The organism is Spongiimicrobium sp. 3-5, from assembly GCF_046557915.1.
Taxonomy (GTDB): Bacteria; Bacteroidota; Bacteroidia; order Flavobacteriales; family Flavobacteriaceae; genus JBHEBG01.
Genome location: NZ_JBHEBG010000001.1, coordinates 887,446 through 945,116 on the forward strand (window position 1 = coordinate 887,446; position 57,671 = coordinate 945,116).

A 57,671-nucleotide genomic window follows, 5' to 3' on the forward strand; every position below is an offset into this window, starting at 1 on the left:
AAGGCCGATGGCAAGGTAAGTCAACGAGAACTCGATTATGTTCGCCAGTATTTTCTCAATACTTACGGAAAGGAACGTTCCAACGCCATTTTCAGGACATTTAATGAAGTCATTAAAAACAGGGAAATTTCTGCACAAAGGATTTGTACGTACCTCAATCATAGAACACGCTATGAGGTAAGGCTTCAACTTTTGCATTTTCTTTTTGGCATAGCCCAAGCAGATGGCCATGTTAGCGCTGCTGAGGTTGATAAGATTCGCGAAATTGCCGGATATCTAAGAGTAGGGACCCACGATTTTGAAAGTATTAAGGCTATGTTCATCAAATCTGCCGATAATTCTTATAAAATTTTGGAAATTAGTAAAACGGCAACCGACGACGAAGTAAAAAAGGCATATAGGACCATGGCGAAGAAATATCACCCGGACCGGGTAAATACGGAGAACGAAGTAATAAAGCGAGGTGCCGAAGAAAAATTTAAAGAGGTGCAAAAAGCCTACGAACAAATTCAAAAAGAAAGAGGCATTTAGCTTTTGCACCATAAACAGCCCAGATAAAGAATTACAAACAACAAATAAAAATTAAACGATAAATGGAAGAATTTTGGTTTTATGTTCAGCTGGGCCTACGCCACGTCTTGGATATCAATGCTTATGACCACATTCTGTTTTTAGCGGCATTGGCCATACCCTTTACCATTAGAAGTTGGAAAAAGGTTGTACTACTGGCGACGGCCTTTACCATTGCCCATTGTCTTTCATTGGCCTTATCCGTCTATGGAATTGCAACAGTAGACGCAGGGCTGATAGAATTTTTTATTCCAGTAACCATTTTGCTCACAGCCTTGTTTAACCTTTTTTACGTTAATCAGACCACCGGGCCCAAGAAAATATGGGTGCATTTGTTGGCAACTTTGTTTTTTGGAATTGTACATGGGTTTGGGTTCTCTAACTATTTTAAGATGTTAATGGCGGAAGAAGAGCAAAAGTTAGGGCCGCTGTTGGGTTTCGCTACGGGTATAGAAATCTCTCAGGTTACCGTAATAGCCTGCGTACTGGCATTGGGGCTTGTTGTTCAGTCTGTGTTTAAAGTGCCACAGAGGTGGTTTACCCTGGTTGGTTCAATAATTATCTTGGTTATAACAATACCAATGCTGATTAAAACGTTTCCTTTATAGATTTTCACTTAAAATTAACCGTTTTTGGGTGTGCGGATTTTTCAAACCTATGTATCTTAGTGGCCTACCCTTGGTGAATGAAAGAAAGTAAGCAACAAAAGTATGATAAGGCCTATTTAAGAATGGCCAAAGAATGGGGTAGATTATCCTATTGCGAAAGAAAGCAAGTAGGTGCGATCATTGTGAAGGATCGGATGATTATTTCTGACGGATACAACGGTACACCTACCGGATTTGAGAACATATGCGAAGACGATGAAGGATATACCAAATGGTATGTTTTGCATGCAGAGGCCAACGCTATCCTAAAGGTAGCTTCCTCTACACAATCTTGTGCAGGGGCAACTTTGTACATTACGCTATCCCCATGTAGGGAGTGCAGTAAGCTAATTCATCAGTCTGGCATAAAACGTGTAGTCTATAGCATAGCTTATAAGGACGATTCGGGATTAAGGTTTTTGGAAAAGGCAGGCGTGCAAACGGATTTAATGCCCATCGATTGACAGATTTTTAATTTGCCCCAAAGAAATGAAGAACATAAAAAACTACCTCTGGCCAACCATTATTGCCCTTGCACTTGCTTTGGGGATCTTTATTGGCGGCAAGCTTCATTTTAATGATTCTCCCGAAAAACTGTTTACCACAAATTCCAAGAAGGACAAACTTAATAGGTTGATCGATTACATCGATTACGAATATGTAGATGAAATAGATACCGATAGTATCGTAGATGTTACCGTTAACAATATACTGGACAAATTGGATCCGCACTCGGTTTACATTTCCAAAAGCGAAATGAGTAGGGTGTCAGAAAATATGAAAGGCGATTTTGTAGGGATCGGCGTTAGCTTTTATAAATACCGAGATACCATAGCCGTTATCCGGACTATAGAGAATGGACCAAGTTTTCTAAAGGGCATTAGGCCAGGGGATCGTATTTTGATGGCAGGAAACGACACCTTGTTTGGTAAAAGATTACCAGATGATGTTATTGTGGACAAGCTTAAGGGCAAGGAAGGAACAGCGGTGAAACTTACCGTGTACCGACCCAAGGAAAATAGAAGGTTCCAAGTAACCCTTAAGCGCGATCGTATCCCTATCAAGAGCGTAGAAGCCCATTATATGCTTACGCCGGAAATGGGGTATATAAAGGTGAACCGCTTTGCAGAATCTACATTCAAAGAATTTAAAACTGCCCTTCGCAGCCTTTTAAGACAAGGTGCCCGAAAGCTTACCTTGGACCTAAGGGACAATCCTGGGGGGTATTTGGGGATCGCCGAACAAATGTCGGACGAATTTTTGGGAGACGGTAAACTAATCCTCTTCACTAAAAATAAAAAAGGAAAAGTTGATAAAACCTTTGCTACGGATAAGGGTGTTTTTGAGGACAAGCCAATTTATGTGCTGATCAACGAGCGCTCGGCATCGGCAAGTGAAATAATTGCCGGGGCACTACAAGATAATGATGTAGGCACCATTGTAGGGCGAAGGTCTTTTGGAAAAGGACTGGTACAGCGCGAAATGGAACTTGGCGATGGATCTGCCGTTAGGCTTACCGTATCTAGATACTATACTCCAACAGGTCGCTCCATTCAAAAAACATACAAAAACGGAAATAAAGACTACTATAAAAAATTTACGGATCGTTTCCATACCGGAGAACTTGTCTCCGTTGATAGCATTAAAGTGGCCGACTCCCTAAAATTTGTAACCCCAAAAGGCAAGGTGGTTTATGGAGGTGGTGGTATTATTCCCGACGCCTTTGTACCTATAGGGAGCAACCAGGAAGAAGCAGTGGAGAGTTTGGAAAGCTTGGGTTTTTTATCGCGTTTTATATTTGAGCATTTGGAAGAGGACCGGGGCCGATATGATCATTATGGAAAAACAGAATTTATCAAAGAATTCACTATAGACGATATCTTGTTTGAGCGGTTCGTGGATTATTCCATTGCACGAAACATCAAAATGGATTTTTATGCCTATGAAGGGAAGATAAAACTATACCTTAAAGCAGCTTTGGCAGAGCAGCTATTTTCTCCTAACATATATGCTAAAATAAAAGGGGAGGGCGACAACATGCTGCAAAGGGTCTTAGAATTAGATCAGCCCACAATAGCAAGGAAAGAAGCCGAAAGCATAGAATCCCAAAACTAATCCTTTTCTACTTTTCGCTGTATTTTTTTTGACGCCACAAAAATAAGCAACAACACTATGGCACATAAGGATGCCAAGATTCCTATTACGGCAATTATACTATCGCCTTCCAAAGGGTCATCAAAATTTACCAGTGTAAAATTGTAGGCAATAAGACCTAGGCCAAGAAGTATTAGAATTATGGTAAGTGATTTGTTCATTTCTTTTGCAAGATATTACTTTTAAAAAAGTTGATTGATATTGGTGGCAAACAATTTAACCGCTATGGCCAGTAATATTACCCCAAAAACTTTCCGAATAACACTTAATCCGTTATCTCCCAGAATCCTACCTATCCGCTGAGAGGACTTCAGTACAAGATAAACAAAAATAATGTTCACTATAATGGCCACAATAATATTCTCTACATAATATTCCGCTCTTAGGGAAAGTATGGAGGTCAGGGTTCCGGCACCGGCTATTAAGGGAAAAGCGATAGGCACTACAGAAGCACTTTGGGGCTTGTCGTCCTTATAAAGAGAAATGCCCAAGATCATTTCTATGGCAAGAAAGAAAATTACAAAGGCCCCAGCAACTGCAAACGAGTTTACATCTATCCCTATAAGGTCTAAAATTTCTTCACCAATGAATAGAAATGCTACCATAATGCACGCCGCCACTATGGATGCTTTTCCAGACTGTATGTGCCCTACCCTTTTGCGCAGATCTATGATAATGGGAACACTGCCCAGAATATCGATTACGGCAAAAAGTACCATGCTAGCTGTAACTATTTCCTTAAAAGCAAATTTCATTTTTCTTTTAAAATTTGCTGCAAAGCTACATCTTAAAAAACGTAAACTACAGTTTTGATTGAAAATATATCAAGGGAGATTTCGAGCTAAAAAAGTATCTTTGCGAGTATAAATAAAATAGATGTTTCAGCTAGGGAAGACCATAGTCTCCGAAGAGATCATAGAACAAGATTTTGTTTGCAATTTGTCTGCCTGCAAAGGGGCCTGCTGTATAGATGGAGAGGCAGGGGCGCCGGTGGAAGATAAGGAAACAGAAATTTTGGTTGATATTTATAAGGATGTAAAACCTTTTTTAAGGCCCGAAGGAATTGCTGTTATAGAAGAACATGGCGCTTTTGTAAAAGGAGAGGATGGTGAATGGGAAACACCTTTGGTGAACGGAAGTGAATGTGCTTATGTATTCTTTTCGGACAATGGTACTGCCAAATGCGGCATAGAGGAGGCCTATAACGCAGGTGAAGTTGCATGGAAAAAACCAGTCTCTTGCCACCTGTATCCGGTAAGGGTTAAGGAATATACAGAATTGGTTGCGGTAAACTATCATAAGTGGGAAATTTGCGACCCGGCATGCTCTCTTGGGGAATCGCTTAAAGTGCCAATTTACAAGTTTGTAAAGGAGGCGTTAATAAGGAAGTTCGGCGAAGCATGGTACTTGGAATTGGAAGAGGTGGCAAAAGAACATGCTAAACCGTAGGGATCCGCAGTTCTATCCTTGTGCCTATGGATTGCTGTTTTTCATCGTGGAGATCAACAATTTTTACGTGGAAGGAATTTTCATAATCCTTTGAGAAATTGGAAAGACGTTCCTTGGTAATATCTATTCCAACGGACTTGCGTTTTAACACCTTACGTTCTTTAATCTCTTCTGCTACGTCCCTGCCTACCCCATTGTCCGTAATAAAAATATCTATGAACTGATTGTTTTCTTTACTTACCTGTAGTTTAACAAACTTTTCACCCTCTTTTGAAGAAAGACCATGCCATAACGCATTTTCCAAAAAGGGCTGTAAGATCAACGAAGGTATTTTAACGGTATGTACGTCTATATCCTCGTCCACAATGATTTCGAAATCAATTTCATTGGAAAAACGGATGTTCTCAATGTTCATATAGAGTTCCACGGTCTCCAGCTCTTCCGCAAGAGGAATTTCCTTTAAGGATGAAGCCTCCAGTATCTTACGGACCAGTTTTGAAAACTTGTTAAGATAATGTACCGCATTCTTTTTTTCATTGTTTATAATATAGAGCTTGATGGAATTTAAGGAGTTGAACAAAAAGTGTGGATTCATCTGACTTCTCAGCATACTCTGTTCCAAGGTAAGTAGTTTTTTATCGTTCTTAAGTTGATATTGCCTGTGCAAAATGTACAAGATCCCTGCCAACAGGGCAAGCGCAATTCCTCCCACCAATAAGGAAGTTCGGCTTTGTCTAAGTTTTAACCTAACAATCTCATTTTCTTTGGCCAACACCTCTATTTGATTGCTCTTTTTCTCCGTGTCATAACGGATGATCATATCGTTTACATAGCGCAAGTTTACCTCATTGGTTACCTTGTTATCGAACAATACGGCATTTTGATAATACTCCAGGGCCGTGGCATAATCGCCTGTATTTCTATTCAGCTCGGAAAGTAGGTTATAACTTTTGGAGATGTTCCTGGGGAAGTTAAACTTCTTCGCCATTTCTAGGCCCTTCTGCAACATCGTCCTGGCCTCGTCGTAACGCATCAGTTGCATAAACGCCCAACCAAGATTGATGTATACCGCAGAGGTAATAAATTTGTCACCTGTTTTTTTGGAAGCTATTAAAGTAGGTTCAAGAACGCTCACTGCTTCCTGCAGCCGCTTCTGTTTAATATAGATTTGGGCTATACTGTTCTTGCATATTACCAAACCACGTTCCGAACCAATTTCCTTGTCCAAGGCAATGGCAACTTCATAACTTTTAAGTGCCTCATCCAATTTACCTTGCTCCTCTAAACACTCACCAATACTTTGGTTGTTGATTGCCAAACCTAATTTATTGCCTAGTTCGGCATCTAAAACCATCGATTTTTTAAACTGTTCTATGGCCAGATCGTATTGTTTCAGGGCCTGATAAATGTTGCCTATACTGTTTACGGAAACATTTATACTTCTCTTAATACCATAGGACGGATTTTCTATGGTCTCTGCCAATTCCAACGCCTTCTGATTATAATCCAACGCCGTTTTTACCGCGTCGTTCCTACGATACACTACGCCCAACATATTAAGGCTAAAAATTTGAAACTCTATATTTTCGGCCTCTTCGGCAGCATCCAATGCCCGCTGATGAAGGTTTATGGCATGTTTAAATTGAGAAATATTACGATATCTGGTGCCCAATTGGTTCAAAGCATAAGATTGCCCGTCCAAATAGTTTTTTCTATAGGCGACATTACTAAAATAACGCATTAAAGAAGTATCCCTTCTAGTAGGCTTTAAAACAGCATCAATTTCGCTATACGTTTTAGGAGCGGCCTTTATAAGACTATCCGTTATTTTCTTAAACGTATCCGGAACCTCCTGTGAAATGCCAGGGCACGTCAATAGCAATGCAACAGCGCTAAAAAAGATGCTTTTGGAGAGGTTTTTTTTCTGTTTAAAGGAACATAGCCTGATCTTTCGGGAGAACCACATAAAAGTGCATTATAACAGATCTAAAAAATCGGATTTTTTTTGTCGAGAAACTGGTATTTTATGATTGGATTGTAACACTACATACCCGTCTGTTTTTAGAAATTCCTTTATTTTATTGAGGTTTATAATATAAGAGTTGTGGATTCTAAAAAAATAGTCCTGGGGTAAAAGCTCATTTACCTCCTTTAGTTTCTTGGTAAGCACAATTTTTTGTCCATCAGCCAAGTAAATGGTGCTGTAGTTTCCGTCCGACTCGGCATAAAGAATATCATCACTTTCCAAAAAAAGCAATTTTCCATCGGTATTGATAGTTATTTTTTTATGTAAGGAACTGGAATTGAAATTGATCAGAATCTTCTCTAATCGTTCTGCCGTAAAGTTTTTGGCGTTATACTTTCTAATTTTGGTGATTGTATCCTTTAGGTCGTCCGTATCTATAGGCTTTAAAAGATAATCTATGGCTTCGTTCTTAAGGGCCTTTATTGCGTATTGGTTATAAGCGGTGGTAATTACTACGGGAAAATTCTTGTTGCTAAGTTTCTGGATGAACTGAAAACCATCCATAGTTGGCATTTCAATGTCCAGAAAAAGACAATCAGGAGAATTTTTTTCCAAGTGATCAAGCGCTTCGAAGGGGTCCGTGAACGATGCAACAACGTTAATTTCATCGCTAAAGTTGGTAAGCTCCCAAGACAGGCTTTGGAGCGCCTTTATTTCATCATCTACTATTACAGCTTCTAACATACTAGTATCTACAGGGTTAAATTAAGCAAAATTATAGTTAATGCATACCAGAGTTTCAAAAAGATGTGCTGATGGAAGGATTTGACGTGTATTCGGTATCAAATCTTGTAAAACATGTAATTTTTTGAAGTTATAGACTATAAATGTAGTCTTATTTTTACATCGGACATAAAGAATATTTTAATATAAATAATTGATAATCAGATAGATATATCACATTTAAAAAACAAAAAATCTTTTTTTTGCGATCTATACAAGATTTATTACCATTTATACATATCATGTTTTTGGGCGATTACTATTGTACTACATTCGTTATCGAGATTTAATTTAACCAAATGCCTATTGTAATGTTCCTTAATGTTTAAATCAGTTTGACGAGTTAAAGACAATACAAAAGGAGAGGTAAAAAAATCTGATAACCTAATATAAGCATAGCCCTATGAAGAAATGTTTACTACTATTCACCATTTTGGTAATTACGTTGCTAGTAGCATCTTTTATGGAAAATAGCAACAAAAAAGACTTGGTAGGCGATGCAATTGCCTCGGAAGAAAGTACCGCTTCGCACCTTTTAAAGGTAGAAGAGGGACTTATGAAAGAATAACGGAAGTAACGCAGCTCCCAGAGAACTTACGAAAATGATACACCTATTAAATAAAAGCATTAGAACCGGCCTTTGTATAATTACACTTTTATTGTTTACTTCATATAGGCCAGTGAACGATTCTGGAAACAAATCAGAATTCCTTAAAACAAGTTACACACTTACCACTACCGGTGACTATAGCCTAGAACTCCAAGGTGAATTTTATTTTGAAACCACCTTGGAGACATCGGGTAAGGGTACAAAGTTTTCGGTCCTTAAATTGGGATTGAAAAGTGATGAAAATCAGCTTCCTTATACAATGGAGTTCTTAATTTCGCAGAGAAACCGGTCCAATGAAATATCTAGTGGAGTATATCGGGTAAACAATGATATAGACGGTTTTCTAAATTATTTTGACGGGGTATTCGGTTTTGCCGATATTCAGGAAAAAGGAGCACTGCCCTTTTTTACCAAGAAAGGGAAGGTGGTTATCCTAAGAAAAGAACAAGACAAATTGTGGGGTATAATGGAAATAACGCTTCGCAACGAGCAAGGAAAGCAAATAAATATTTCGGGAAATTTCAGTGCTATACAAAAAGATTGAAAAGAAATCTTACCGAACTATGTTTTGTTTAACCAGATGTTAAAAGGCAAAATACGTATTAAAGTTAGTTTTAATAAAAATTGATTATTTTTATATGTACTTACCTGATTAGCAAATGGCCATTTTGCCAAGCCTGTCTTGTACGGATTGGTATTAGGTTTTAACTAGAGAAGAATAGCTTATTAAAATACAGATTACAAGAAATAGACTTTATGAAACTGTCGGACCATACGTACGTCCTTTAGAAAGATAAGTTCTTAATAAGGATTTATCATTGTTTCAAAAACGTTCTAACCAATGGGATTACAAAGAACTGGACTACCTTACCAACATGTTGGTCTTGGAATTAGCTCGATTATTAGGTTTCGGGGGAACTACCTAAATCAGCGATCCTTTTCAAAGTGATTACAAATTTTGATACATTGGAGTGGCGTACGGTTTGACGGTATCATAATAGACATAACACCTCACCAATTTATAAACCAAAAAGTATACTTTTATATACTTTTTGGTTTATTTTTTTTTGTTCAAGTTCAATGTAAGTTTTACGTTAAATCCATTTCTTTGGTAAGGGCAATGAACATCACTTGCGAACCTAGATTTCAACACCTTGTGTTAAAAACTTTGTTATGGAAATGATAAAACAAGCTTTAGAAATCGGTCGCATTTTCCAATCTTTGTTAGTCCCAACCTAAAGGTGATTTTCATCTCAATATAAAATTAAAACTGCAATACATATGTCAAAAGCAATAGAGCCTATTTTAGAGGAAAATGAAGATAGATTTGTTATTTTTCCAATAAAGCATCATGATTTATGGGAATGGTATAAAAAATGTGAAGCTTGCTTTTGGACCGCGGAAGAAATAGACCTGCACCAAGATCTTACGGATTGGAATAATAAATTGAACGATGACGAGCGTTATTTTATAAAGCATATTTTGGCCTTTTTTGCCGCTTCTGATGGTATAGTCAATGAAAATTTGGCCGAAAATTTTGTGAACGAGGTACAATATTCCGAGGCCAAATTCTTCTATGGTTTTCAGATTATGATGGAAAATATCCATTCCGAAACGTACTCTTTGTTAATCGATACCTACGTAAAGGACGAAAAAGAAAAAAATATACTCTTTAAGGCTATTGAGAACTTCCCGGCCATTAAGAAAAAAGCAGATTGGGCTCTAAAATGGATAGATTCCCCAAGTTTTGCGGAACGTTTGATTGCTTTTGCAGCAGTAGAAGGCATTTTCTTCTCCGGGGCGTTCTGTTCTATTTTTTGGCTAAAGAAAAGAGGGCTTATGCCAGGACTTACCTTTTCCAATGAATTAATCTCAAGGGATGAAGGTATGCATTGCGACTATGCCGTACACCTGCACAATATTCATTTAGTAAATAAAGTGCCCAAGAAACGCATTACCGAGATTCTGGTAGATGCCCTTAACATAGAGCGCGAGTTCATTACGGAATCCCTGCCCGTTAGTCTCATAGGGATGAATTCGAAATTAATGACGCAATACCTGGAATTTGTAACGGATAGGTTGTTGGTAGAATTGGAATGTGAAAAGGTGTACAACTCAACCAATCCGTTTGACTTTATGGATATGATTTCGCTACAGGGCAAAACCAATTTCTTTGAGAAGAGGGTTTCCGAATACCAAAAAGCAGGAGTTCTTAATAAAGAAAAAGATACCGACGCACAAAAAATCAGCTTCGACGCCGATTTCTAAATAAAAAGATTTTTCCATAGGACTTTTCAGGTAGAAAGGTCTAAATACATTTAAATTTTGGCTGTCAGGTCCCTAAGCAAGACCAGGCCTAATCAACGTACCACTAAAACCAATCATAGCAGCATGTATGTAGTAAAAAGAGACGGAAGGAAAGAACTGATAATGTTCGACAAAATTACGGCAAGAGTAAGGAAATTATGTTATGGCCTCAATGAACTTGTAGACCCTTTAAAGGTAACAATGCGTGTTATTGAAGGTCTTTATGACGGAGTTACTACTTCCGAATTAGACAATTTGGCCGCGGAAATAGCCGCAACCATGACCACTGCACATCCAGATTATGCCAAGCTGGCCGCACGTATTTCCGTTTCTAACCTTCACAAGAATACCAAAAAGTCCTTTTCGGATACAATGAAGGATTTGTACGTATACGTTAACCCAAGAACAGGTAAAAAGGCCCCATTATTATCAGACGAGGTGTATAAAGTAATTTCCGAAAATGCGGAAAAGTTAGATTCCACAATTATTTACAACCGAGATTTTGGCTATGATTATTTCGGGTTTAAAACCTTGGAGCGTTCCTATCTTTTAAAGTTGAACGGGAAGATTGCAGAGCGTCCACAGCATATGTTAATGAGAGTATCCGTAGGGATACATTTGAACGATTTGGATGCGGCCATAGAGACCTATGAACTTATGTCCAAAAAGTATTTCACCCATGCAACACCTACCTTGTTCAATTCAGGAACACCAAAACCTCAAATGTCTTCTTGCTTTCTTCTTGCAATGAAAGACGATAGTATCGATGGTATTTACGATACATTAAAACAAACAGCCAAAATTTCGCAATCTGCCGGAGGCATAGGGTTGTCTATTCACAACGTAAGGGCTACAGGGTCTTACATTGCGGGCACCAATGGAACTTCTAACGGTATTGTGCCAATGCTACGGGTTTTTAACGATACGGCGCGTTACGTTGATCAGGGCGGAGGAAAACGTAAAGGTAGTTTTGCAGTGTATGTAGAACCTTGGCATGCCGATATCTATGAGTTCTTGGATTTAAAGAAGAACCATGGAAAAGAAGAAATGCGGGCCAGGGACCTTTTCTATGCCATGTGGATACCAGATTTGTTCATGAAAAGAGTAGAGGCCAATGAAGAATGGACGTTGATGTGTCCTAATGAATGTACCGGTCTATTCTCTAACCATAGTGAAGAGTTCGAAAAATTATATTTAAAATACGAAGCGGATGGAAAAGGACGCAAAACTGTAAAAGCCCGTGAACTTTGGGAAAAAATATTGGAATCCCAAATAGAAACCGGCACACCTTACATGCTTTACAAAGATGCGGCCAACCGTAAGAGCAACCAGAAGAATTTAGGGACCATTAGGTCGTCTAATCTGTGCACAGAAATCATGGAATACACCTCTCCAGATGAGGTAGCCGTCTGTAATTTGGCCTCCATAGCGTTACCTATGTTCGTTAAAAATGGAGCGTTCGACCATAAAGAATTGTTCCGGGTCACCAAAAGGGTCACCAAAAACCTAAACAAGGTAATAGACCGAAATTACTATCCAGTAAAGGAGGCAGAAAATTCCAATATGCGCCATAGACCTATAGGTTTAGGTGTGCAAGGATTGGCAGATGCCTTTATTATGTTACGCTTGCCGTTTACTAGTGACGAGGCAAAACAACTTAATCAGGAGATTTTTGAAACCCTCTACTTTGCGGCCGTTACCGCATCTATGGAACAGGCCAAGGAAGAAGGCCCTTATTCATCATATGAAGGCTCTCCAATGTCCAAAGGAGATTTTCAGCATAATCTATGGGGGATAAAAGACGATGAACTATCCGGACGTTGGGATTGGGAAAAACTACGCAAGAGCGTAAAAAAGAACGGTGTGCGCAATTCCCTTTTAGTGGCACCCATGCCTACGGCTTCCACGTCTCAAATTCTTGGGAACAACGAATGTTTTGAACCTTATACCTCCAATATCTATACCCGTAGGGTACTTTCAGGAGAGTTTATAGTGGTTAACAAACACCTTTTGGAGGATTTGGTGAAATTGGGACTTTGGAACGAAAACCTGAAGCAAGAATTAATGCGTGCCAACGGCTCCATTCAACATATTGATATCATTCCCCAAGATATCAAAGAACTCTATAAGACAGTTTGGGAGCTCAGCATGAAGGATATTATAGATATGAGCAGACAGCGAGGTTATTTCATAGATCAAAGTCAGTCCCTAAACCTCTTCATGGAAAATGCCAATTATAGTAAACTAACGTCCATGCATTTTTACGCCTGGAAAAGCGGTTTAAAAACTGGAATGTACTACCTACGTACCAAAGCAGCTGTGGACGCCATTAAATTTACCTTGGATAATACAAAGAAAAAGGAAGTGCCCGTTAGCGTTGCAGCGGAGAGCGAGATTATGGCGGCTACTGTTCCCAGTGTGGAAGCAGCTCCCAGTATAAAAGTTGAAACTACTCCCACTTCGAGTGGGCAACCAGAATCTGATATTCAGCCAATGACCCCTGCGGAAATGAAAGAAATGATAGCCAAGGCCAAGGAAGGTCAGGCAGACGATGATTGCTTAATGTGTGGATCCTAGAACTTAGCTTAATATAATGTTTAGTGTTTATCAAAAAACCCGGCAATTTGCCGGGTTTTTTATATGCTTATATATTTTGGACAACACCTATAACTTCATTACTTTATCGTAATAAAGGCAGTGTTTATGAAATTAGTGGGTGCATTAATACTTCCCTATTTCTTGAAATGTGTTCTAGCAAAACCGTAGGAGAATAGTAGTAAAGTACCATAGATTACCAGAAAAATAACGTAATTATCCATAAAAGAGTTCTTTTAGTTTGGGGCTATAAAATTATATACGCACACCATTGAAAAAAAGATGTTCAAAAATGTTAAAAATCAGGAAGTTATATGTTAAAATTTTAAACTTGTCGCAACTCACTTTTTAAAATGCTGGTGATACACTACTCTTACCAACAAAAATAGGGCACAATAAACGCCAAGTATGTAAACATAGTTATCCATCATAATATTAGACGTTAATTGTCTGGTAATCTGTCTGAAAGAAGCGTTAAATATTAGTTATAACTTTATTAAAATGGCGGATAAAACAAATTTTTGATATAGCCGCTTATTTTGAAGCGGATTTTGGAAAGGCTATTTAATCTACGTTTTGTTGAAGAACGCAGGGCATTTAATTCATTACTTACATATAGGGTATAGCAGATTTTTGCCAAGAAAAGCAATAGCACATAAACAAACAGTAGGTATAGATCGGGGGAAATATCCATTACTTCTGTAAATGTAATAAAAAACTTACAAAAATAAAATTCGTGCCTCCGTCAAAAGGTTTAAAAAGAATTTAGCTTATAATATTCGGGTAATTATAAAAAGTCGTCTACCTTTTTATAGGCATCTATTACTGCCTGCTCCCCGGCTTTATCCGGAATGGAATTTCCATGTTCCATGCCCAATACGCCTTGGAAACCTTTGCTATGGATAAACTTAAAAACATTATTGTAATTAATTTCTCCCGTTGTAGGTTCTTTACGCCCTGGGTTATCCCCAATTTGTATATAGGCGATTTCATCCCAGCAACTTTCCAAATTGGGAATAAGATTACCTTCCTGAATTTGTTGATGATAAATATCAAAAAGAATTTTGCATGAAGGAGAGGCTACCGCCTTACATATTTCATAGGCCTGGGGAGAACCGGTAAGAAAAAGCCCAGGATGATCTCTAAAATTAAGAGGTTCCAATACCATGACCAATCCATGTGGTTCCAAGATAGCGGAGGCCTGTTTTAAGGACTCTATTACGTTTGATGTTTGATAACCCATGGACTTTCGTAGATCAACATGACCGGGAACTACAGTCATCCATTTGGCGTTTACTCTTTTGGCCACTGCAACGGCCTTTTTAATGTAATCCAAGAATTCCGTACGTTTTTCTAAATCACCCGAAGCTAGGTTTGCCTCTTTCCAGTAGATTTGATGGGCCACAAAAACACCCATTTCCAAACTCCGGTCGGTCATTGTCTTAGCCATTTTCTCTTGTAACGAAACATCACGATTACGCATTCCGTTGTCTTCAAACGCAGTAAACCCCTGATCGGCCATAAAATTGAGTTGCGCAATAGGATCTTCCCCGGCATGATGTTTGAACATTCCCAGATGGGGCGCGTATTTTAAATTAAACGTATGTTTCTGAAAGGGTGATTTTGGAACTTTTGCATAGGTAACGGCCCCTCCCAATGCAATTGCTCCACCGGAAAGGGCTGTTTTTTGTATAAAATTTCTTCTTTTCAAAATACGTGAGTTATATGGACCATGCTTTTCCACCTGTAAGTTTGTCTACATCCTCACAAGCAATATATTCTCCGGGGACAGGAAGGTACGCCAAAACTTCCTCACCTATATATTCCGAGGTTTTGTAGCCCCAAATGCTCAACCCACGCAAATTACTTGCAAAGGCATATCTGGCGACCTCATCACTAAGTGTTGCGGCAGTTCCAGAATTAACAGCTGCTACATAGGCTTCTAGAGCTTCATCGTGTGCCTTTTCCTGTTCCTCAGAAATTTTCAAGGTACTGGCAAGTACGGGCTCCAAATCTTCTGGAGTAAGATCCGCGGCATTTTCTTTACCGGAATCTTGGGAAGCCTTTTCTATGAATTTGCCCATATTGCTACGCAAAAAATCCTTGTTGTATCTATTAAAGTGTCCAGCATCATCTTCATCTACATCCATTGCCTTGGCGAACTGCGCGTAATCTTCGTTGTTGTACATTACTTCATTCACAAACCCATCAATAAAAAGGTCTACCTGTATCTCCGAGGCCGAAGGTGTATCTGTTTTGGGAAGAATGATGTCTACCAAATGGTTGAGCACCGTTCCCTCTTCCATGCTGAAGAATTTTGGTGTCCAGGCCAGGGTAGGTTCATTTTTACAACTTTGCATAATGCTGACCAAAGTTGGGGTAGCTACGGCATAACCCAACGTTAATCCCATATTCTTAAGTGCTTTTCTTCTATCCATTATATATTTCCTTTTTTAAGTTCTTGGGCCGCATGGTTGGCTGCCCTTGCAGTGAATGCCATATAGGTTAGGGAGGGGTTTACACAGGCTGCAGAGGTCATAAAAGCGCCGTCCGTAACATATACATTGGGAACAGCATGTACCTGATTGTGTCCATTTAACACTGAGGTTTTTGGATCTCTACCCATACGAGCTGTACCCATTTCGTGTATTCCCAAGCCCAGGGCACCGGGCCTATCATAAGGTTCCACATCGCGCAGACCTGCTTTGGTAAGCATTTCTACCGCCTGTTCCTTCATATCCTTTCTCATATTCCATTCATTTTCCTTAAATTCGGCGTCGAAGGTTACGGTAGGAAGGCCCCAGCCATCCAATTTATCATAGTCTAGCGTCATCCTATTGTCCTCGTAGGGCAATACTTCTCCAAAACCGCCCATACCAAAAGTCCAACCTCCTGGTTTTAAAACGGCATCTTTTAATCCTTTACCATAAGACATCTCTGCGATAGAATCTTCCCAATTACCTCTTCTTGCACCGCCCTGATAACCATAACCTCTTATGAAATCCTTCATTTTGGAATCCCTGCCCAAGTTTCTAAATCGTGGAACATAAATTCCATTGGGCTTACGTCCTTTATAATATTTATCCTCAAAACCATCGAATTTTCCGGCAGCTCCCACCCCTAAATGGTGGTCCATAATATTTCTGCCCAGCTGATCGGAATCGTTCCCCAATCCGTTTGGAAAACGGTCGGATTTGGATTGCATTAAAATAGATGTGGACGCTATACTAGAAGCGCAAAGGAAAATTACCTTAGCCTTAAATTCGAAAGTCTCTTTGGTGACTCTATCAATAACTTTTACACCTGTAGCTTTTTTGCTGTCGGCGTCGTAGATCACTTCATGAACAATGGAGTCTGGTCTTAATGTCATGTTTCCTGTACGTTCCGCTGCCGGTAATGTGGAGGAATTGCTACTAAAGTAGGCGCCAAAAGGACATCCACGGATACAGCGGTTACGGTATTGGCATCGGCTTCGGCCATCGAATGCCTTATCACTATTTATATGGGCAACCCTACCGGCGGTCATTACCCTGCCGTCAAAGTTCTCCGCCACTTGCTCTCTAACATGCTGTTCTACACAGTTTAACTCCATCATAGGTTCAAACTGGCCATCGGGTAATTGGGGAAGGCCCAATGTTTCTCCGGTAACCCCAATGTAAGATTCTACCTTATCGTACCAAGGCGCAATATCTTTATAACGTACAGGCCAGTCTACAGCGGTGCCGTCCTCTTTGTTTGCACCAAAATCCAAATCACTCCAACGATAACTATGACGCCCCCATTGTAATGACCTGCCCCCAACGTGGTACCCACGCATCCAATCAAAACGTTTTGTCTCGTTGTAAGGATGTTCTAAATCGTTTACAAACCAGAAATTGTGTTGTGCCCGGGTGGTATAACCCGTCCTTGCCTGTACCAATTGTTTTGCCTGCTCTTCTTTGGGAAGTTCCCCATTATTCGGAAAATCCCAATCGTCTAGATTGGCCGTAGGATAGTCCTTAATGTGGTTTACCATTCTACCCCTTTCCAAGACCAGGGTCTTTAGTCCGTTCTCACATAATTCCTTGGCGGCCCAGCCACCACTGATACCGGTACCTACAACAATAGCGTCATACGATTCCTGTTCTTCATTGTAATAAAATTTATTCATGTATTAAAAATTGTTTATTTCCTAAATTTATTAAATATAGAATTAATTTTTTACATTTAAACACTATATTTCCTGTGAGAGTCGCACTATAACGTTGTAGTTAATGATGATTCCGAAATCAACGAATATTATATATGAAAAGAAGAAATTTTATCCGAAAAAGCTCTAGCTATGGCTTGGCAATTACGCTTCTAGGAACGTATGCCTGTAAAGAAACCAAAAAGAAAGAAATGGAAGAAGAAGGAAGTGCTGAAATGAGCGGGGAGCTCGCAGAACCTTTTTTTAAATTATCACTGGCCCAATGGTCCATACACAACATGATAAGGGAAGATGGTGTAGACCCATATACGTTTGCCGAACTGGCTAAAAATTGGGGATTTACCGGACTGGAATATGTTAGTCAATTGTACAAGGAGGAGTTAGAGGCAGCTGACTATTCCAAGGAGGCCATGGATGCTTTTGTTGCCAAGTGTAATGCAGAGAGCGGTAAGCACGGTTTGGAAAACCTGATCATTATGATCGACGGACAGGGAGATTTGGCCACTGCCGATGCCGCCCAAAGGAAAAGCGCCGTGGAGAATCATTATAAATGGGTAGACGCCGCCCAGGCCATGGGCTGCCATTCCATTCGCGTAAACTTATCTGGAAGTACCGAACCCGACGAATGGACCGCAAGTTCTATAGATGGATTAACGCAGTTGGCTACCTATGCCAAGGATAAAAATATCAATGTAATTGTGGAGAACCATGGAGGGTTATCCTCCAATGCTGAAATGTTGGCCAACGTAATGGTAAAAGTGGCCATGGAGAATTGCGGAACCCTTCCAGATTTTGGAAACTTCTGTATTCGTAAAGAAGAAGATCAATGTGTTGAGCAATACGATATATATAAAGGTGTGAAGGAATTAATGCCCCATGCCAAAGCGGTGAGTGCCAAATCCCATGATTTTGATGCGGATGGTAATGAAACCGTCATAGACTATGTACAAATGTTACAGATTGTTAAGGATGCAGGCTATACGGGGCATATTGGTGTAGAATACGAAGGTAGCCAATTGGGCGAGGAAGCAGGTATTATTGCCACAAAAGAGCTGATGATCAATGCAGCTAAAAAAGTGATTTAAAAGAAATAGACCGGTATGAAGGTTTTTTTTAACCAACTGTTCGATTACAATTTTTATTGCAACAAGAAACTAATAGAATTGTGCAATGGATTACAGGAGGTGCCCGAAAATAGCGTTAAACTCTTTAGTCATACCCTAAATGCCCATCACATCTGGAATGCAAGGATTCTTGGAAAAAAATCCGCATATGATGTATGGCAGATACATGATATAAAGGACTGGGGAGATATACATTACGAAAATCAAAGGAGTTCTTTTGAGATTACCACCAACGCGGATGATTTTGACAAAAGGATCGATTATGAAACTACCGAGGGAAGATTGTTTACCAATACCCTACAAGATATACTGTTCCATATCATCAATCATTCTACCCATCATAGGGCCCAAATTTCTACAGATCTTAGGAACAACGATATTGAACCCATTCCCATGGACTATATCCATTATAAAAGATAAGGACAAGAACTATGAAATTAAGAATACAGGTACAACTCTCAATAATGATGTTTTTGGAATTCTTTATTTGGGGAGGATGGTTTGTTACTCTGGGAACTTTTTTGGGAAACAACTTAAATGCCAGCGGTGGTGAAATAGCACAAGCCTTCTCAACACAATCTTGGGGAGCTATTATTGCTCCATTTGTCATAGGCCTTATTGCTGATAAGTTTTTCAATGCAGAGCGTATTTTGGGCATTTTACATCTTATAGGTGCTTTTTTAATGTATATGATGTCCCAAACCACTGATTTTTCTGTTTTTTATCCGTACGTATTTGGTTATATGATCGCCTATATGCCTACTTTGGCATTGGTAAATTCCGTAGCCTTTAATCAGATGACCGATCCTGCCAAACAATTTCCCCTTATCAGGGTATTTGGAACCTTTGGGTGGATCGTTGCAGGATTTCTCATAAGCTTGGCATTTGGATGGGATTCCCTTCAGAATATAGAAAATGGGCTACTATCCAATACCTTTCTTATGACGGCCGTTGCTTCGGCAATTTTAGGTGTATTTAGTTTTACCTTGCCAAAAACCCCGCCAAGGGTTGAAAAGAATCAAAAGATAACATTATCGGACATCTTGGGGCTGGATGCCCTGAAGTTATTGACAGATAGAAATTTCCTGATATTTTTTATTTCCTCGGTGTTAATCTGTATTCCCTTGGCTTTTTATTATCAGAACATAAGTCCTTTTCTAACCGAATCCCAAGTAGAGGATTCTACTGCATGGGCTTCTGCAGGTCAAATATCGGAAGTGCTGTTTATGTTATTGCTTCCCTTCTTTTTTAAGAAGTATGGTTTTAAAAAGACCATTTTGGCCGGTATGTTGGCGTGGGGTATACGCTACTTGTTGTTTGCCTATGGCAATGCGGGAGACCTCTTTTTTATGTTGATTATCGGTATTGCCCTTCACGGTATCTGTTATGATTTTTTCTTTGTCTCGGGTCAGATATATACAGATAGCAAAGCAGGGGATAAATTTAAAAGCGCGGCTCAGGGTTTAATAACCTTGGCTACCTATGGCATAGGTATGCTAATAGGGTTTTACATCGCCGGAATGATAGCAGATACCTATGCGCTATCAGACGGAGGTCATCTTTGGAAGACCATATGGATGTACCCGGCAGGGTTCGCATTTTTAGTATTCATTTTCTTTGTCATCGCCTTTAAAGATGAAAAGATCAATTATAAGACATAACAATACAATTAAATAAATCAAGCAACCTTAAATTATGAATGAAATAAATAAGAACAGACTTTTTATCGCCTCTTGTATGGCATTATTGGTTACAGCAATGACCTTTGCCATCAGGGCTAGATTGGAGACGGTTTTTGGGCCGGAAGGTGTTGGACTTACCCTAGAACAGATAGGGTACGCATTTACACCAGCATTTTGGGGCTTTACCTTGGCAATGATCATAGGCGGGCCACTGGTAGATTCCCTTGGAATAAAGAAAATAACATGGATAGCTTTTATAATGCATGCCATTGGTATAATATGGACCATTATGGCAAGGGACATGACTTCGCTGTTTTTGGCCACAATGTTCGTAGGTATAGGGAACGGTATGGTAGAAGCAGCCTTAAACCCCATGATTGCCTCTATGTATCCTAAGGAAAAAACCAAAATGTTGAACAGGTTTCATGTTTGGTTCCCGGGAGGTATCGTAATTGGATCGCTTGTAGGCTGGTTGGTTATGGACGTATTGGGACTAGATTGGCAAATAATGGTTGCCGTGCTATTCATTCCTTTAATTATTTATGGATTTATGTTCTTTGGACAAACATTCCCTGTTACCGAGCGTATACAATTGGGAGTAAGCAATAGCAAAATGGTTACTAGCCTAGGAAAACCCTTGTTCATTTTTATGGTCATTTGTATGTTTCTTACGGCCGCCTCGGAATTGGGAACCACGCAGCGTATAGAATCATTGCTCAAAGAGTCTGTTGCCGTGCCTCTTTTGGTGCTAGCTTTCATAAACGGAATTATGGCATTGGGCAGGGCTTTTGCAGGCCAGGTGGTGCACAAACTAAAACCGGCAGGGATGTTATTGTTCTCCGCCATTTTTACTTTTATAGGACTTTGGTTGTTAACTATCACCAGTGGCGGAATGACCTTTGCCGCCGCTGCCGTATTTGCCGTTGGCGTAACTTTTTTCTGGCCTACCATGTTAGGCTTTGTAGCAGAATACTTGCCGCAAACGGGTGCTCTGGGGCTCTCTATTATGGGTGGAGCCGGAATGTTGTCCGTGTCCGTGGTATTGCCTATTATGGGGAATCTTATGGATAATGCCAGCGCAGGCGAAGCCCTTAGGACCATGTCCATACTACCGGCAATTTTAATTTTGGCCTTTGCGGGGCTAAACGTTTATATGAAAAAAAGAGAAACTAAAACAGAGAATAATTAAATACAATTTATAAAGTTTATGGCAAAAAAGATAAGATTAGGCATTCTTGGTGGTGGCGGTGATTCATTGATTGGGGTATTACATCGTGTAGCATCACATATTAATGATAATTACCAAATCACTGGAGCCGTTTTTAATCCTGATTTTGAGGCTAATATGGCCTTTGCAAAGGAAATAGACGTGCCTACGGATAGGATCTACACGGACTTTGATGTTATGGTAGAAGAGGAAATGAAACTCCCGGCCGATAAACGTATCCAGGTATGTTCTGTATTGACACCAAATTTTTTGCACTTTCCCATGGCAAAAAAGTTGCTGGAAAATGGGTTTCATGTTATTTGTGAAAAACCCATGACCACTACTTATGAGGAGGCCAAGATTTTGCAAGAAGCGCAGCTTAAATCGGGAGCGGTTTTCGCAGTGACCCATACCTATACGGGGTACCCTATGGTGCGCCAGATGCGGGAAATGATCAAAGATGGGGTTCTAGGAAAGGTCCATAAAGTAGATGCAAGATATTATCAGGGATGGATCAATTCAATAATCCATGATAAGGAAAAACGGTCTAGCGTTTGGCGTTTAGACCCTAAAAAAGCAGGGATTAGCTCTTGTATGGGAGATATAGGTGTGCATGCCTTTAATATGATCGAATACACAACAGGGTTAAATATAAAATCGCTTTTAGCCGATTTTAATTACCTCTATGAGGACAATAAAATGGATGTAGACGGTACTGTGCTTATACGTCTAGATGATTATGTTAAAGGGGTAATTAGAAGTAGTCAAGTAGCTACAGGAGAGGAAAATGGTTTGGCAATTGCCATTTACGGTGATAAGGGAGCCCTTAGATGGGAGCAGGAAAGACCCAATTTTCTTTATTTCTTGAGCGATACCGAGCCGGTAAAAATATATAAACCCGGCCATGCTTATAATAGCGAACTTTCACTAGGCGGAACGAAACTTCCCCCCGGCCATCCTGAAGGAATTTTTGACGCCATGGCCAACATTTATTTAGGAGTTGCAAGGGCCATCCGTGGAGAGGATTACAACAACGGGGAATTCCCTACTATTTTAGATGGTGTACGGGGACTTAATTTTATTGAGGCTACGGTAGCATCTAATAAAGAAGGAAATATCTGGGTAGATTTAGACTAAAGATTCCTATTAAGAATAGAAAAAGCCGTTAGATCCTTGCCTTAAAACATGGACAACGGCTTTTCTTTTAAAATACTTTTTCAAAGGTTTGGCAAACCACTATCATACTCTCTCGTGGCAGCAAATTGTAGGGTTCCAACTCTCTGGAATAGTAATCCCAATGTGTTTTTTTCCAATGTTCCAGGCTCTTGTCCCCCTCGCCCTCTATTTTGGCGAAGGAAGCATCAATACTAAAGAATGGTTTTAATCTAACAGAGGTGGTCCTTACAATGCACTTTGCCTTACCTGCCCAATCTGTGACAACCATAAAATCGCCCAATTTGGGGAGTGGCTCCTTGCGCTGTTGTAATCCCAAAAGCGATAATGAAGTAGCTGTCTTTTTTCCCGAAACTACCAGTTGTGCGCATCTGTTGGCATCTTTTTCATTATCACAAAAGCGAACCACTTTTGGAGCCTCCGAAAAGGCATCCTCTAAATGGGTGTCCAAATAATCTCCCCACATATTTCTTGCTGAAGCATTATCCATATGATATAATTTAAGAAAATTTACCTGCTTTGAATTCGGCCGCTGCATGGTTGGCCGCCCTAGCCGTAAAAGCCATGTAAGTTAAAGAGGGGTTTACGCAGCTCGAAGAACTCATAAACGCACCATCCGTCATATATACGTTGGGTACGGCATGTATTTGATTATGTTTATTAAGAACTGAAGTTTTAGGGTCTCTTCCCATGCGGGCACCTCCCATTTCATGGATACCCAATCCCGGACCTGTGGACTCCTCGTACGGATCAATATCTTTGAACCCAGAGGCGGCGAACATTTCTATAATTTCTTTTATAATATCTTTTCGCATATTATATTCATTGGCCTTAAACGCTACATCAAAGGCCAATTGCGGTAGCCCCCATTGATCCTTTTTATCTTTACTAAGGGTAAGCCTGTTATCATCATAAGGCAAAAACTCTCCAAATCCAGAAACCCCAATTTGCCATTCTCCAGGTTTCAGCAAGGTATCTTTTAAGTCTTTCCCATAACTCATTTCTGCAATGGCTTCGGACCAATTTCCTCTACTGGCACTTCCCTGATAGCCAAATCCACGTAAGTAATCTTCTTTTTTAGTAGTGTCGTTCAAATTTACAAAACGCGGTATATAGAAACCATTAGGTCTTCGTCCTTTATAATACTTGTTTAGATGTCCCGGTACTTTTGCCGACGCCCCCAACTTGTAATGATGATCCATAATACCTCTGCCCAAGGCATCGGAATCGTTGCCCATGCCATTAGGAAAACGTTCGGATTTGGATTGTAACAAGATACCAACAGAAGCCATGGAAGAAGCACAGAGGAAAATTACCTTGGCATTAAAAACCAATTTTTCATGGGTTTCGGTGTCTATGACCCGCACTCCTGTAGCCTTTTTGGTGGTATCGTCGTAGAGCACTTCGTGCACAATTGCGTTGGGGCGTAGGGTCATATTACCGGTACGCTCCGCTGCTGGCAGTGTAGAAGAATTACTGCTAAAGTAGCCACCAAAGGGGCAACCACGCCAGCACCTGCTTCTGTATTGACACGGATTTCTCCCTTCAAAATCTCCTGCAGTATCTGTAATATGGGCAGCACGTCCTATAGTCAACAAACGGCCATCTGTATATTTTTCCGCTAGGCCCCGTTTAAGATCCTCCTCGGCACACATTAGATCCATGGGTGGTTGAAATTTTCCGTCGGGCAATTGTTTCAATCCTAATTTTTCGCCACTTACACCTATATATTCTTCTACCTTATCGTACCAGGGTGCTATGTCCTTATAGCGTACCGGCCAATCTACTCCATGACCGTCTTTTTTATTGGCCTCAAAATCAATATCGCTCCACCGGTAGCTTTGTCGCCCCCAGGTCAAGGACCGTCCACCAACATGATATCCGCGTATCCAATCAAAACGTTTTAGCTCTTCATAGGGATGTTCCAGGTCATTTACAAAAAAATGCTTTACATCTTCCTTTGGAGCCCAGTTTAATCTTCGTTGTACTGGGTATTTCGCTAAATCTTCTTTAGATAATTCGCCTTTGAACGGATAGTCCCAAGCATCGTCATTCATGGTTTTGTAATCTTCAATATGTTTTACCATAGGGCCTCGTTCCAAAACCAAGGTCTTTAGTCCCTGTTCGCATAATTCTTTCGCTGCCCAACCTCCACTAATTCCTGTGCCAACTACTATGGCATCATATTTCTCTTCCCGATTCATGAGTATATTTATGCTTTAATTCTATGGTTATTCATATATTTATAACTTCTGGCAGCTAAAAACATATAGAAGAATTACACACTAAATATAGCGTTTAATTCTTAAAATTTTGGAAACCGGATAAAAACACAGATATATTCATACTAGCTTAATCAAAAATGAAGACGATTAAAGGACCCGCCGTTTTTTTGGCCCAATTTGTAGATAGTAAGGCACCTTTTAATTCCTTGGATGGCATGTGTAAATGGGCATCCGATTTAGGGTATAAAGGCATTCAGATCCCTACTTGGGAGAACTTTTTAATAGATTTGGACAAGGCCGCCGAAAGCCAAACCTACTGCGATGAGCTTAAAGGGAAGATAAACTCCTATGGGTTGGAAATAACGGAATTGTCTACCCATTTGCAAGGACAACTGGTGGCAGTGCATCCGGCTTTCGATATTATGTTCGACAATTTTGCGCCAGATCAGGTAAAAAACAACCCTAAAGCAAGGACGGCTTGGGCCATGGAAACGGTGAAAAAAGCGGCCACTGCAAGTCGAAGATTAGGAATAAATGCCCATGCAACTTTTTCTGGTGCCCTACTTTGGCATACGACGCACCCCTGGCCACAAAGACCGGCCGGATTGGTGGAGATGGGTTTTGAGGAATTGGCAAAACGATGGAAGCCCATTCTAGATCATTTTGATAAAGAGGGTGTGGATGTCTGTTACGAGATACACCCAGGGGAAGATTTACATGATGGGGATACTTTTGAACGCTTTTTAGAAGCCACGGGCAATCATAAAAGAGTAAATATCCTTTACGATCCAAGCCATTTTGTGCTACAACAATTAGATTATATAAGTTATATAGATCATTACCATCAATTTATCAAATCTTTCCACGTTAAGGATTCTGAATTTAACCCAACCGGTAAGAAAGGTACTTTTGGGGGATATAATGATTGGAGTGACCGTGCGGGCAGATACAGATCACTCGGTGATGGGCAAATAGATTTTAAGACCATTTTTTCCAAACTTACTCAATACGGATGCGATGTTTGGGCTGTTATGGAATGGGAATGCGTTATAAAAAGTCCCGAACAAGGGGCTAGGGAAGGTGCTAAGTTTATTCAGGACCACATTATTGAGGCCACAGAAAAAACTTTCGATGATTTTGCCGGAGCAGAAGTAGATAAGGCAGAATTGAAGAAAATATTAGGATTATAGAAACAACCAGAAACTATGAAGAAACTATTTATTGCTTTTTTGATCGTATGCTTGGCTTCGGCCTGTAAAGATAAAACCAAAACCAGTGAAGGAGCTTCCGAAATGGCTACGGAAGATGCGTCGGAACAGCTCAATGAAAATGATGATCAATGGATTGTGCTTTTCGATGGTACTTCTTTCGATGCTTGGAAGGGTTATTTGAAAGATGAGATGCCGGCCGAATGGAAATTGGAGGATAATGCCATGGTTTTTTACCCTCCAGAGCAAAGAGAGGAAGGAGAGAGCTTCAATATTGTTACTAAAGCAGATTATACCAACTTTGTACTTTCCATAGAATGGAGAATCTCCGATGCAGGCAATAGCGGTATCTTTTGGGGAGTAAAGGAAGATCCCAACTTACCCGAAGCCTATCAGTCCGGTCCGGAAATTCAGGTGTTGGACAATACAAAACATCCGGATGCCAAGGTAAATGGAAAAACGCATCAGGCGGGTTCCTTATACGATATGGTAGCGCCCTCCCAAGATGTTACAAAACCGGCAGGCGAATGGAATACCTGCATAATAACCGTAAATCACAAGGTGAACAAAGGAAGCGTAGTCTTAAACGAGGTAGAAATAGCTTCTTTTCCGGTGAACGGCGAGCCATGGAATACCATGGTTTCCAAGTCCAAGTTTGCAGATTGGGAACATTTTGGAAAATATCCTACGGGAAAAATTGGATTACAAGATCACGGAGATGTCGTGGCATATAGAAACATTAAAATTAAGGAACTATAAGTATGGGTAAAATTTACATAGCATTTTTGGCGTGCTTGGTCATTTCCTGCAAGGGAGACGCACAAAAGACGGATACAACAACAAAAGAAGACACCGAAAAAATAATAGTACACCAAGAGTATTTGGGCGATGAACCTACAACGCCCGAAGGTACTGAGTTCTATGAACCTGTACCACCAACAGTTGTTCCTGGCGCCAACGGGACTCCTCCAAGTGATGCAATTGTTCTTTTTGATGGCAGTAATTTTGATCAGTGGGTAAGTACCAATGATAGCACGGCAGTGGCCTGGCATTTAAACGATGATGGCAGTACTACTGTTAAGGACAAATCGGGTGACATTCAGACCAAGCGAAACTTTGGTAGTATGCAACTTCATATAGAATGGCGATCACCGGCAGAAATACAAAGGGAAGGTCAGAACAGGGGTAATAGCGGTATTTTTTTACAGAATAAATATGAGGTGCAGGTTTTGGACAATAACGACAACGACACCTATGTAAATGGACAGGTGGGCTCTATTTATAAACAAACCGCTCCCTTGGCAAAAGCTTCGGTACCTTCCGGGGAATGGAATACTTATGACATAATCTATCATGCACCGGAGTTTAACGCTTCAGGTGATAAAATCAAATCTGCTAGGGTAACGGTAATACACAACGGTGTTTTAATACAAGATCATGTAGAAATTAAAGGAACAACCCCTTTTATTGGGTGGCCAAAAAACCCAGCTCATGGTGATGGACCATTGCGACTCCAAGACCATGGAGATAACAGTAGGGTAAGTTACCGCAATATATGGGTAAGGGAACTATAACCTAAACCCGGTAAAGCACTAGTGCAAATCCTTAATTTGGTTACCTTTGCCAAAACTTAAACGGAATATATGATCCAATCCATGACAGGGTTCGGGAAGCATGTAATACAACTTCCTACAAAGAAGATTACCATAGAGATCAAATCCTTAAACAGTAAAAGCTTGGACTTAAATGCCCGGATTCCGGCAGCATACAGAGACAAGGAATTAGAGTTGCGTAAAACAATAGCCAGTTCCCTTGTACGGGGTAAGATAGATTTTGGATTGTATATAGAAATTACCGGTGATGAAACCTCCTCCAAAGTAAATGAGGGAGTAGTGCGCCAGTATATGAAACAATTAAACAATATAGTTGATGCGGACCAGTTGGCTTTACTGGAAATGGCCGTTAGGTTCCCAGATGCCTTAAAAACAGACCGGGAAGATATAGACGAGGCAGAGTACAAAACTATTAAAGAAGTACTGCAAACAGCCCTGAAGGAGATAAATACATTTAGAAGTGAGGAAGGCAGCATGTTGGAAAAAGATTTTGCAGACCGCGTAGGTACCCTTCAAAATCTCTTGGAGCAAGTAGAAAGCATGGATTTGGAAAGGCAGGCCACAATTAGGGAACGGCTAGAGAAGGCCGTTGCAGATATAAAGGCCAATTTAGATTCCAATCGTTTTGAACAAGAGCTTATTTACTATCTTGAAAAATACGATATCACCGAAGAAAAAGTACGATTGAACAACCATTTGGATTATTTTATGACCACCTTAAATTCCAAGGACTCCAATGGAAAAAAATTGGGGTTCATTACCCAAGAAATAGGCAGGGAGATCAACACTATAGGGTCAAAGGCAAACTATGCTCCACTGCAACAACTAGTGGTGCAAATGAAAGACGAATTGGAGAAGGTTAAGGAACAAATGCTTAATGTGTTGTAATGGAAGGAGGTAAATTAATTATCTTTTCTGCACCTTCGGGCAGCGGTAAGACCACTATTGTGAGGCATCTTTTGGAACAACCAGAGCTTAATTTGGCATTCTCCGTATCCGTCACCTCAAGACCTCAAAGAAAGGAAGAGGAAGACGGAAAACACTATTATTTTATCTCGGTTCCCGAATTTAAAAAGCATATAAAGGAGGACGCCTTTTTAGAATGGGAAGAAGTTTATAGGGATAACTTCTACGGAACACTTAAAAGTGAAGTAGAACGGTTATGGGCAGAAGGAAAAAATGTAATTTTTGATATCGATGTTGTGGGAGGCCTTCGTATAAAGAAGAAGTTTCCGGAAAAGACCTTGGCTGTTTTTGTTAAACCTCCGAGCGTTGACGAACTTAAGATTCGTCTTAAAAAAAGAAGCACCGAAAGTGAGGATAAGATAAATATGAGGGTAGCCAAAGCTTCGGTGGAAATGGCTACCGCTCCTCAGTTCGATAAGGTTATTAAAAACTACGATTTGGATACCGCTCTGGAGGAAGCACATCAAATGGTGGCCGATTTTGTTGGGGCTAATTGTGAAGATCAATAGACTTCCCCATCTCAAAACAACATAACCCAATATAACTACATTTGTGAAAAAAGTAGGACTTTATTTTGGCACCTTCAACCCTATACACATAGGGCATTTGATCATTGCCAACCATATGGTTGAGTTTTCGGATTTAGATGAGGTTTGGTTGGTGATAACCCCACAAAGCCCTTTTAAAACGAAGAAAACCTTGTTAGAGGATCACCATCGGCATCAAATGGTGTACGAAGCCACGGCTGCCTATCCCAAGTTAAAGCCTAGCAAAATAGAGTTTGATCTGCCGCAACCCAATTATACCATTAATACCTTGGTCCATTTACTAGAAAAATATGTTGAAGGTTACGAATTTTCCTTAATTATGGGTGAGGACAATTTGAAAGGGTTGCATAAATGGAAAAACTACGAAACAATTCTAGAACATCATCATATTTATGTATATCCAAGAATTACTGATGGGTTTTCTAACCACAAATTTAAAGGGCACCCTAAAATACACCATGTAGATGCACCCATTGTGGAAGTATCATCAACATTTATACGCCAACAACATAAGGCCGGGAAAAACATAAGGGCCATGCTCCCCGATGCTGTTTGGAGATATATGGACGAAATGAATTTTTACCGAAATTAATATTTCCCAAAAATACCGTCCAATATTTATTCCGCGTCAAAAAGAATCACCTCGTATTCAAAGGTCGTAAGTTCGCCACCTATGCCAACATCCTTTAATGTTACGGTATATGAGGTATCAGCAGCGTTTGTTGAAATTCCTTCGGGTACCCAAACGATAGTGCGATCTCCAAAATCGTTACTCAAAGTTTCCAAGGAAAGTTGTATTGAGGCTCCGTCAGCATCTTTCATAGATACCGTAGTAGTGCTAAAATCAGCCGAAGCGACGGAGAAAGACCATCTGGGAAAAGCCAGATTTGCAGGTACATAACCTTCGGGTGGCCACGCAATAAACTCGGGGTTGTCCACAGGCACAGGCCCGGAATCTCCCAAGACCCATATGGCATTGGATCTATCAGTATTACCAATACCTATTTCCTGCAATCTTGGCCATAAAAGCCATCTTCTATGTCCTACGGGGCCATTGGCAGAACCTTGGTCCTGAATATAGGCATCAATGGCTTCCGCATTTCTGGTTAACGCTAAAAGTGATTTTCCGGCACCTTCATCACCATCGGCCGTATAACATTTCCAACTGTTTGGTGGAAAATGTTCCAAGGCATTGTTGGCATTCATCATAAGGGCCGTCTGTTGGGCTTTGGCACTTTTAGTGGCATCCTCTGTAATCTCATTGTTAAGCCCAACCGCTTTTCGGTAATATTCCAGACGCATTAAAATTTTGTCTATGGTACCTTTGGGTACACTACCAGCATCACAAGATGCCTCATTGCCTGTCCATGGTACTTCAGTTGTGGTGATGGAAGCTTGGTAATAATCTTCATATAAAGCTTTTGCTGCCAATCGTGCGCTATTTTCTTCAGGATTTGGAATAGGATCTGTTTCGCCTTGTTCTTCGTCGTTCAAAACCTCTTCCGCAATATTGTCCGTGCTACAGGAAACAATGGAGATACATAATAGATAGAGAAGAAACTGTGAGTTTAAGTTCAATTTCATGCCTAAGCGTTTTTGGGGTACACCCCATTAACGCATAAAATTTTAAATCGGTATATCTTTTTCGATGAACGGCAAGCTTTATAAAGTTCGGATACTAGAATGCCGTAACTTTGGTAAGTATATCGGTACCCAAGTAGGTGTTGTCCTTGTTGTAGTACCAAGCCCTAATCTTGGGGATTTTCATGCCATTAAAGTTTTCTTCCTGGGTCAGCAGAATGTACTCACCATCTTTTTTGGATTCTTCATGATAAAACTGATATACCTCCAAAGCAAAGGAGATAGGGTCAAAATAAAAATACCAGGTATCTTTTCCAACGGCCTGTTCATAATTTACCTTTAAGACCAAATAATCCTTTCCCTTAAATGTTCTGGAAGTAACCTTGGGATCTATTACGGTTCCCGGATCGCGTAACTTCATTGGCAGGCCATATAGGTAGGTGTAGTAATCCCTCATGGTTTTGGCCCGTTCGCAGGTTAATCCAAATGTTTTCTTGCCTGTTTCCGAAATGGAGGTATTATTGTTGAGCGATAAGGTACATATCCCTTTGTCCAAAGTTCTGATTACGGTGTTTCCATCTTTTTGCTCCGTTAACTTAAAGTATTGTTTTGGTAGGTTTAGGGTAATATCGCTCAGTCTATCGTGCTGGTTGGGAGATTGCATGGTAACGGAAAGGGTTCCTTTAAAATGCTCCCAAACCCCTTGCGGATCATGATAGGATATAGCTTTTTCCAAGAGTTCATTTCCCGAAATTTCCTGTCCAGAAATGGTTAAGGAAAACAGTATGCCAAGAAGGATACAAGTGGTGGTTTTCATGGTTTAAGCTATTTTAGAACCGGGTATTTACGTGCTGGTCGTAGGTTTCCAGCAAATTCATGGTAGCTGTGAGTAGATCTTTGGTCTCTAATAGCAAACTAAAATATAGCGCCGTGTTTTTAGGACTAGACTCGTCTGCACGGGTACGGGCCACCTGCTTTTCAATTTTTTCGCTAACCTTATCAAATAATTCTTGCTTATTAATGATAAGCGGCGTTAGTTCGTTAAAGGTCTTGTTCTCAAAAATAGTATTTATGGTAGCGAAGAACTGATCAATATATTGATTTGTTTCCTTAAGATCCTTTAATTGGTTAAAACGTAATTTTTTATGGTTGTTGTTTACATGTTTATGACCCGCCTTGGAGATATATTCCAAGGACTGCGTCATGTCTTGGAGATAACTGAGTGCAGTGATATAGAAGTTACTTGTGTCAACACTGGAATCGTCCAGGTTTTTAATGAAATAAAAGATATTGTCCCGTAGCTCCTCTACTTCATTATTAAGTTTAATGATGCCTTTTTTACTCTTTTTTAGGATGTCTAGATCGTGTTTGGCCAACCCATCAATACTGGCTGCATATATACTGTTTGCCCTTTTGATGGCCAAGGAAATATTTGAGGAACTTTCGTCAATAAGTTCTTTTATCGATTTACTTTCCGCTTTTTGTAGTTTTTCCTCTCGTTTACTCTCCTTTACCTTTTTGTTATGGGAAAGGTAATTTCTGCCTATCAGCGCAAAGGCTACCACTAAAAGAATACCCATAGCAATTGCACCTCCAAGGTGAATGACATATGCAATGACGGCTGCTGCGGTGAAAGCACTTATAGCGGTAAAAAACCATCCGCCAATAACATTTAAAACCCCGGCTACCCTGTAAACCGCACTTTCCGGACCCCAGGCCCTGTCTGCAAGAGAAGTACCCATGGCTACCATAAAAGTTACATAGGTTGTGGACAATGGGAGTTTCATGGATGTGGCAATAGATATCAAAACACTGGCTACCATAAGATTTACAGAAGCCCTTATTAAATCAAAGGCAGGCATATCTTGTGCCCTGCTTTTTGGGATGTACACATATGGTTTTTCAAACTGGGCATCAACTCTTTTTCGTATTCCAACAGGAAATATTCCGCCTAGATTTTCAGAAGCCTTAATACTAAATTTCACGATTTGACGCGATAAAAAGTTTGGCTGAAACCGTTCTTGCCCTTCATCTTGTCTAGAGAGATCCACACTGGTCTTCACCACATTTTTTGCCTTGGATGAAAACCAAAGCGTTACTACCATAATACCTCCAGAGATCAACAGCAATAGAGTTGGCGTGCGTACCGCAATGGTTAACCCGTCCATGGCATATTCTGAAGCCATGAGCCCGGAGCTTTGCCAATCCTGAAAAGATTGTAATGCGGCGATGGGAACCCCAATAAAGTTTACCAAATCGTTACCGGCAAAGGCCATTGCCAATGCAAATGTTCCCAAAATTATAATGATCTTATAAATGTTCCACTTAAACAATGTTGTACATAGGTAGGAGACCAAAGTCCATAACACAAAATTTCCAAAAAGGAAAAGTTCCGGATTTAGAGCAATATATTCATTGACAGGCTCGCTTAAAATAGCTGCACTTTTAAGGCCTTTTACCACAATGAAGTAAATAATGGAAGTAATTGCGAAACCTCCAAAAGCTGCACCGATCCATTTTGGTTTTTCTTGAAATTTAAAGGAAATGAGAATTCTGGAAATAAACTGAATTGCGGCTCCAATAGTAAAGGCAACTACCACTGAAAGCAGAATGCCAAAGATAATTTGCGATGCCTTTTCTGTATTGATGTAAGTGCCCAATTCTATAAAACCGCCACCAGTATTGGCAATTTTTACCAACGAAATTGCCACAGCTGCCCCTAAGAGTTCAAAAACTATGGACACGGTTGTAGAGGTGGGCATGCCTAGGGTATTAAAAAAATCCAACAAGAGAATATCCGTAATCATTACAGCCATAAAAATGATCATGATCTCGGCAAATACAAATTCGGTCGGGTTAAAAATACCCTTTCTGGCCACTTCCATCATGCCGCTAGAGGACATGGCGCCAAGCGCGATGCCAAAACTGGCCACAATCATTATAGTTCTAAAAGAGATAGCTTTGGAACCTATAGCGGAATTTAAGAAGTTAACCGCATCATTGCTTACACCAACCACTAGATCTGTAATCGCGAGGATTGCCAAGGCGACAATCATGAAAACGTAAATATTTTCGCCCATTCAAAAATTTAAATAAGAACAAAAATGCCATTATATTTTGTGACCAAAGTTAATATAAGGTTATGAAAACCGTCTTACCCTGACCGTAGTGCTTAAATGTATACACCCTAAACACAATTGGAGTATTAAAAGCATATAAATTGACTTATCTTAGCAACAAATTTGGCCAAAAAATGAACTGGGAACAACTTCTTTCCTTAAAGCGACAAGGCGACACCCATAAAAGAATACGAAAAGAACAAGATGAGACCCGTTTGGGCTTTGAGGTAGATTATGACCGAATTATTTTTTCGGCAGCTTTTAGAAGTTTGCAAGATAAGACCCAAGTGGTACCCCTTTCCAAGACCGATTTTGTTCATACAAGGCTAACACACAGTTTAGAGGTCTCGGTAGTGGGGAGAAGTTTGGGACGTATTGCAGGAAAGAAGATACTTCAGAAATATCCACACCTTAAGGAAGTTCATGGCTATCACTTTAATGATATGGGAGCCATCGTTGCAGCCGCTGCCTTGGCTCATGATATTGGAAACCCGCCTTTTGGACATAGCGGTGAAAAGGCCATTGGGGAGTATTTTAAAACTGGAAAGGGTAAAAAATACCAATCGGTTTTATCAAAAAAAGAGTATCAAGATATTATAGATTTTGAGGGCAACGCCAATGGTTTTAAACTACTTACCGCATCCAAGGAAGGGGTGCAAGGTGGACTTAGGCTTAGCTACGCTACATTGGGTGCGTTTATGAAATATCCAAAAGAATCACTTCCCATAAAGCCTAACAAACACATCGCAACTAAAAAGTTCGGGTTTTTTCAATCCGAAAAGAGCTTTTTCAAAGAAGTTGCCGAAGAACTGGGATTGCCGTATACTACCATAGGAAAAGAACACTGCTATGCGCGTCACCCACTTACCTACCTTGTAGAGGCGGCCGATGACATATGTTATACCCTAATCGATTTTGAGGATGGCATCAATTTGGGCCTTGTTTCCGAAGATTTTGCCCTGGAATACCTTATAAAGCTTGTTAAGGACAGTATCAATATAAAAAAGTATAATGGACTTATTTATAAGGAAGATCGGCTAAGTTATCTTAGGGCCCTGGCCATAAATACACTGATCAATGATGCTATAGCTGTATTCATTAAAAATGAGGAGGCTATATTAAATGGTAGTTTTGAAACAGCCCTTCTAGATAAGAGTAAATACAAGGCTCAGATTTCAGATATTATCAAATTGAGCGTAGAAAAAGTTTATCAGTCCCAAGAAGTCATCGAAAAGGAAATAGCGGGTTATAAGATAATATCCGATATTCTGGAGGTCTATACAGAAGCTTTATTGCAAAAGAAGGATGGTAGAGCATCTAATTATGACAACCTTATACTCCATACGCTACCCGCTTTTTACAAAAAGACGGACATTTCGGTTTATGATATTCTATTAAATACCTGTTGTTATGTTGCCAGCCTATCGGACAGTGCGGCAATACTACTTCATAAAAAAATAAGGGGCGTAGAGATTTAGCTAAAAGCACCTGTTTTATTTGTTTAGCCATTTCTTAAATTCGGAAGCGCGGTTTTTGCTAATAATGACATCTACCTCCGAATTGGGGTTTACCAATATCTTCAATTGGTTATTACCGTACCTTATAATTTTCTCTATAGCCGATATGGCTATTATAAATTGCCGGTTTGCCCTATAAAAATCACTACCGTCCAAATTGGAGAAAAGCTCTTCCAAACTGTTGTTTGCTACGGATCGGGTACCGTCAAAATTCATAACATAGGTAACTGTATGTTCCGTAAAGATGTAGGCAATGTCTTCCGTGGGTACCGGCAGCAGTTCGTTGCGTAGATAGGTAAGGATTCTTTTTTTCCCTTTTTCGGAAGTCTTTTGGTTTGCAGTGGCCTGCGGCTTTTCCTCGTTGGCTTTTTGTTGATAATCTGCCAATGCCCTATTTAGCTTGGCTAAATTAATTACCTCATTCTCTAGCTTTTGATTTTTAAGCTCTAATCTCTTTTCGTAAGCACTACCGATAAGACGCACGGTAATAACGGAGGACAGAATGATAAAGAAACCCATGATTGTAAAAATCACATAAAACTTGTTCCGTAGGCTGTCTATCTGATTTGATATTTTGGTGATGTTGGCGTGTGATGCAATGATCCAATCCGAATTATCTACCGGATATAGGTATATAATTTCCGATTCGCGCTCGCCGCTACCAAAATCGCGAATGCCACCTACCTGCCGTTTGCTCATAAGCAGGTCATAAAAGTCTTTGGAGCTTATATCGTCTTTTACCCTAGATACAAAAGACTCGTTAGGGCTTACCTGCCTTCCAACCCGATTTATATCCGGATTGCAGATTTCGATACCAGACCAGTCGAACATACTTACGGAACCGGTTTCCATATTTGTATTTTCAATGGTCTTTTGAAGGTTGGCAACGATGGAATCCTTGGGCAGACCGCTGGCCAATTCAAAGCTTATTAGGCTAGCCATCTCCTTCGCTTCCCTTTTGCTAGACTCCATCTGGGTATCCAAAAGTTGGTTGGCGCTAGCTTGTATAAAATATTGTATGGCTACGCCAGCGATGATTATGAAAATGGTCGCTATCGCTAAAAATGTAAAAAAGTACAGTTTATCTTTTCTCATGACCTGCGGATACCATAAGTGATAGAGCATTACAATCGGCAGTTGCTAAGATAAACTTTATGATTTTAAATATTTTGATCATTGTGGATATTCCCCTTAATTCCCGAACAATTTTTACCTCCTTCTTTTAGATTGGACTTCGCTTTTAACAAAATTGCCAATTTCAGAAGACCAATAATTCCCTCTTAAGGCTCATTTTTCCCTTTCACATTCTTTTTTTATGTATACCGAAGTGGAATATGTTGTTTTGAATATTAGTTAACCTTAAAAAATTGATCGAATGAAAAAGTATTTATTAGTATTGGCAATAATGTTTATAGCTTCGGGATGCTCCTCGGATGATGATACGGGCACTCCTTCAGATGATGATCCGGGACCACCGCCACCGCCACCCTCTGGCAACGTAAATGTGGTGATAAACGAGGTGGCCTATTTAGGCGATGAGGTAGAGCTGTTTAACAGTGGTAACGAAAGTGTAGATCTTAGCAATTATTATTTATGCCTAGGACCGGGCACATACGAACGACTTGGTGGTCTTACGGTAACCGGAGATTTAAATTTGGCGCCTGGTGCCTATTTGGTGGTTAGCTATGCTATGCCTGGTGCCTCTGGTGGGTTAGGACTATATATTGACAACTCCGATTTTGCCGACGCATCTACCATAGCGGATTTTGTGCAATGGGGATCTGGTGGTACAGCTAGGGAGAATGTTGCCGTAGCTGCAAACATCTGGACAGCTGGGCAATTTATAGCCGTGGAAGGAGATGCGGCCAATAGCTTGGCCTTTGATGGTAGCGGCAATGCAGTTTCGGATTGGGCAGAAACCACTACCCCCACCTTTGGGGCAGAAAACACGGTTACTCCGCCAAATGCGGTCGCATCTGTTGTTATCAATGAAGTGGGTTATCAAAATGATAAGGTAGAACTTTATAACAATGGTACCATTGCCGTTGATTTAACAGATTACTTTCTGTGTTTAGGGCCTGCAACTTACAGAAAGGTGGGAGACTTGCCGGTAACCGGAGATATTGTTCTTGCACCGGGGGCCTTCATAACCATAACCTATGATCAACTAAATACCGATGCCGGTCAAATAAGCAACACCCCGGGGACGGGAGGACTTGGGCTATATGAAAGTAACACCGACTTTACAGATCCTGCAACCCTCTCAGATTTTGTACAATGGGGAGCTGCCGGCAGCGTTAGAGAAAATGTAGCGGTAGCTGCAGGGATATGGACCGCAGGTGAGTTTGTTAATGTAATTGGAAGTGCGGAAACCAGTATTGCCTATGATGGCGAAGGAGATACCGCTGCGGATTGGACAGAAACGGCCGAACCTACCTTTGGGAGCCAAAATACCATAGTTGCCCCAGAAATGTCCATTACAATTAATGAAGTAGAATATTTAGGCGATAAAGTAGAGCTATATAATAGTGGAAACATTTCAGTAGACTTAAGTGACTACCAATTATGCTTGGCACCAGGCACCTATAGAAGAGTGGGTGATCTTCCGGTAGACGGGGATCTAGTATTGGCCCCAGGAGCCTTTTTGGTTGCTACTTACGATCAAATCAATACCCCGGCCGGTCAGATAAACAACACCAACGGTACGGGAGGATTAGGATTGTATATTAACAACAGTGGTTTCGGTGATGCCAGTACAATTATGGATTTTGTACAATGGGGAGCATCAGCAAGTATTAGAGAAAATGTTGCGGTAACCGCAGGTATATGGACCGCTGGAGATTTTGTTGAAGTGATTTTGGGAGCCAATAATAGTATTGCCTTTGATGGAGAAGGAAACGCCTCTTCCGATTGGGCAGAGACTACCACTACTACCTTTGGGGCTGCCAATGAGGTGACTGCACCTGTGAAATCCGTGGTCATCAACGAAGTAGAATACCTGGTAAATGACGAAATAGAATTATACAACAATGGCGATATTACCGTAGACCTTGCCAGCTATTGGTTATGTTATGGCCCGGGAGCTTATTTTAGAATTGGTGATGCGGCTATGACCAACGTTGTAAGCGGCACTATAAACTTGGCCCCAGGAGAGTTTTTGGTAGTGTCGGCGGTTAGCTTAAGTGCATCCGATACAGCTGGTGCCATTGGCCTATACAATACCAATACTAATTTTGCGGATTCTACTACGATACTAGATTTTGTACAGTGGGGCGCGGCAGGAAACGCTAGGGAAACTGTGGCAGTATCCGCAGGTATCTGGACCGCAGGTGGCTTTGTGCCAAACGTTCCTTCGGGCTCCAGTATTGCCTATGATGGAGAAGGTGAGGCGCCAACAGATTGGAATGAGGATGCAACACCCTCTCTGGGAAGTGGAAATTAACTAAAGTTCAATTATAATGGCGGCTGGGCCGCCTGGGAATTAAATTGCTATACGGAGAAGTTTGAGTGTTTAGTTGATTGTAATGAAACCCATATTGATAAATCGCAATGTGATGTGATCTTAGCTCTATGGGTTTCAATGTTCCTAAAGCTATACGGAAAAAAAAGGCAATAAAAGTACTATCTTTAGTAGGTTTGATAGCTTGCATGCCAGTGAAGCTTAACTTTGGCCATCGGTTTTTAACAAATCCGATATCTATTAGAGGTCCCATAAAAATGTTGAAATACAAAAAAGGGTAAAAAATGATAGTTGAAAATAAGGGAAAAGTCTTTTTTCTTTTTGCAGGAGTACTGTTTTTTTCTGCAATTACCTATTATGCCTTTTACCATGTGGACCGTATGGATACCGCAAAGGCACCGACAGAAGTGAAGATAAGCTCCGAAAATTTGGTAACGTCTTTTCTGGCAGACGAAAACTCTGCCAATTCCAAATTTGTGGAGAAAACCATAGAAGTGGCAGGTGTAGTAAGAGAGATTACCTTTTTGAACGATCGGTATACAATATTTTTGCAAGGCGGAGGAGAATTTTGTCTTATGTGCGATATGCAGGCAAACCAGCTAGAAAAGGTAAGAAGCATAAGACCAGGACAGGAAGTTTTGCTAAAAGGTATTTGCAAAGGGTTTCTAATAGATGCTATATTGTTAAATTGTGTGTTGCTCAATAAAAATTAATGGATAAAATAATTACCCCTATACTCATATTTATCTTTTGGACCGGATTTGCACAGCAGCCCGATCAGTTCATAACACGGCAGGGTCAGGCCTCTTTTTTTTCGTATACCTCGGTAGAGAACATACAGGCCTCCAATAATCAAATACTGAGTATCATTGATATTTCAAAGAAGGAAATCGCCATAAGTATGTTAATGAGAGCCTTCGTTTTTCAGAAATCTTTAATGGAAGAACATTTTAATGAAAGTTATATTGAATCCGACATTTTCCCCAAAGCTACCTTCGAAGGAAGTATTCAGGACTTTGATCCTTCAAACACAGACATACAGACCAAAATTGTAAAAGGAACGCTTACAATACACGGAGTAAACAAGGAAACGGAAATTAAGACCAAAATAGAAAACACCGCGGAAGGATATATATTTTCCGGTGATTTTGAAGTAGAGATCAAGGATTATGATATTAAAGTTCCTCCTATTTTGGTGAGAAACATTGCAAAGACAATTTCGGTTACATTTAGATTTGAATATCAGCCATATGAAAGATAATAGGTTATTTTTGGTGTTGCTATTACTATTAAGCGGATTAGGGATGTTGAATGCCCAAAATCTTCTGGAGACCCTGGAACAGGAACATACGGACGATCCTCTTTACACCCTGGCATCCTTTAAGGCCACAAGGATTGCCATTGGACAGTCTGTGGAAACCCGAAAAAAAGGTGTATTGGAATGGCACTTAATGAATAGGTTTTGGAACATACCAACGGGCCGAACCCAAAGTTTTTTGGCAGATCGGCTTAGCGTTCGGTTTGCCCTGGAATATGGTATTTCTGACCGACTTACCTTTGGAATGGGCGGCACCACTTGGGATGGTATTTTCGACGGATTTTTAAAATACAGGCTGGTAAGACAACGTATGGACAAAAAGGGATCTCCAATAAGTATTACCGTTTTTCAGAATGGCAGCTATCGAAGCGATTCTTATCCCAGCATCACCACTGGGGATAATTTTAAAAATAGACTGTCCTTTACGAGTCAGGTAATGATCGCCCGTAAGTTCAACCCTAATTTTTCATTGCAATTTACACCCTCATTTGTACATCGGGGCGGGTTGTTATTTCCCGAAGACACGCAGAACCATTTTGTTTTGGGCCTTGGTGGTAGATACAAATTGGGGAACCATGTTTCGGTAGTTTCGGAGTATCACTATGTAACCAACCCCATTGAATCGGCAGATACCTACGACGCGTTTGCTATAGGTGTAAATTGGGAAATAAGTGATGTAATTCTGCAATTTCATATGACCAATGCCAGAAGCATGGCAGAAAGTGCGTTCCTTACGCAAACTTTCAACAACTTCAACACTGAAGATGGTAATTTTCATTTTGGATTTAATTTCACCTACGTGTTACATTTCAACAAGAAGAAAAAATGATATTCTAACGACTTCGTAGGTTTATCGACCCGTAGTAACTAGTATTTTTGGGGTAAGTAATTGGCGTACATAACTTCTTTTAACGCAAAGCTTTAAAGTAAAAATTTCCCCTTCACGTCTCATTTATTCCTGTTCGCCCTAGTTTATTTGATTCTGGCTGTCCATAGGGGTTACTTTACCTCATGAAACCTTTTAATAAGCCGGCCATGACCAGAAAGAACAAACTGCCCATTAGCCTTGGCCTATGGACCATTATCTTGTTGGCGTCTTGTGAATATAATGTTGAAAATGAAGAGGTAATTGTACCCACTGGGTGCCAACCCGAAGTTTCCTATGAAACCACTATACGCCCTTTGATAAATGACAACTGTATGCCTTGCCATAATGGGGATGGCAGCGAACCTTTTGCACCGGACCTCACTACCTATAATGCCGTAGAAAACATTGCGGGTACGGTAAAACAAGTAACCCAGGCAAGAACAATGCCAATAGGAAGCACTTTAACCCAGGACCAGATAAACGCCATAGGATGTTGGGTAGATAACGGGGCTCCTAACAATTAATAATGAAAGGGATGAAAATAAGTACCCGCAGATTGCTTCTCACATTTTTGATAGCGCTAACGCTAGGATCAGCAATTGCACTCTATTATTACAACAAACCCGCTATTGATGTTCAAAATGCAGATACTGCTTACGCGCTATCTGCAAAAAACCTCATTTGGGAATATCAGGAAGATGAGATAAGCACTAACAAAAAGTATTTGGAGAAGATAATTCAGGTGAAAGGATTGGTAGCGGAGGTTGCCTTTCATAAGGGTTTTCATGTGGTGACATTAAATGGTGAAGGATTGGATTCTAAGGTTATTTGCCATATGGAACCCACAGAAAACAAAAAAACGGCCGGTCTGGAAAAAGGACAAATGGTAGCTGTTAAGGGTATTTGTACCGGGTATTTATTAGATGTTATGCTGATAAAATGCGTATTGATCAATTAAAGAATATGAAACATATTTATGTAGCTTTTTTTAGTTTGTTAATCATGGGCGTTACGAATGCCCAGGATAAATACCTCACCAAGGAGGGTTACGTCTCTTTTTTTTCGCACTCCATAGTGGAGGATATAAAGGCAGATAACAATCAGGTTTTAAGTGTTGTCGATAGCAAGACAGGAAAGATCGCCATACAACTTTTAATGAGGTCTTTTATGTTTGAAAAAGCATTGATGCGAGAACATTTCAATGATAATTATGTGGAATCCGATATCTATCCAAAAGCTAAGTTTTCGGGGAGCATAGAAAATTTCGATACGCTTGCCAATTTATCCAGTGATATTAGAATAGTGGGAACGCTGAGTCTGCATGGCAAGGAAAACAATATTGCTACGGATGCAACTATAACTGTAGAGGCCAATAAACTGATACTCACAGGAGAGTTCGACGTTAAGGTAGCAGATTACGATATTAAAATTCCGGCATTGGTCAAAAACAATATATCCAAGACTATAAAGGTGAGTTTTGAGCTACACCACACACCATACAAATAAGCTGGTGGCCCATCTATGAAAATGAAACAAAAACCGATAAATCCAATCAGATGAAACCTATTTTTCTTATTTATTTTTTAATGTTGATGCCACTTAGCGCAATGTCCCAAGAGTTAGAAGCTTTGTTGGAAGAAACATCAACAGATACCACTTTTCTGGTTTCGGGTACCTTCAATGGCACAAGATTGCTTAACGGGCATTCCGTGGAAACAAGAAAAACAGGGGTCTTAGAATTTCTTATATCCCATCGTTTTGGCAGAGTAAATTCGGGTTTTGATCAGTTGTTTGGTCTAGACGATTCTACTATTCGTTTTGGTTTCGAATATGGATTTACGGATAAACTTACCGTGGCTTTGGGAAGAAGTTCTTTTGAAAAAACTTTCGATGGTTATCTTAAATATAGATTACTTCAACAAAAAATAGGAAAGCAACCCTTTCCGTTTAGTGTTACCTTGTTCGGTAGTGCAACCCAAAAGACCATCAAGGACTATGAACCGGACGAAAAACCCTCCTTTAGTGAGCGGTTAACCTATACCGGCCAGGTTTTAATTGCCAGAAAATTTAACCCAAACGTTTCGCTACAGTTTGCACCAACATTGGTCCATTTCAATACAACTGCCATCGAAGCAGATCCACATGATATGGTAGCCTTGGGTTTTGGGGCCAGGGTAAAAATAAGTAAGCGTATATCCCTTAACGGGGAATATTACTATAACCTAAACCCTTTTGAATCTTTGGATGTTAAAAATTCCGTTGCTTTTGGGATAGATATTGAAACGGGAGGGCATATTTTTCAACTAATTTTCACCAACTCGGTTTCCATGATAGAAAAAGGATTTATAGCAGAAACTACAGGTGGGTTTTTTAAGGGTGATATCCATTTTGGATTCAATATTTCCAGGGCATTTCAGATAAAAAAAACACAATAAGGATACATTGTAATAAAAGTAAAAATTGCAGTGAAGAAGAGGGCCCTTCGATTATCGAGGGGCTTTTTTTAGAAACTATATGCCAGTCCTACCCCCAATATCTGTTTAAATTGAATCCTAGACCTACCCGGTTGAGTGATGGTGCCGTCTGCAGCTTTCTCTTCATCAAATTTTATGTCCTCATCGAAGATTACATGGGTGCCTATGGTTGCATTTACATATTCGTTTACCGTTAAATTAAGAAGCAATTCCCAGTCCAAGTCCACATTTCCAAAACTCCTTAGATAATCGGTATAAAGATTGAGTCTATGTTTCAATGCCATATTCTTGTAAAGTTGAGGCTCCCAGGTATTGGTCAATAAAAAACCGAATTCCATGAACAAGCGCTCCCCCTCTTTTATAATATTGCCATCAGCATCCAGTATCGCACGTTTAACCCCAAAGGCCCCTTGGTTTGCCAATTCTTGATCTAGTACAAAAGTGGCCTTTTGTGTTAAGGGGGAAAGATACAGGTTAAACTTTTGTTTTTCCTTGATAAAAGACGTTCCTGCCCCTATAAAAAGATATCCCGGAGCCATAAACCTAGAGATTAGCACGGTTCTGTCTACCCCTTTAAAACCCTGATCGAACTGCGTATTAAAACTGGTCTTAACAGAGTAATACCAGTTGCTTATGGTATCTCGGCGATAGCCAAAAGTAGAGCTGAATCGTATAACGTCATCAGTTTTCTGAAGCTTGCGCCCATCCTGGGCGTTTAGGCCATATCGGAGATCCAAATTATTGTCCCATTGGATATACCTAAACTTATAATTTCTAGCAAATTGAGCGCTACCTTGCCCGGAAATGGAATTGTTTCCACCGGCGTTCCAGTTTACAAATGCAACTTCGCTAAGGTTCAATGCCAGCTTGTTTTCTTTTTCCCAAAAAGAGGGTACTTTAAAGCGCTTAAATTTTTTGGTCAAAGGTTTGGTGGCCTTGAAGGAAACATAGGTATTGGTGAGGTATGCCCCTCGGGGTATATTCTTCAGTTTTGTTTGTGTTTCACGGATTACAATGGTATCTATAACAGTGGTATCCCTTGGAACAGGCGGAATGGAATCTTGTGCGGATACGGCATTTAAAAATAGCAGGGAGAGGAGGAGTAAACTTGTTTTTTTAATCATTGTTGTTTTACTATAATAAATCGGTGATATATTTTTTTAAGGATATTAAATCTATTGCCGCTTGCTGGTGTAGTTCGTCAATGGTTCCGTGTTCTATAAAAATATCATCAATGCCAAAAACCTTGATGGTGTTTTTAAACCCTTTATCATTGGCAAATTCTAGGATAGAACTGCCAAACCCACCAATTTTACAGCCGTCTTCCAGCGTAATTATATGTTCATAGTTTGTAAGGACATCTTGGAGCAGCTTGCCATCCAAGGGTTTTATGAAGCGCATATTGTAATGGCCAATACTATCCGGATCATTGAGCTGATCTATAATCTCCGTTATTGTATTTCCTATGGGGCCAACGGACAATACTGCAATTTTATCGCCCTTTTTTAACTCCTGTGCCTTCCCTATTTTAATACTTTCCATAGGTTTTCTCCAGTCCAAGAGTACACCTCTTCCTCTGGGGTAACGTATAACAAGTGGTTGCTTTAACCCCTGCTGCGCGGTGTACATAATGTTTCTAAGTTCCTCCTCGTTTAAGGGAGAAAAAATGATCAGATTAGGAATACATCTTAAATAGGCCAAATCGTAAATACCATGATGTGTAGCGCCATCCTGACCTACCAAACCAGCGCGGTCCAAACAAAATATCACAGGTAGGTTTTGGAGGGCAACGTCGTGGATTACCTGATCGTAAGCGCGTTGCAGGAAGGTAGAATAAATATTGCAAAAAACAACGAGTCCTTCGGCAACCATGCCCGCAGCCAAAGTAACCGCATGTTGCTCTGCGATGCCCACATCAAAAGCCCTATCCGGAATTTCTTCCATCATATATTTTAAAGAACTACCTGTTGGCATTGCAGGGGTAATGCCTACAATATCCTTGTTCTGCTTGGCTAGTTCCACAAGGGTGTGTCCAAAGACGTCTTGAAATTTGGGCGGTTGCACCTTTTGTGATTTTGGAAGAAGGTCTCCTGTCTGCATGTTAAATTTCCCGGGCGAGTGATAAACAACTTGGTTCTCCTCCGCTTTTTGGAGCCCTTTTCCCTTGGTGGTAATAATATGTAAAAGTTTGGGTCCCTTTAGTGTCTTTAAACGGGAAAGTTCCTTTAACAATAATTCTAGATCATGCCCATCTATGGGGCCTGTATAGTCAAAGTTTAAACATTCAAAAATGTTCTCGTCCTTGGCCGTTCCTTTTTTTACATTGGTTAGATATTTTTTTAAAGCACCAACACTAGGGTCTATTCCTATGGCATTGTCGTTCAATACAACCAAAATATTTGCATTGGTTACCCCCGCGTGGTTTAATCCTTCAAAAGCCATTCCGCTTGCTATGGAAGCATCACCAATGACCGCAATATGTTGCCTCTTGTCATCGTTGGCAAGGTTAGCGGCAATTGCCATGCCTAGAATGGCGGAGATGGAAGTTGAGCTATGTCCGGTACCGAAGTCATCATATACACTTTCGCTGCGTTTTGGAAAACCACTGATGCCTCCCATTTGTCTATTAGTGTTAAAAAGTGTCTTTCTTCCAGTAAGTATCTTGTGTCCATAGGCCTGATGGCCCACATCCCATATTAATTTATCGTGCGGGGTAAGAAAGATGTAATGCAGGGCAATGGTAAGTTCTACAACGCCCAAACTTGCTCCTAGATGACCTTCTTTGGTGGCGACTGTTTCAATGATAAGCTTCCTCAATTCCTCGGCGAGCACGGACAGTTTGTCTGGTTTCAGCAGCCTAAGATCTTCCGGACCGTTTATATTATCTAAGTATCCCATTAGTGAGGAACAAATGTACACTAAATTCATTTTTTGATGGCCTCCAGACTGCTCCTAAAATTGTATTTTTGGTTTTATGGATTTAAAATTGGACGACACCTATTTTATGAAGAAAGCTTTGCAAGAAGCCGAGATGGCCTATGATAAGGGCGAAGTTCCAATTGGAGCCGTGGTAGTGGTACAAGATAGGATTATTGCTCGTGCGCATAATTTAACAGAACAGTTGAAAGATGTTACGGCACATGCTGAAATGCAGGCTATTACGTCCGCGGCCAATTACCTTGGCGGAAAATATTTGCATAATTGTATTCTGTACGTTACCCTAGAGCCGTGCCAGATGTGCGCCGGTGCCTTATATTGGAGTCAGATCGCCAAAATAGTTTATGGGGCAAAGGACCCGCAAAGAGGATGTGGTGTATTAGGGACTCAATTGCACCCAAAAACAGAAATGGTTGGGGGAGTGCTAGAGCAAGAAACAGCAGATTTGCTTAAAAAATTCTTTATCAGGAAAAGGAGTTTAAATTAAGGAAAAAAAACACCCCGCTAAACGGGGTGAGTTAGTTTTAAGCAAAATAAATATACTTATCCTATTACTTGCACTTGTGCAGCAACCATTCCTTTTCTTCCTTCTTCTTCCACGTATTCTACTTTGTCGCCTTCGTTGATTTCTGTCCCGTTCAAAGCTGTAGCATGAACGAAGATGTCTTTTCCTGTGTCGTCGTTGGTAATGAACCCAAATCCTTTAGATCCATTAAAAAATTTTACTGTTCCAGTCATTCTAAAAGAAATTAAAATAATAAATGTTTGAAGTACTAAGTTATAATTTTTCGGGCAGACCTTCTTAACGCCAAGTTTAAATCTTGTGAAAATTATTGATTTTCAGGCTTTTCAATATCTTTTCCTTGCATTTTTTTAATATTTTCATCCGTTAGCATGTAATCTTTAACCTTTTTGCCCTTACTTTCTTTGAATAAAAAAAGGGGCATGGCAATTAAAAAAAGACCAACCGTACCAGAACCTATAAATTTGTTGGCCAAGGCATTCTCTTCCTCCTTAATACTAAAACCGTAAATAATGGCGGCGATAGAGGACAGGGTAATAACCACAATAATATGTTTCATTTTCATAGGCACACGAATTATCTGGTAAAATTAATCAACTTTCTGCGATACGCGGTCAGGAGTTTGGATTTGGAAACAAACCCGTAATACTTGCCGTCTTTGATTACCGGTAAATTCCATGCTGCACTGTCTTGGAATTTTTGCATTACCGCCTGCATATTATCCGTCTCGTAGAAGATATATTCCGGTGCGCTTCGCATAAAGGTCTCTACCGTGGTGGTGTCGTATAGGGAAGTGTCGAACATAAATTCCCTAATATCATCTAGCAGAACTATACCAACCAGTGCCTTATTTTGATCTACTACTGGAAATATGTTACGCCCAGATTTTGCTACGGATTCATGCAACATTTCTCCCAGCGTCATGTTTGGATAAACCTTTTTAAAATTCTGTTCAATAACATCTTCTATTTGCATAAGGGTTAGCACGGTCTGGTCCTTATTATGGGTGAGCAACGCACCAATTTTGGCCAGTTCCCGGGTGTAAATGGTATAGTCTATGGCATTTTTTGCCATTAGGTAAGAAATTGCAGCGGTTATCATTAAGGGCACAAAGAGCTCATAACCCCCAGTTATTTCCGCGATTAAAAATATAGCTGTTAATGGGGCATGGATTACTCCGGCGATAAGGCCGGCCATACCGATTAGGGTGAAGTTGCTTTCAGACACCGAAAACCCCATTCCCACATTATTGATTACTTTGGCCATTACATTTCCCAGTGCGCTTCCCATAACCATAGTGGGAATAAAAATTCCGCCAGATCCGCCGGCCGCAAATGTTGTTGTCATTGCCACCGCCTTAAATATGGTGATGCCAAACAACAAGGCAATGATTACCCAGATATTGTCAATATACTGATCAAAGGGTGTCTTCCCCAAGGCCTGCAGATGATTTCCCTTTAGTAATTCATTGATAAAACCAAAACCTTCACCGTATAACGGAGGGATAAGATAGAGCATTACCCCGATTGCCAACCCACCAACCAAAAGCTTATATTTTGGACTTTTAAATCTTTTGAAAAATTTGTTTATCGCAAAATACATTTTGGTAAAATAAATGGAAGCTACTGCCGTGGATACACCCAAAAGGATATAGAATAAAGTGTCCTTTATTTGAAAATCGTCTGTAAGGGTAAAATTGAAAAGTGTTTCGTTGCCTAAAAAGAAATAAGAGGTAAGCACCCCGGAAATGGAAGCAAGCAATAAAGGAAGCATAGAGAGCATGGTAAGGTCTAGGCTAAAGACTTCTACGGCAAATATTATTGCTGCGATTGGCGACTGAAAAATGGACGCAATGGCCCCTGCCGAGGCACAGGCAATCAGCAATGAGCGGGTTTTTGCATCTATATGGAACAGCTTGCCAAAGTTAGAACTTATAGCCGCGCCAGAAGCTACTGCAGGCCCTAGTAAACCTACGGATCCCCCAAAACCTACAGTTAGGGGGGCTGTAATTAGCGGTGTATATACCTTTTTTATGTTGATTATACCCTTCTTTTTGGAAAGGGCGAAAAGAATAGAGGATATAGCATGTTCCAAACGTTCCTTATGCACATATTTTACATAAAGAAAAACCAAGGTAAGCCCAAGGATGGGCAATACAAAATAGAGTTGATTGTCCGAAAAGATGATGCCCTGTTCTAGAAGGGCTTGTATAAAATAGGTAATGTTTTTTATGGTAACAGAGGCCAGTCCGGCCAACAGCCCTACAATTATGCTAAGAATATGGGTAAAGGTCTTATTAGAGATGTTTTTAAACCTCCATATTACAAGACGGGTCAACAGATTTTTCTTCTGGTTGGGCATGTTGGTTGTTATACTACCAAAAGTATTAAAAAAACCGGCTGCTCAGCGGGTTAATATGCTAAGCTTGCTCATCTAGTTTTAAGTGAAGCTCTTTAAGTTGTTCCCCATCAATGGGTGCGGGGGCATCTATCATAATGTCCCTACCGCTATTATTTTTTGGGAAGGCAATAAAATCCCTAATGGTTTCTTGTCCGCCTAAAATGGCTACCAACCTGTCCAGGCCAAAGGCTATGCCGCCATGCGGAGGTGCACCGTATTGAAAGGCGTCCATTAAAAACCCAAACTGGGCCCTAGCTTCTTCGGCTGTAAAACCGAGATGTTTAAACATGGTGGCTTGGGTCTCTTTATCGTGAATTCGGATAGATCCCCCTCCTATTTCATTACCATTCAAAACAAGATCATAGGCATTGGCCCTTACGGCATCGGGATCGGTCTCCAAAAGTGACAAATGCCCTGGTTTTGGAGAAGTAAACGGGTGATGCATGGCATGGTAATTACCTGTTTCGATATCCAATTCCAATAAGGGAAAATCCACTACCCATAGGGGAGCAAATTCGTCAGGTTTTCTCAGCCCCAATCTTTCGGCCATTTCCATCCGCAAGGCACTTAGTTGACCTCTAGTAGTATGGGTATCACCAGATAGGACACATATAAGGTCACCGGCTTTGGCACCCGTTTTTTCGGCCCAAAGGGCCAAATCCTCTTGATTATAGAACTTATCCACGGAAGATTTAAACGAACCATCGTCGTTACATTTTACATAGACCATACCTTTGGCACCAATCTGGGGTCTTCTAACCCAATCTACCAAGGCATCGATTTCTTTTCTAGTGTGCGAAGCACCTCCTGGCACTGCTATACCAACAACCAGTTCGGCCGTATTGAAAACATTGAAATCCTTATGTTGGGCAACTGCATTTAGTTCGCCGAATTCCATTCCAAATCGAATATCGGGCTTGTCGTTACCATATTTTTTTAAGGCTTCGTCATAGGTGATTCTTGGGAAATTGGAACTGTCCACACCAACTATTTCCTTTAAGAGATGAGCTGTTAACCCCTCAAAAACATTAAGGATGTCTTCTTGTTCTATGAACGCCATTTCGCAATCGATCTGGGTAAACTCTGGTTGTCGATCGGCTCTAAGGTCTTCATCCCTAAAACACTTAACAATTTGAAAGTACTTATCCATACCGCCTACCATCAGAAGTTGCTTAAACGTTTGGGGAGACTGTGGTAATGCATAAAATTGACCTTCGTTCATACGGCTGGGGACCACAAAATCCCGTGCGCCTTCCGGAGTTGATTTTATAAGATAGGGCGTTTCTACTTCTATAAATCCCTGGTTGGAAAGATACTTGCGCACTTCCATGGTTACTTTGTGCCGAAAGATGAGGTTGTCTTTTACCGGGTTTCTTCTAATGTCTAGATAGCGGTATTTCATTCTAATATCCTCACCTCCATCCGTATTGTCCTCAATGGTGAAAGGAGGGGTCATAGACGTGTTTAAAATTTGGATTTCCGAAACTAAAATTTCGATATCGCCAGTTGGGATATTCGAATTTTTGGAAGCACGTTCAATTACGGTCCCTTTGGCTTGTATAACAAATTCTCTTCCTAAAGAGCGCGATTGCTCCATAATACCAGCTGGGGAACGTTCTTCATCAAAGACCAATTGCGTTATACCGTAACGATCTCTAAGATCTACCCAAATAACAAACCCCTTGTCCCTTGTTTTCTGTACCCATCCGGACAGTGTTACCGATTGTCCTATATGTGCTGATCGTAGCTCTCCGCAATTATGGCTTCTATACATGTGTGCTTGCTTATTTTGTAGCTGCAAATTTAAGAAGTATTGACAAGGCAGTGGCCATATATAGCAATAGATTTCATTAAAATGCACACAATAAAGGATTAAATGGAGATAAATGATAAAATTTAAATCACTAAATAACAGTGTGTTACAAGTTTAATGTAAATTTAATGTTAAGAAAAGGTTACGTCAATATGTTTTTAACGTAAAATAATCGTATATTTGTTACGTTAATGTAAATGATTGATTATTAAAATCCCAAATAAATGAAAACAATAACATTATTTTTAGCACTGCTATTTTCTTTTACTATATACGCGCAAAATCAGCAACCATCTTTTGAAAAAGAAGGTGATATGGTTAAGGCCACGTACTTTCACGAAGACGGTCAAATAGCCCAAACGGGGTTTTACCTTAATGGAAAGCTACAGGGTGAATGGAAAATGTACGATACGGACGGCAAAAAGATTGCAATGGGCCAGTACAATCAAGGAAAAAAGACCGGCAAATGGTTTTTTTGGGAAAACAAGGTCCTTAAAGAAGTGGATTATACTGATAACCGGGTGGCCAACGTAGTCAGTTGGGAAAACTCTAAATCGGTTGTTGTAAACAAATAACGCAATCTGCCCTAAAAAATAAAAACCCGATGAAGTTTGTTCATCGGGTTTTTTTATGCCTTATTATTAAATAGGAGTTACGCGGCTATTTCTACGGCATCTTTTTCATTCTTACCACCTTTACCGCTTCCCCTTATTGCCAGCTTTATCCGGTATACTATGTTGAATAGCACTGGAACAATGATCAGCGTAAGGAAGGTAGCAATGATAAGACCAAAAATTACCGTCCATGCAAGGGGTCCCCAAAAGATGACGTTATCCCCACCAATATAAACCTTCGGATTAAATTCTGAAAACAGTGAGAAGAAATCTATATTTAGGCCTATCGCCAATGGAATAAGGCCTAATACGGTTGTAATGGCCGTAAGAATTACAGGGCGTAACCTGGCTTTTCCTCCCCTAATGATCACTTCTGTAACATCTTCCCTTGTCAACAGATCTTTTTCCGATAGTCCAAGATTTACCTTTTTCCGATCAATAAGGATCTGTGTATAATCTAACAACACCACCCCATTGTTTACAACGATACCCGCAAGGGAAATAATTCCCATCATGGTCATCATAATTACAAAAGACCACCCGGTAAGCATAAGTCCGCCGAATACTCCTATAAAACTTAGGAAAATGGCAATCATAATTATTGCAGGTTTGGAAATACCACCGAACTGGAATATCAAGATCAACATAATGAGGCCCAAACCGGAAAAGAAGGCTCCGACCAAAAATTGCATCTGCTTATTCTGCTCCTCAATCTGCCCGGTATAATCTATTTTAACGGTAGAAGGAAGCGCGTTGTAGGTTTCCATCTCGTCCTGTATTTGGTTAACGATAGATTGGGCATCCGTAAATCCTGGTTGTAGTCCGGAGTATACGGTAACCACACGTTTGGCGTCTCTATGTTTTATAGCACTGAACCCAGATGTGTTCTTTTGGGAGGCCACGGCAGAAACAGGTATTTCCTTGATTTGGCCAGATGCCTGGTCCCTAAAAATTATATTCTGGTTAAAAAGTGCGCTGGTATTATAGCGGATATCCTTATTGAACCGTACATAGATATCGTAATCCTCCCCATCTTCTTTATAAACACCAGCTTTTTCACCAAAGATGGAACTTCTCAATTGGTTACCTACCTGTCCGGCAGAAACACCAAGCTCCCCAGCTTTCTCTCGATCTACCACTACCTGCATAGCCGGTTTGCCCTTGTTAACATCTATTTTTAATTCCTCTATCCCTGGAATGTTCTTGCTATTGATAAAATTCCGCATATTTTCTGCGGTGTTTATCAACTCATCATAGTCGCTACCTTCTAGCTCAATGTTAATAGGGTACCCAGCTGGAGGGCCAACAGCATCCTTCTCCACAGAGATTGCAATTCCTGGATAAATTCCTTTAAGTGCTTCCTGTACTTTTTTTCGCAATACCTCGGTATCCTTACCTTTTCGATATTTGTACTCCCTCATGGAAGCGGTAATTTTACTTCGGTGAGGCATTTCGGCACTAGAACCACCATCGGTCTGAGGATTTCCTGCACCCTCTCCCACTTGAGATACAGCAGACTCTACCAAGAAGTTATAGTCGGTATCTACAATGTATTCTTTATCGCTCAATACCGCATAGACTCTTTTTTCTATATCTTCAGTAATCTTATTGGTCTTCTCAATGGCCGTACCCTGAGGATACTCTATATAGACGATAATTTGGTTGGGGGTGTTATCCGGAAAGAACTCTATCTTGGTTCTTCCACTTCCCACGGACATTCCAAAGAGCATAAATACGCTTATAAGGAGCAATACGGTACACCCAAAATACCAGTAAACATTCTTTCCCCTTAGGGCATGTGTAATCCTTCTTTCGTACCAGTTCTCAAAACGAACCATGGTTTTTCTTTGAAACCGTAAGGCGGCCTTTTTAAGGAGATACTTGTAAATCCAAAACATGGCTGCCGTTACAATCATTAAGGTGCCCAACCCTCTTACCGTTCCGCCTACAAGAAGTATGAAGAGGCCAAAACCTCCTAAGATCAGACTTAATCTAATGAGTTGTTTTAAAGTAAGTTCTTTTTCTCCTATTTCCATGAATTGTGATACCAGCATGGAGTTCATAAATATGGCCACAAATAATGATGACCCCAGTACTACGGAAAGTGTTATTGGGAAATAGATCATAAACTGTCCAAAAAGTCCAGGCCATAGGCCAAGCGGAACAAAGGCAGCTACGGTAGTAGCCGTAGAAATTATGATGGGAAAAGCAATTTCTCCGATACCTTTTTTGGCAGCTTCTAAGCGCGACATACCTTCTTGCTCCATAAGTCGGTATACATTTTCTACTACCACGATACCATTATCCACCAACATTCCCAGACCCATTATCATTGCAAACAATATCATGGTATTCAACGTATATCCCAAGGTCGATAAAATCATAAAGGACATAAACATAGACATGGGAATGGCAAAACCTACAAACAATGCATTCCTAAAACCAAGGAAAAACATCAGTACCGTAACCACGAGTATTATCCCAAAGATTATGTTGTTCACAAGATCATCTACCTGATTCAAAGTCCGAGAGGAAGAGTCATTGGAAATGGACAGTTTTAAATCTCTTGGGAAATAGTTTTCCTCTGCATCGGCCTTTATTTTCCTAATCTTCTCGGCGGCCAGGATCATATTTTTTCCAGAACGCTTCTTTACGTCCAACATTACCACATTGTTCCCAAATTCTCGTGCAAAGGTGGTCTTGTCTTCTTCCTTAAAAGAAACTTTGGCAATGTCCTTAAGATATACCACCCCATTTTCGGATTTTACCACAAAATTATTGAGTTGTTGAGGGTCTTCTACCTCGCCTAGAATACGGATGGTCCTACGTTGCCCACTGGCCTTTAAGTTCCCTGCGGACATGGTCATGTTACCATTGGCTATGGCCTGGGAGACGTCACTAAAACTTACTTTGGCCGCCATCATTTTGTAAATATCAACCGCTACTTCTACCTCCCTTTCTTGGGCACCTCGGATGTCTACCTGCTTTATTTCTGGCAGGTTTTCGATCTCATCCTCTAGATACTCGCCAAATTCCTTCAGCTTCTCAACAGTGTAGTCTCCAGAAATATTTATATTCATGATGGGGACTTCCTCTGAAAAGTTGAGATCAAAAACATTGGGCTCTACCTTTGCCCCATTAAATGTGGGCCAATCCTCACTAGATTTTTCACTATCCACCTCATCTTTAACCTTTTGTTTTGCAGCGTCTACAGTAAGGTCCTCATCAAACTCTACGGTAATAATGGAATAATCTTCCTGCGATGTGGAGGTTATTTCCACTACGTTGCTTACGTTTTTAAGTTTGTCTTCCAGGGGATCGGTGATTAAACGCTCAATATCCTCTGCAGTGTTTCCAAAATACGGGGTGCTAATGTAGATTTTGGTCTCTATAATTTCTGGAAAATCTTCCCTGGGCAGGGAAAAATAAGACGACAGGCCAATAAATAAAAAGAGGCCTATCATTACATAAATAACAGAAGGGTTATCTATGGCCCATGAGGATAGTTTAAATTCTTTATTTACACTTTTCTGTTGCTTGCTCATGGACTACTACTTTAAAATTTTAACTTTTTGACCATTTTTTACATTTCTGGCACCTTCACTGATTACATAGTCACCTTCATTGATGCCGGATAGAATTTCAACGTAATCTCCTTGGGTCTTTCCGGTGGTAATGATACTTCTTTTGGCATCTGCCTCATTGTTACCATCCTCATTTAAAGCCACATACGCATATTGGTCTCCCTCGGCATTTTCCGAAATAATGCTCTGAGGGATCAGAATGGCCTCATCGCTGGTGTAGTCGTTGATCTGTACCCTAGCCGTAAGGTTTGGCTTTATATGACCTTTTTTATTCTGAACCGGAATCTCTACCTTAAAGGAACGGTTGCTAGGATTAATAAAATTCCCAGTTTGTCTCACCTTGGTCATTACGCTATCGCCCAATACCGGAAAAAACACTTTTACGTCTTTCCCTGTAGCTACGCTACCCAAATAACTCTCTGGCACTTCCACTTCAATGTACATATCCGACAGGTTTACAATTCTAAATACCTCAGATCCTGGTCCGGCCGGGGCAACAACGGTGCCCTGTTCTTGTATTACGTCATCAATAATACCAGAAAATGGCGCTCTTATGGAAGATTTGCTAAGCTGACTCTGTAACTGCTTAACGGCATTTTCCTGGGCTTCATATGTAGCTTTAGCTTGCAGGTATTGAATTTCTGAACCTATTTTTTGCTCCCAAAGTCTTTTTTGGCGCTCAAAGGTTGTTTTGGCGAGTTCTTCTTGTGTCTTCAATTGTTGTAACTGGCTGCCTACACCACCATCATCAATACTGGCCAATAATTGTCCTTTGCTCACTTTTTGACCTTCCTTCACATACACCCTTAGCAGTGTTCCTGCCATCTCTGGGTAAATCAGTACGTTTTGCTTCGTCATTACATCTCCCTGTAGCTCCAGAAAGTGGTCAAACTTTTGCGCTTTAGCTTCAAAGGTGGTAACCAGCGGTAGTTTTTTACTGTCGTCCAAAGCGGCAATGGCAGAGTCTAACAATTTGGCCTTGCCGTCCAAAACCTTTTGCTGCTGGGAAATTTCACTTTTTTTGGCCCTAATTGCTGCTAGGTTGCCTTGGGCTATCAAATCCTCCACGGATTTTTGTTCGCTATTTCCGCATGAAGCAAGGATTGCAGCAAGGATGATTAAATTGAATACTTTTTTCATTTTATGATTTGTTAAGTTGACGTTTTTTGTGATAATCGAAATATGATTGTTTAAATATTTACGCTATTAGTTGTTAAGTATATTTTCCAGCCCTGTCTTCCTATTGATAACATCTACCATAGATTGAAGATATTCTTGCTGGGTAGAATACAATTGCGTCTGCGCCTGTCTCAGTTCAAAACTCGTTGCAATACCTTCAAAATACTTTACCTCGTTCTTTTTTTCAATACGCTCCGCAAGATCCAAGTTCTCTTTGGCGGTATTGTACTGTTCTATGGCAAGGATGTAATCACTTTTGGCCCTCGCCAATTGCAAACGAACATTTTCCTTGGTTTCTTCCAACTGCGTTTTGGCCTGGTCAAATGCAATTTTGGCGCGTTGGGTACTTGCACTTCTTTTTAGGGAGCTAAAAATTGGAATCTTAAGGTCAAAACCCAATACGGAAGACTCAAACCAAGTTTGATTGCTTAAAAAATCAAAATTGTCGCTAAAAGCCGATGCCCCATAATTTACAAAGGCATTTAGGGTAGGAAGGGCCCTGCTTTTTGCAAGTTTAAGCTCAAAGAACCGCTGTTCGTTAAGATTGTTCACCAGTTTATAATCCACATTGTTCTCCATATTAAAATCAGCTTCCAACAGATTAAAATCGATTTGTTTTTGTGTCAGATCATCCAGATTCTCGGAAAGCAGTGTAGGGGCGTCTACAGGAATACCCATAACCAAGTTCAGCATCTGAACGGTAATTCCTTTTAGCCTGATTGCATTTTTTAATTGATTTTCAATTTGGGAAAGCGTTATTTGTAATTGCTCTACACTTTCTTCCTCACCAAGACCGTTCTCAAATATCTTTTCTGTCTCAAACAGGTTTTTTGCCAAGGTGGTCTTGTTTCTTTCCAATATTTCCACACTCTCCTGTGCAAGTAGCACATTGCCATAGGCCTCTACTACCGCCTGTCTTACATCCTGGTCCGTTTTTTCTTTGTTGTTGGCACTAAAACTAATGAACGCTTTAGTTGCCTGGATACCCACAATGTATGAGCCATCAAAGATCTGCTGCCTAAGTGTTGCTGTAGCCGTAGCCTGCTGCGCCTGCCCAAAAACAACAGTAGTAAAAGTTCCGGGATCACCGCCAAAAAACTCTGAGGGTATTTGGGTAACCGGTTGCTTCAGCTGGTTGGAATAATTTATGGTTCCCTCTATTTGAGGTAGCCCATCCGCAATGGTTTCCCATTTTTGCTTCTGCGCGTCTTCCATATCCCTGCTGGCATTTACTACACTGTAATTGTTTTCCAGTGCGTAGGCAATGG

At 40.4% G+C, this 57,671-nt stretch carries 53 protein-coding genes (2 of these 53 only partly in view); 31 read left to right on the forward strand and 22 right to left on the reverse strand.

All coding sequences use genetic code 11. The features are described from left to right. The 4 genes from ACEQ81_RS03930 to ACEQ81_RS03945 form a co-directional block, all read left to right on the forward strand. A protein-coding gene (locus ACEQ81_RS03930; RefSeq protein WP_411029541.1) for a TerB family tellurite resistance protein crosses the window boundary here: on the forward strand, positions 1-531 show its 3' portion. Its footprint begins 204 nt before the window's first position; 531 of the gene's 735 nt are visible here — the last part of the coding sequence; the start codon falls outside the window, past its left edge; it ends in the stop codon at positions 529-531. A gap of 62 nt (positions 532-593) precedes the next feature. Further along, entirely contained in the window at positions 594-1,178 is a 585-nt protein-coding gene (locus ACEQ81_RS03935; protein WP_411029542.1) for a HupE/UreJ family protein, read from the forward strand. Between the two features lie 77 nt (positions 1,179-1,255). Beyond that, positions 1,256-1,681: a deoxycytidylate deaminase gene (locus ACEQ81_RS03940; protein WP_411029543.1), complete on the forward strand. Its 426-nt coding sequence runs from the start codon at positions 1,256-1,258 to the stop codon at positions 1,679-1,681. A gap of 25 nt (positions 1,682-1,706) precedes the next feature. Next, positions 1,707-3,332 (forward strand): S41 family peptidase, encoded by a 1,626-nt coding sequence (locus ACEQ81_RS03945; protein ID WP_411029544.1) that lies wholly within the window; start codon positions 1,707-1,709, stop codon positions 3,330-3,332. Here ACEQ81_RS03945 and ACEQ81_RS03950 read toward each other — a convergent pair. Then, positions 3,329-3,532 (reverse strand): hypothetical protein, encoded by a 204-nt coding sequence (locus tag ACEQ81_RS03950; RefSeq protein WP_411029545.1) that lies wholly within the window; start codon positions 3,530-3,532, stop codon positions 3,329-3,331. The two genes, ACEQ81_RS03945 and ACEQ81_RS03950, sit on opposite strands and share 4 nt — an antisense overlap. Before the next feature lie 21 nt (positions 3,533-3,553). Next, complete coding sequence (locus tag ACEQ81_RS03955) at positions 3,554-4,126, reverse strand: MarC family protein (RefSeq protein ID WP_411029546.1); 573 nt, start codon at positions 4,124-4,126, stop codon at positions 3,554-3,556. Between the two features lie 121 nt (positions 4,127-4,247). Here ACEQ81_RS03955 and ACEQ81_RS03960 point away from each other — a divergent pair, with 121 nt between their 5' ends. Beyond that, complete coding sequence (locus ACEQ81_RS03960) at positions 4,248-4,820, forward strand: DUF3109 family protein (protein ID WP_411029547.1); 573 nt, start codon at positions 4,248-4,250, stop codon at positions 4,818-4,820. On the opposite strand, the gene ACEQ81_RS03965 is transcribed toward ACEQ81_RS03960, so the two are convergent. Together ACEQ81_RS03965 and ACEQ81_RS03970 are read right to left on the reverse strand one after the other, a co-directional pair. Then, the gene (locus ACEQ81_RS03965; RefSeq protein WP_411029548.1) at positions 4,810-6,786 is read right to left on the reverse strand and encodes a tetratricopeptide repeat protein; all 1,977 of its coding nucleotides are present in this window, start codon (positions 6,784-6,786) and stop codon (positions 4,810-4,812) included. The two genes, ACEQ81_RS03960 and ACEQ81_RS03965, sit on opposite strands and share 11 nt — an antisense overlap. 9 nt (positions 6,787-6,795) lie before the next feature. Continuing rightward, entirely contained in the window at positions 6,796-7,530 is a 735-nt protein-coding gene (locus ACEQ81_RS03970; protein WP_411029549.1) for a LytR/AlgR family response regulator transcription factor, read from the reverse strand. A gap of 442 nt (positions 7,531-7,972) precedes the next feature. Between ACEQ81_RS03970 and ACEQ81_RS03975 the strand changes: the two genes are divergently transcribed. From ACEQ81_RS03975 to ACEQ81_RS03990, 4 genes are all read left to right on the forward strand, one after another. After that, on the forward strand, positions 7,973-8,137 hold the full coding sequence (locus tag ACEQ81_RS03975; RefSeq protein WP_411029550.1) for a hypothetical protein: 165 nt from the start codon (positions 7,973-7,975) through the stop codon (positions 8,135-8,137). A 34-nt stretch (positions 8,138-8,171) separates the two neighbouring features. After that, positions 8,172-8,723, forward strand: a complete 552-nt coding sequence (locus tag ACEQ81_RS03980) for a hypothetical protein (RefSeq protein ID WP_411029551.1) — start codon at positions 8,172-8,174, stop codon at positions 8,721-8,723. A 737-nt stretch (positions 8,724-9,460) separates the two neighbouring features. Then, positions 9,461-10,447, forward strand: a complete 987-nt coding sequence (locus ACEQ81_RS03985; RefSeq protein WP_411029552.1) for a ribonucleotide-diphosphate reductase subunit beta — start codon at positions 9,461-9,463, stop codon at positions 10,445-10,447. A 123-nt stretch (positions 10,448-10,570) separates the two neighbouring features. Then, positions 10,571-13,063 carry a ribonucleoside-diphosphate reductase subunit alpha gene (locus ACEQ81_RS03990; protein ID WP_411029553.1) on the forward strand — a complete coding sequence of 831 codons (2,493 nt, stop codon included), beginning with the start codon at positions 10,571-10,573 and terminating at the stop codon, positions 13,061-13,063. Positions 13,064-13,868: 805 nt separating this feature from the next. Here ACEQ81_RS03990 and ACEQ81_RS03995 read toward each other — a convergent pair. Genes ACEQ81_RS03995 through ACEQ81_RS04005 form a run of 3 tightly spaced genes read right to left on the reverse strand, consistent with a single transcriptional unit; the run spans position 13,869 to position 17,231 of the window. Then, positions 13,869-14,792, reverse strand: coding sequence for a hydroxypyruvate isomerase family protein (locus ACEQ81_RS03995; protein WP_411029554.1), 924 nt, complete (start codon positions 14,790-14,792; stop codon positions 13,869-13,871). A 10-nt stretch (positions 14,793-14,802) separates the two neighbouring features. Further along, positions 14,803-15,519, reverse strand: a complete 717-nt coding sequence (locus ACEQ81_RS04000) for a gluconate 2-dehydrogenase subunit 3 family protein (protein WP_411029555.1) — start codon at positions 15,517-15,519, stop codon at positions 14,803-14,805. Next, positions 15,519-17,231: a GMC oxidoreductase gene (locus tag ACEQ81_RS04005; RefSeq protein ID WP_411029556.1), complete on the reverse strand. Its 1,713-nt coding sequence runs from the start codon at positions 17,229-17,231 to the stop codon at positions 15,519-15,521. Before ACEQ81_RS04005 ends, ACEQ81_RS04000 begins: the two co-directional genes overlap by 1 nt. A gap of 134 nt (positions 17,232-17,365) precedes the next feature. Here ACEQ81_RS04005 and ACEQ81_RS04010 point away from each other — a divergent pair, with 134 nt between their 5' ends. Genes ACEQ81_RS04010 through ACEQ81_RS04030 form a run of 5 tightly spaced genes read left to right on the forward strand, consistent with a single transcriptional unit; the run spans position 17,366 to position 22,420 of the window. Continuing rightward, positions 17,366-18,355, forward strand: coding sequence for a sugar phosphate isomerase/epimerase family protein (locus ACEQ81_RS04010; protein ID WP_411029557.1), 990 nt, complete (start codon positions 17,366-17,368; stop codon positions 18,353-18,355). Positions 18,356-18,370: 15 nt separating this feature from the next. Then, positions 18,371-18,814: a DinB family protein gene (locus tag ACEQ81_RS04015; RefSeq protein WP_411029558.1), complete on the forward strand. Its 444-nt coding sequence runs from the start codon at positions 18,371-18,373 to the stop codon at positions 18,812-18,814. Positions 18,815-18,825: 11 nt separating this feature from the next. Continuing rightward, a complete protein-coding gene (locus ACEQ81_RS04020; protein WP_411029559.1) occupies positions 18,826-20,055 on the forward strand; it encodes an MFS transporter in 1,230 nt (409 codons plus the stop codon). Between the two features lie 34 nt (positions 20,056-20,089). Further along, complete coding sequence (locus tag ACEQ81_RS04025) at positions 20,090-21,265, forward strand: MFS transporter (RefSeq protein ID WP_411029560.1); 1,176 nt, start codon at positions 20,090-20,092, stop codon at positions 21,263-21,265. Positions 21,266-21,283: 18 nt separating this feature from the next. Continuing rightward, the gene (locus ACEQ81_RS04030; protein WP_411029561.1) at positions 21,284-22,420 is read left to right on the forward strand and encodes a Gfo/Idh/MocA family protein; all 1,137 of its coding nucleotides are present in this window, start codon (positions 21,284-21,286) and stop codon (positions 22,418-22,420) included. Between the two features lie 67 nt (positions 22,421-22,487). On the opposite strand, the gene ACEQ81_RS04035 is transcribed toward ACEQ81_RS04030, so the two are convergent. Next, a complete protein-coding gene (locus ACEQ81_RS04035; protein ID WP_411029562.1) occupies positions 22,488-22,946 on the reverse strand; it encodes an ASCH domain-containing protein in 459 nt (152 codons plus the stop codon). A 10-nt stretch (positions 22,947-22,956) separates the two neighbouring features. Then, entirely contained in the window at positions 22,957-24,660 is a 1,704-nt protein-coding gene (locus tag ACEQ81_RS04040) for a GMC oxidoreductase (protein ID WP_411029563.1), read from the reverse strand. A 158-nt stretch (positions 24,661-24,818) separates the two neighbouring features. Between ACEQ81_RS04040 and ACEQ81_RS04045 the strand changes: the two genes are divergently transcribed. From ACEQ81_RS04045 to nadD, 6 genes are all read left to right on the forward strand, one after another. Then, complete coding sequence (locus tag ACEQ81_RS04045; protein WP_411029564.1) at positions 24,819-25,871, forward strand: sugar phosphate isomerase/epimerase family protein; 1,053 nt, start codon at positions 24,819-24,821, stop codon at positions 25,869-25,871. 15 nt (positions 25,872-25,886) lie between these two features. After that, entirely contained in the window at positions 25,887-26,648 is a 762-nt protein-coding gene (locus ACEQ81_RS04050) for a DUF1080 domain-containing protein (protein WP_411029565.1), read from the forward strand. A 2-nt stretch (positions 26,649-26,650) separates the two neighbouring features. Further along, positions 26,651-27,463, forward strand: coding sequence for a DUF1080 domain-containing protein (locus ACEQ81_RS04055; protein ID WP_411029566.1), 813 nt, complete (start codon positions 26,651-26,653; stop codon positions 27,461-27,463). A 69-nt stretch (positions 27,464-27,532) separates the two neighbouring features. Beyond that, the gene (locus ACEQ81_RS04060; RefSeq protein WP_411029567.1) at positions 27,533-28,390 is read left to right on the forward strand and encodes a YicC/YloC family endoribonuclease; all 858 of its coding nucleotides are present in this window, start codon (positions 27,533-27,535) and stop codon (positions 28,388-28,390) included. Continuing rightward, entirely contained in the window at positions 28,390-28,977 is a 588-nt protein-coding gene (gmk, locus tag ACEQ81_RS04065) for a guanylate kinase (protein ID WP_411029568.1), read from the forward strand. The genes ACEQ81_RS04060 and gmk overlap by 1 nt, the downstream gene beginning before the upstream one ends. A gap of 43 nt (positions 28,978-29,020) precedes the next feature. Next, positions 29,021-29,608 (forward strand): nicotinate (nicotinamide) nucleotide adenylyltransferase, encoded by a 588-nt coding sequence (gene nadD, locus ACEQ81_RS04070; protein ID WP_411029569.1) that lies wholly within the window; start codon positions 29,021-29,023, stop codon positions 29,606-29,608. Between the two features lie 26 nt (positions 29,609-29,634). On the opposite strand, the gene ACEQ81_RS04075 is transcribed toward nadD, so the two are convergent. The 3 genes from ACEQ81_RS04075 to ACEQ81_RS04085 form a co-directional block, all read right to left on the reverse strand. Continuing rightward, positions 29,635-30,600: a CAP domain-containing protein gene (locus ACEQ81_RS04075; RefSeq protein ID WP_411029570.1), complete on the reverse strand. Its 966-nt coding sequence runs from the start codon at positions 30,598-30,600 to the stop codon at positions 29,635-29,637. A 94-nt stretch (positions 30,601-30,694) separates the two neighbouring features. Then, entirely contained in the window at positions 30,695-31,414 is a 720-nt protein-coding gene (locus tag ACEQ81_RS04080; RefSeq protein WP_411029571.1) for a DUF6503 family protein, read from the reverse strand. A 13-nt stretch (positions 31,415-31,427) separates the two neighbouring features. Further along, positions 31,428-33,677: an inorganic phosphate transporter gene (locus tag ACEQ81_RS04085; RefSeq protein WP_411029572.1), complete on the reverse strand. Its 2,250-nt coding sequence runs from the start codon at positions 33,675-33,677 to the stop codon at positions 31,428-31,430. A 173-nt stretch (positions 33,678-33,850) separates the two neighbouring features. Here ACEQ81_RS04085 and ACEQ81_RS04090 point away from each other — a divergent pair, with 173 nt between their 5' ends. Next, positions 33,851-35,194: a deoxyguanosinetriphosphate triphosphohydrolase gene (locus tag ACEQ81_RS04090; RefSeq protein WP_411029573.1), complete on the forward strand. Its 1,344-nt coding sequence runs from the start codon at positions 33,851-33,853 to the stop codon at positions 35,192-35,194. A 15-nt stretch (positions 35,195-35,209) separates the two neighbouring features. Here ACEQ81_RS04090 and ACEQ81_RS04095 read toward each other — a convergent pair whose 3' ends face one another. Continuing rightward, the gene (locus ACEQ81_RS04095) at positions 35,210-36,328 is read right to left on the reverse strand and encodes a LytR/AlgR family response regulator transcription factor (RefSeq protein ID WP_411029574.1); all 1,119 of its coding nucleotides are present in this window, start codon (positions 36,326-36,328) and stop codon (positions 35,210-35,212) included. 280 nt (positions 36,329-36,608) lie between these two features. Here ACEQ81_RS04095 and ACEQ81_RS04100 point away from each other — a divergent pair, with 280 nt between their 5' ends. The 8 genes from ACEQ81_RS04100 (at position 36,609) to ACEQ81_RS04135 (ending at position 43,314) form a co-directional block, all read left to right on the forward strand. Beyond that, positions 36,609-38,675, forward strand: coding sequence for a hypothetical protein (locus tag ACEQ81_RS04100; protein WP_411029575.1), 2,067 nt, complete (start codon positions 36,609-36,611; stop codon positions 38,673-38,675). A gap of 302 nt (positions 38,676-38,977) precedes the next feature. Further along, positions 38,978-39,406: an OB-fold protein gene (locus ACEQ81_RS04105; RefSeq protein WP_411029576.1), complete on the forward strand. Its 429-nt coding sequence runs from the start codon at positions 38,978-38,980 to the stop codon at positions 39,404-39,406. Then, on the forward strand, positions 39,406-39,954 hold the full coding sequence (locus tag ACEQ81_RS04110) for a YceI family protein (protein ID WP_411029577.1): 549 nt from the start codon (positions 39,406-39,408) through the stop codon (positions 39,952-39,954). The genes ACEQ81_RS04105 and ACEQ81_RS04110 overlap by 1 nt, the downstream gene beginning before the upstream one ends. Then, a complete protein-coding gene (locus ACEQ81_RS04115; RefSeq protein WP_411029578.1) occupies positions 39,944-40,840 on the forward strand; it encodes a DUF5777 family beta-barrel protein in 897 nt (298 codons plus the stop codon). Before ACEQ81_RS04110 ends, ACEQ81_RS04115 begins: the two co-directional genes overlap by 11 nt. Positions 40,841-41,046: 206 nt before the next feature. After that, positions 41,047-41,403, forward strand: a complete 357-nt coding sequence (locus ACEQ81_RS04120; RefSeq protein WP_411029579.1) for a c-type cytochrome — start codon at positions 41,047-41,049, stop codon at positions 41,401-41,403. An 11-nt stretch (positions 41,404-41,414) separates the two neighbouring features. Further along, positions 41,415-41,837, forward strand: coding sequence for an OB-fold protein (locus ACEQ81_RS04125; RefSeq protein ID WP_411029580.1), 423 nt, complete (start codon positions 41,415-41,417; stop codon positions 41,835-41,837). Positions 41,838-41,842: 5 nt separating this feature from the next. After that, on the forward strand, positions 41,843-42,385 hold the full coding sequence (locus ACEQ81_RS04130; protein WP_411029581.1) for a YceI family protein: 543 nt from the start codon (positions 41,843-41,845) through the stop codon (positions 42,383-42,385). Positions 42,386-42,435: 50 nt separating this feature from the next. Beyond that, positions 42,436-43,314, forward strand: a complete 879-nt coding sequence (locus ACEQ81_RS04135) for a DUF5777 family beta-barrel protein (RefSeq protein WP_411029582.1) — start codon at positions 42,436-42,438, stop codon at positions 43,312-43,314. A gap of 68 nt (positions 43,315-43,382) precedes the next feature. Here the strand turns inward: ACEQ81_RS04135 and ACEQ81_RS04140 are convergent, their stop codons facing one another. Next, the gene (locus ACEQ81_RS04140; protein WP_411029583.1) at positions 43,383-44,477 is read right to left on the reverse strand and encodes a DUF3078 domain-containing protein; all 1,095 of its coding nucleotides are present in this window, start codon (positions 44,475-44,477) and stop codon (positions 43,383-43,385) included. Positions 44,478-44,487: 10 nt separating this feature from the next. Beyond that, positions 44,488-46,281: a 1-deoxy-D-xylulose-5-phosphate synthase gene (locus ACEQ81_RS04145; RefSeq protein WP_411029584.1), complete on the reverse strand. Its 1,794-nt coding sequence runs from the start codon at positions 46,279-46,281 to the stop codon at positions 44,488-44,490. 46 nt (positions 46,282-46,327) lie between these two features. Here ACEQ81_RS04145 and ACEQ81_RS04150 point away from each other — a divergent pair, with 46 nt between their 5' ends. Next, a complete protein-coding gene (locus ACEQ81_RS04150; protein ID WP_411029585.1) occupies positions 46,328-46,777 on the forward strand; it encodes a nucleoside deaminase in 450 nt (149 codons plus the stop codon). A gap of 56 nt (positions 46,778-46,833) precedes the next feature. Here ACEQ81_RS04150 and ACEQ81_RS04155 read toward each other — a convergent pair whose 3' ends face one another. The 4 genes from ACEQ81_RS04155 to aspS form a co-directional block, all read right to left on the reverse strand. Continuing rightward, positions 46,834-47,028 (reverse strand): cold-shock protein, encoded by a 195-nt coding sequence (locus tag ACEQ81_RS04155; RefSeq protein ID WP_411029586.1) that lies wholly within the window; start codon positions 47,026-47,028, stop codon positions 46,834-46,836. Positions 47,029-47,120: 92 nt separating this feature from the next. Continuing rightward, positions 47,121-47,372, reverse strand: coding sequence for a hypothetical protein (locus tag ACEQ81_RS04160; protein WP_411029587.1), 252 nt, complete (start codon positions 47,370-47,372; stop codon positions 47,121-47,123). 17 nt (positions 47,373-47,389) lie between these two features. Continuing rightward, the gene (locus tag ACEQ81_RS04165; protein WP_411029588.1) at positions 47,390-49,174 is read right to left on the reverse strand and encodes a chloride channel protein; all 1,785 of its coding nucleotides are present in this window, start codon (positions 49,172-49,174) and stop codon (positions 47,390-47,392) included. A 58-nt stretch (positions 49,175-49,232) separates the two neighbouring features. Then, complete coding sequence (gene aspS / locus ACEQ81_RS04170) at positions 49,233-50,987, reverse strand: aspartate--tRNA ligase (RefSeq protein ID WP_411029589.1); 1,755 nt, start codon at positions 50,985-50,987, stop codon at positions 49,233-49,235. A gap of 263 nt (positions 50,988-51,250) precedes the next feature. Here aspS and ACEQ81_RS04175 point away from each other — a divergent pair, with 263 nt between their 5' ends. Next, a complete protein-coding gene (locus tag ACEQ81_RS04175; RefSeq protein WP_411029590.1) occupies positions 51,251-51,601 on the forward strand; it encodes a toxin-antitoxin system YwqK family antitoxin in 351 nt (116 codons plus the stop codon). Positions 51,602-51,678: 77 nt separating this feature from the next. Here ACEQ81_RS04175 and ACEQ81_RS04180 read toward each other — a convergent pair whose 3' ends face one another. The 3 genes from ACEQ81_RS04180 to ACEQ81_RS04190 form a co-directional block, all read right to left on the reverse strand. After that, positions 51,679-55,185, reverse strand: coding sequence for an efflux RND transporter permease subunit (locus ACEQ81_RS04180; RefSeq protein ID WP_411029591.1), 3,507 nt, complete (start codon positions 55,183-55,185; stop codon positions 51,679-51,681). 6 nt (positions 55,186-55,191) lie between these two features. Continuing rightward, the gene (locus ACEQ81_RS04185) at positions 55,192-56,364 is read right to left on the reverse strand and encodes an efflux RND transporter periplasmic adaptor subunit (protein ID WP_411029592.1); all 1,173 of its coding nucleotides are present in this window, start codon (positions 56,362-56,364) and stop codon (positions 55,192-55,194) included. Between the two features lie 66 nt (positions 56,365-56,430). Then, positions 56,431-57,671: the 3' portion of a TolC family protein gene (locus ACEQ81_RS04190; RefSeq protein ID WP_411029593.1), read on the reverse strand. Its footprint extends 91 nt past the window's final position; the window shows 1,241 of its 1,332 coding nt (coding positions 92-1,332); its start codon lies off the right edge, out of view; its stop codon occupies positions 56,431-56,433.

What these genes read in the sequence shown, in the direction of transcription:
- ACEQ81_RS04160 (WP_411029587.1), bottom strand. Translation starts at nt 47,372, where the DNA reads ATGAAACATATTATTGTGGTTATTACCCTGTCCTCTATCGCCGCCATT.
- ACEQ81_RS03975 (WP_411029550.1), top strand. Translation starts at nt 7,973, where the DNA reads ATGAAGAAATGTTTACTACTATTCACCATTTTGGTAATTACGTTGCTA.
- ACEQ81_RS04010 (WP_411029557.1), top strand. Translation starts at nt 17,366, where the DNA reads ATGAAAAGAAGAAATTTTATCCGAAAAAGCTCTAGCTATGGCTTGGCA.
- ACEQ81_RS04045 (WP_411029564.1), top strand. Translation starts at nt 24,819, where the DNA reads ATGAAGACGATTAAAGGACCCGCCGTTTTTTTGGCCCAATTTGTAGAT.
- ACEQ81_RS03945 (WP_411029544.1), top strand. Translation starts at nt 1,707, where the DNA reads ATGAAGAACATAAAAAACTACCTCTGGCCAACCATTATTGCCCTTGCA.
- ACEQ81_RS03990 (WP_411029553.1), top strand. Translation starts at nt 10,571, where the DNA reads ATGTATGTAGTAAAAAGAGACGGAAGGAAAGAACTGATAATGTTCGAC.
- ACEQ81_RS03970 (WP_411029549.1), bottom strand. Translation starts at nt 7,530, where the DNA reads ATGTTAGAAGCTGTAATAGTAGATGATGAAATAAAGGCGCTCCAAAGC.
- ACEQ81_RS04105 (WP_411029576.1), top strand. Translation starts at nt 38,978, where the DNA reads ATGATAGTTGAAAATAAGGGAAAAGTCTTTTTTCTTTTTGCAGGAGTA.
- ACEQ81_RS04050 (WP_411029565.1), top strand. Translation starts at nt 25,887, where the DNA reads ATGAAGAAACTATTTATTGCTTTTTTGATCGTATGCTTGGCTTCGGCC.
- ACEQ81_RS04185 (WP_411029592.1), bottom strand. Translation starts at nt 56,364, where the DNA reads ATGAAAAAAGTATTCAATTTAATCATCCTTGCTGCAATCCTTGCTTCA.
- ACEQ81_RS03950 (WP_411029545.1), bottom strand. Translation starts at nt 3,532, where the DNA reads ATGAACAAATCACTTACCATAATTCTAATACTTCTTGGCCTAGGTCTT.
- ACEQ81_RS04115 (WP_411029578.1), top strand. Translation starts at nt 39,944, where the DNA reads ATGAAAGATAATAGGTTATTTTTGGTGTTGCTATTACTATTAAGCGGA.
- ACEQ81_RS04060 (WP_411029567.1), top strand. Translation starts at nt 27,533, where the DNA reads ATGATCCAATCCATGACAGGGTTCGGGAAGCATGTAATACAACTTCCT.
- ACEQ81_RS04035 (WP_411029562.1), bottom strand. Translation starts at nt 22,946, where the DNA reads ATGGATAATGCTTCAGCAAGAAATATGTGGGGAGATTATTTGGACACC.
- ACEQ81_RS04030 (WP_411029561.1), top strand. Translation starts at nt 21,284, where the DNA reads ATGGCAAAAAAGATAAGATTAGGCATTCTTGGTGGTGGCGGTGATTCA.
- ACEQ81_RS04145 (WP_411029584.1), bottom strand. Translation starts at nt 46,281, where the DNA reads ATGAATTTAGTGTACATTTGTTCCTCACTAATGGGATACTTAGATAAT.
- ACEQ81_RS04055 (WP_411029566.1), top strand. Translation starts at nt 26,651, where the DNA reads ATGGGTAAAATTTACATAGCATTTTTGGCGTGCTTGGTCATTTCCTGC.
- ACEQ81_RS04110 (WP_411029577.1), top strand. Translation starts at nt 39,406, where the DNA reads ATGGATAAAATAATTACCCCTATACTCATATTTATCTTTTGGACCGGA.
- ACEQ81_RS04040 (WP_411029563.1), bottom strand. Translation starts at nt 24,660, where the DNA reads ATGAATCGGGAAGAGAAATATGATGCCATAGTAGTTGGCACAGGAATT.
- aspS (WP_411029589.1), bottom strand. Translation starts at nt 50,987, where the DNA reads ATGTATAGAAGCCATAATTGCGGAGAGCTACGATCAGCACATATAGGA.
- ACEQ81_RS04155 (WP_411029586.1), bottom strand. Translation starts at nt 47,028, where the DNA reads ATGACTGGAACAGTAAAATTTTTTAATGGATCTAAAGGATTTGGGTTC.
- gmk (WP_411029568.1), top strand. Translation starts at nt 28,390, where the DNA reads ATGGAAGGAGGTAAATTAATTATCTTTTCTGCACCTTCGGGCAGCGGT.
- ACEQ81_RS04015 (WP_411029558.1), top strand. Translation starts at nt 18,371, where the DNA reads ATGAAGGTTTTTTTTAACCAACTGTTCGATTACAATTTTTATTGCAAC.
- ACEQ81_RS04130 (WP_411029581.1), top strand. Translation starts at nt 41,843, where the DNA reads ATGAAACATATTTATGTAGCTTTTTTTAGTTTGTTAATCATGGGCGTT.
- ACEQ81_RS04180 (WP_411029591.1), bottom strand. Translation starts at nt 55,185, where the DNA reads ATGAGCAAGCAACAGAAAAGTGTAAATAAAGAATTTAAACTATCCTCA.
- ACEQ81_RS03935 (WP_411029542.1), top strand. Translation starts at nt 594, where the DNA reads ATGGAAGAATTTTGGTTTTATGTTCAGCTGGGCCTACGCCACGTCTTG.
- ACEQ81_RS04140 (WP_411029583.1), bottom strand. Translation starts at nt 44,477, where the DNA reads ATGATTAAAAAAACAAGTTTACTCCTCCTCTCCCTGCTATTTTTAAAT.
- ACEQ81_RS03955 (WP_411029546.1), bottom strand. Translation starts at nt 4,126, where the DNA reads ATGAAATTTGCTTTTAAGGAAATAGTTACAGCTAGCATGGTACTTTTT.
- ACEQ81_RS04080 (WP_411029571.1), bottom strand. Translation starts at nt 31,414, where the DNA reads ATGAAAACCACCACTTGTATCCTTCTTGGCATACTGTTTTCCTTAACC.
- ACEQ81_RS04175 (WP_411029590.1), top strand. Translation starts at nt 51,251, where the DNA reads ATGAAAACAATAACATTATTTTTAGCACTGCTATTTTCTTTTACTATA.
- ACEQ81_RS04150 (WP_411029585.1), top strand. Translation starts at nt 46,328, where the DNA reads ATGGATTTAAAATTGGACGACACCTATTTTATGAAGAAAGCTTTGCAA.
- ACEQ81_RS04135 (WP_411029582.1), top strand. Translation starts at nt 42,436, where the DNA reads ATGAAACCTATTTTTCTTATTTATTTTTTAATGTTGATGCCACTTAGC.
- ACEQ81_RS04075 (WP_411029570.1), bottom strand. Translation starts at nt 30,600, where the DNA reads ATGAAATTGAACTTAAACTCACAGTTTCTTCTCTATCTATTATGTATC.
- ACEQ81_RS04025 (WP_411029560.1), top strand. Translation starts at nt 20,090, where the DNA reads ATGAATGAAATAAATAAGAACAGACTTTTTATCGCCTCTTGTATGGCA.
- ACEQ81_RS03965 (WP_411029548.1), bottom strand. Translation starts at nt 6,786, where the DNA reads ATGTGGTTCTCCCGAAAGATCAGGCTATGTTCCTTTAAACAGAAAAAA.
- ACEQ81_RS04000 (WP_411029555.1), bottom strand. Translation starts at nt 15,519, where the DNA reads ATGGATAGAAGAAAAGCACTTAAGAATATGGGATTAACGTTGGGTTAT.
- ACEQ81_RS04020 (WP_411029559.1), top strand. Translation starts at nt 18,826, where the DNA reads ATGAAATTAAGAATACAGGTACAACTCTCAATAATGATGTTTTTGGAA.
- ACEQ81_RS04120 (WP_411029579.1), top strand. Translation starts at nt 41,047, where the DNA reads ATGACCAGAAAGAACAAACTGCCCATTAGCCTTGGCCTATGGACCATT.
- ACEQ81_RS04005 (WP_411029556.1), bottom strand. Translation starts at nt 17,231, where the DNA reads ATGAATAAATTTTATTACAATGAAGAACAGGAATCGTATGACGCTATT.
- ACEQ81_RS04125 (WP_411029580.1), top strand. Translation starts at nt 41,415, where the DNA reads ATGAAAATAAGTACCCGCAGATTGCTTCTCACATTTTTGATAGCGCTA.
- ACEQ81_RS04100 (WP_411029575.1), top strand. Translation starts at nt 36,609, where the DNA reads ATGAAAAAGTATTTATTAGTATTGGCAATAATGTTTATAGCTTCGGGA.
- ACEQ81_RS04085 (WP_411029572.1), bottom strand. Translation starts at nt 33,677, where the DNA reads ATGGGCGAAAATATTTACGTTTTCATGATTGTCGCCTTGGCAATCCTC.
- ACEQ81_RS03960 (WP_411029547.1), top strand. Translation starts at nt 4,248, where the DNA reads ATGTTTCAGCTAGGGAAGACCATAGTCTCCGAAGAGATCATAGAACAA.
- ACEQ81_RS03940 (WP_411029543.1), top strand. Translation starts at nt 1,256, where the DNA reads ATGAAAGAAAGTAAGCAACAAAAGTATGATAAGGCCTATTTAAGAATG.
- ACEQ81_RS04095 (WP_411029574.1), bottom strand. Translation starts at nt 36,328, where the DNA reads ATGAGAAAAGATAAACTGTACTTTTTTACATTTTTAGCGATAGCGACC.
- ACEQ81_RS03985 (WP_411029552.1), top strand. Translation starts at nt 9,461, where the DNA reads ATGTCAAAAGCAATAGAGCCTATTTTAGAGGAAAATGAAGATAGATTT.
- ACEQ81_RS04165 (WP_411029588.1), bottom strand. Translation starts at nt 49,174, where the DNA reads ATGCCCAACCAGAAGAAAAATCTGTTGACCCGTCTTGTAATATGGAGG.
- ACEQ81_RS03980 (WP_411029551.1), top strand. Translation starts at nt 8,172, where the DNA reads ATGATACACCTATTAAATAAAAGCATTAGAACCGGCCTTTGTATAATT.
- ACEQ81_RS04090 (WP_411029573.1), top strand. Translation starts at nt 33,851, where the DNA reads ATGAACTGGGAACAACTTCTTTCCTTAAAGCGACAAGGCGACACCCAT.